Source organism: Nocardiopsis halotolerans DSM 44410 (genome assembly GCF_000341065.1).
Classification (GTDB): domain Bacteria; phylum Actinomycetota; class Actinomycetes; order Streptosporangiales; family Streptosporangiaceae; genus Nocardiopsis; species Nocardiopsis halotolerans.
The window spans coordinates 17,991-63,377 of record NZ_ANAX01000176.1 but is presented as its reverse complement, the minus strand read 5'-3'; the positions used below and the strand labels follow the sequence as shown (position 1 = coordinate 63,377).

The 45,387-nt window shown below is 72.0% G+C and carries 37 protein-coding genes and 2 pseudogenes; 18 read left to right on the top strand and 21 right to left on the bottom strand.

Going from position 1 to position 45,387, the window contains the following annotated elements; genetic code table 11:
- Both D455_RS35370 and D455_RS35365 read right to left on the bottom strand, forming a co-directional pair.
- A partial coding sequence (locus tag D455_RS35370; protein WP_017571297.1) for a substrate-binding domain-containing protein occupies window positions 1-530 on the bottom strand: 530 nt, incomplete at its 3' end.
- Between the two features lie 274 nt (window positions 531-804).
- A pseudogene (locus tag D455_RS35365) lies at window positions 805-903 on the bottom strand (LacI family DNA-binding transcriptional regulator); the annotation flags it as partial.
- A gap of 163 nt (window positions 904-1,066) precedes the next feature.
- Between D455_RS35365 and D455_RS0113755 the strand changes: the two are divergent.
- Window positions 1,067-2,230, top strand: coding sequence for an endo-1,4-beta-xylanase (locus D455_RS0113755; RefSeq protein WP_017571296.1), 1,164 nt, complete (start codon window positions 1,067-1,069; stop codon window positions 2,228-2,230).
- 326 nt (window positions 2,231-2,556) lie between these two features.
- On the opposite strand, the gene pth is transcribed toward D455_RS0113755, so the two are convergent.
- The 4 genes from pth to glmU all read right to left on the bottom strand — a co-directional run bounded on the left by pth (window position 2,557) and on the right by glmU (window position 6,699).
- Window positions 2,557-3,201 (bottom strand): aminoacyl-tRNA hydrolase, encoded by a 645-nt coding sequence (pth, locus tag D455_RS0113750; protein ID WP_017571295.1) that lies wholly within the window; start codon window positions 3,199-3,201, stop codon window positions 2,557-2,559.
- Window positions 3,202-3,294: 93 nt separating this feature from the next.
- Window positions 3,295-3,912 (bottom strand): 50S ribosomal protein L25/general stress protein Ctc, encoded by a 618-nt coding sequence (locus D455_RS0113745; RefSeq protein ID WP_017571294.1) that lies wholly within the window; start codon window positions 3,910-3,912, stop codon window positions 3,295-3,297.
- A 340-nt stretch (window positions 3,913-4,252) separates the two neighbouring features.
- Window positions 4,253-5,221, bottom strand: a complete 969-nt coding sequence (locus D455_RS0113740) for a ribose-phosphate diphosphokinase (protein WP_017571293.1) — start codon at window positions 5,219-5,221, stop codon at window positions 4,253-4,255.
- Window positions 5,222-5,238: 17 nt separating this feature from the next.
- A complete protein-coding gene (gene glmU / locus D455_RS0113735; protein ID WP_026122610.1) occupies window positions 5,239-6,699 on the bottom strand; it encodes a bifunctional UDP-N-acetylglucosamine diphosphorylase/glucosamine-1-phosphate N-acetyltransferase GlmU in 1,461 nt (486 codons plus the stop codon).
- A gap of 642 nt (window positions 6,700-7,341) precedes the next feature.
- Here glmU and D455_RS0113730 point away from each other — a divergent pair.
- The 4 genes from D455_RS0113730 (at window position 7,342) to D455_RS0113715 (ending at window position 10,635) form a co-directional block, all read left to right on the top strand.
- The gene (locus D455_RS0113730) at window positions 7,342-8,304 is read left to right on the top strand and encodes an acyl-CoA desaturase (protein WP_017571291.1); all 963 of its coding nucleotides are present in this window, start codon (window positions 7,342-7,344) and stop codon (window positions 8,302-8,304) included.
- Window positions 8,305-8,316: 12 nt separating this feature from the next.
- A complete protein-coding gene (locus D455_RS0113725) occupies window positions 8,317-8,973 on the top strand; it encodes a TetR/AcrR family transcriptional regulator (RefSeq protein WP_193789433.1) in 657 nt (218 codons plus the stop codon).
- A gap of 82 nt (window positions 8,974-9,055) precedes the next feature.
- Window positions 9,056-9,565: a MarR family winged helix-turn-helix transcriptional regulator gene (locus D455_RS0113720; RefSeq protein WP_017571289.1), complete on the top strand. Its 510-nt coding sequence runs from the start codon at window positions 9,056-9,058 to the stop codon at window positions 9,563-9,565.
- A gap of 89 nt (window positions 9,566-9,654) precedes the next feature.
- Window positions 9,655-10,635: an SGNH/GDSL hydrolase family protein gene (locus D455_RS0113715; RefSeq protein ID WP_017571288.1), complete on the top strand. Its 981-nt coding sequence runs from the start codon at window positions 9,655-9,657 to the stop codon at window positions 10,633-10,635.
- A 42-nt stretch (window positions 10,636-10,677) separates the two neighbouring features.
- On the opposite strand, the gene D455_RS0113710 is transcribed toward D455_RS0113715, so the two are convergent.
- Window positions 10,678-11,172 (bottom strand): glutathione peroxidase, encoded by a 495-nt coding sequence (locus D455_RS0113710; protein WP_040684845.1) that lies wholly within the window; start codon window positions 11,170-11,172, stop codon window positions 10,678-10,680.
- Window positions 11,173-11,351: 179 nt separating this feature from the next.
- Between D455_RS0113710 and D455_RS34175 the strand changes: the two genes are divergently transcribed.
- Window positions 11,352-11,657 carry a hypothetical protein gene (locus D455_RS34175; protein ID WP_017571286.1) on the top strand — a complete coding sequence of 102 codons (306 nt, stop codon included), beginning with the start codon at window positions 11,352-11,354 and terminating at the stop codon, window positions 11,655-11,657.
- Between the two features lie 34 nt (window positions 11,658-11,691).
- Here the strand turns inward: D455_RS34175 and D455_RS0113700 are convergent, their stop codons facing one another.
- Together D455_RS0113700 and D455_RS0113695 are read right to left on the bottom strand one after the other, a co-directional pair.
- Window positions 11,692-13,470, bottom strand: coding sequence for an ABC-F family ATP-binding cassette domain-containing protein (locus D455_RS0113700; RefSeq protein ID WP_017571285.1), 1,779 nt, complete (start codon window positions 13,468-13,470; stop codon window positions 11,692-11,694).
- Window positions 13,471-13,573: 103 nt separating this feature from the next.
- Window positions 13,574-14,512: a sugar-binding transcriptional regulator gene (locus D455_RS0113695; RefSeq protein ID WP_017571284.1), complete on the bottom strand. Its 939-nt coding sequence runs from the start codon at window positions 14,510-14,512 to the stop codon at window positions 13,574-13,576.
- Between the two features lie 184 nt (window positions 14,513-14,696).
- Between D455_RS0113695 and D455_RS0113690 the strand changes: the two genes are divergently transcribed.
- From D455_RS0113690 to D455_RS32900, 4 genes and pseudogenes are all read left to right on the top strand, one after another.
- On the top strand, window positions 14,697-15,698 hold the full coding sequence (locus D455_RS0113690; protein WP_017571283.1) for a zinc-dependent alcohol dehydrogenase family protein: 1,002 nt from the start codon (window positions 14,697-14,699) through the stop codon (window positions 15,696-15,698).
- 17 nt (window positions 15,699-15,715) lie between these two features.
- Window positions 15,716-17,074: an ABC transporter substrate-binding protein gene (locus D455_RS0113685; protein ID WP_017571282.1), complete on the top strand. Its 1,359-nt coding sequence runs from the start codon at window positions 15,716-15,718 to the stop codon at window positions 17,072-17,074.
- Complete coding sequence (locus tag D455_RS0113680; RefSeq protein ID WP_026122609.1) at window positions 17,071-18,027, top strand: carbohydrate ABC transporter permease; 957 nt, start codon at window positions 17,071-17,073, stop codon at window positions 18,025-18,027. The genes D455_RS0113685 and D455_RS0113680 overlap by 4 nt, the downstream gene beginning before the upstream one ends.
- Window positions 18,024-18,839 (top strand): annotated as a pseudogene (locus D455_RS32900) (carbohydrate ABC transporter permease); the annotation flags it as partial. The gene D455_RS0113680 and the pseudogene D455_RS32900, both read left to right, overlap by 4 nt.
- A gap of 306 nt (window positions 18,840-19,145) precedes the next feature.
- Here D455_RS32900 and D455_RS0113665 read toward each other — a convergent pair.
- The 3 genes from D455_RS0113665 to D455_RS0113655 all read right to left on the bottom strand — a co-directional run bounded on the left by D455_RS0113665 (window position 19,146) and on the right by D455_RS0113655 (window position 21,827).
- A complete protein-coding gene (locus D455_RS0113665) occupies window positions 19,146-20,045 on the bottom strand; it encodes a transketolase family protein (protein WP_017571278.1) in 900 nt (299 codons plus the stop codon).
- Window positions 20,046-20,055: 10 nt separating this feature from the next.
- Window positions 20,056-20,760, bottom strand: a complete 705-nt coding sequence (locus D455_RS0113660; RefSeq protein ID WP_026122607.1) for a thiamine pyrophosphate-dependent enzyme — start codon at window positions 20,758-20,760, stop codon at window positions 20,056-20,058.
- 83 nt (window positions 20,761-20,843) lie between these two features.
- On the bottom strand, window positions 20,844-21,827 hold the full coding sequence (locus tag D455_RS0113655) for a 4-(cytidine 5'-diphospho)-2-C-methyl-D-erythritol kinase (RefSeq protein ID WP_083922223.1): 984 nt from the start codon (window positions 21,825-21,827) through the stop codon (window positions 20,844-20,846).
- A gap of 265 nt (window positions 21,828-22,092) precedes the next feature.
- Here D455_RS0113655 and D455_RS0113650 point away from each other — a divergent pair, with 265 nt between their 5' ends.
- Window positions 22,093-24,072 carry a serine/threonine-protein kinase gene (locus D455_RS0113650; protein ID WP_026122605.1) on the top strand — a complete coding sequence of 660 codons (1,980 nt, stop codon included), beginning with the start codon at window positions 22,093-22,095 and terminating at the stop codon, window positions 24,070-24,072.
- A gap of 348 nt (window positions 24,073-24,420) precedes the next feature.
- Entirely contained in the window at window positions 24,421-25,521 is a 1,101-nt protein-coding gene (locus D455_RS0113645) for a winged helix DNA-binding domain-containing protein (RefSeq protein ID WP_017571275.1), read from the top strand.
- A gap of 114 nt (window positions 25,522-25,635) precedes the next feature.
- On the opposite strand, the gene guaA is transcribed toward D455_RS0113645, so the two are convergent.
- Entirely contained in the window at window positions 25,636-27,216 is a 1,581-nt protein-coding gene (gene guaA / locus D455_RS0113640; RefSeq protein WP_017571274.1) for a glutamine-hydrolyzing GMP synthase, read from the bottom strand.
- A gap of 92 nt (window positions 27,217-27,308) precedes the next feature.
- Complete coding sequence (gene galE, locus D455_RS0113635) at window positions 27,309-28,322, bottom strand: UDP-glucose 4-epimerase GalE (protein ID WP_017571273.1); 1,014 nt, start codon at window positions 28,320-28,322, stop codon at window positions 27,309-27,311.
- 462 nt (window positions 28,323-28,784) lie between these two features.
- On the opposite strand from galE, the gene D455_RS0113630 reads away from it, so the two are divergent.
- From D455_RS0113630 to D455_RS0113610, 5 genes are all read left to right on the top strand, one after another.
- A complete protein-coding gene (locus D455_RS0113630) occupies window positions 28,785-30,104 on the top strand; it encodes a sensor histidine kinase (RefSeq protein WP_017571272.1) in 1,320 nt (439 codons plus the stop codon).
- A complete protein-coding gene (locus tag D455_RS0113625) occupies window positions 30,101-30,796 on the top strand; it encodes a response regulator (RefSeq protein ID WP_017571271.1) in 696 nt (231 codons plus the stop codon). The genes D455_RS0113630 and D455_RS0113625 overlap by 4 nt, the downstream gene beginning before the upstream one ends.
- 130 nt (window positions 30,797-30,926) lie before the next feature.
- Window positions 30,927-31,826, top strand: a complete 900-nt coding sequence (locus tag D455_RS0113620) for an ABC transporter ATP-binding protein (RefSeq protein ID WP_017571270.1) — start codon at window positions 30,927-30,929, stop codon at window positions 31,824-31,826.
- A gap of 11 nt (window positions 31,827-31,837) precedes the next feature.
- Window positions 31,838-32,578 carry an ABC transporter permease gene (locus tag D455_RS0113615; RefSeq protein WP_241480247.1) on the top strand — a complete coding sequence of 247 codons (741 nt, stop codon included), beginning with the start codon at window positions 31,838-31,840 and terminating at the stop codon, window positions 32,576-32,578.
- Window positions 32,578-33,330 (top strand): ABC transporter permease, encoded by a 753-nt coding sequence (locus tag D455_RS0113610; protein WP_017571268.1) that lies wholly within the window; start codon window positions 32,578-32,580, stop codon window positions 33,328-33,330. Before D455_RS0113615 ends, D455_RS0113610 begins: the two co-directional genes overlap by 1 nt.
- A 101-nt stretch (window positions 33,331-33,431) precedes the next feature.
- On the opposite strand, the gene D455_RS0113605 is transcribed toward D455_RS0113610, so the two are convergent.
- The 5 genes from D455_RS0113605 to D455_RS0113585 all read right to left on the bottom strand — a co-directional run bounded on the left by D455_RS0113605 (window position 33,432) and on the right by D455_RS0113585 (window position 41,947).
- Complete coding sequence (locus D455_RS0113605; protein WP_017571267.1) at window positions 33,432-35,864, bottom strand: endonuclease/exonuclease/phosphatase family protein; 2,433 nt, start codon at window positions 35,862-35,864, stop codon at window positions 33,432-33,434.
- A gap of 311 nt (window positions 35,865-36,175) precedes the next feature.
- Window positions 36,176-38,779 (bottom strand): polynucleotide kinase-phosphatase, encoded by a 2,604-nt coding sequence (locus D455_RS0113600; RefSeq protein ID WP_026122604.1) that lies wholly within the window; start codon window positions 38,777-38,779, stop codon window positions 36,176-36,178.
- Complete coding sequence (locus tag D455_RS0113595; RefSeq protein WP_017571265.1) at window positions 38,776-40,335, bottom strand: 3' terminal RNA ribose 2'-O-methyltransferase Hen1; 1,560 nt, start codon at window positions 40,333-40,335, stop codon at window positions 38,776-38,778. Before D455_RS0113595 ends, D455_RS0113600 begins: the two co-directional genes overlap by 4 nt.
- A gap of 56 nt (window positions 40,336-40,391) precedes the next feature.
- Window positions 40,392-40,862 carry a hypothetical protein gene (locus D455_RS0113590; protein ID WP_017571264.1) on the bottom strand — a complete coding sequence of 157 codons (471 nt, stop codon included), beginning with the start codon at window positions 40,860-40,862 and terminating at the stop codon, window positions 40,392-40,394.
- A 56-nt stretch (window positions 40,863-40,918) separates the two neighbouring features.
- Window positions 40,919-41,947 (bottom strand): hypothetical protein, encoded by a 1,029-nt coding sequence (locus D455_RS0113585; protein ID WP_026122603.1) that lies wholly within the window; start codon window positions 41,945-41,947, stop codon window positions 40,919-40,921.
- A gap of 185 nt (window positions 41,948-42,132) precedes the next feature.
- Here D455_RS0113585 and D455_RS0113580 point away from each other — a divergent pair, with 185 nt between their 5' ends.
- Entirely contained in the window at window positions 42,133-43,119 is a 987-nt protein-coding gene (locus D455_RS0113580) for an ABC transporter substrate-binding protein (RefSeq protein WP_026122602.1), read from the top strand.
- Window positions 43,120-43,152: 33 nt separating this feature from the next.
- On the opposite strand, the gene D455_RS0113575 is transcribed toward D455_RS0113580, so the two are convergent.
- Both D455_RS0113575 and D455_RS34540 read right to left on the bottom strand, forming a co-directional pair.
- A complete protein-coding gene (locus D455_RS0113575) occupies window positions 43,153-44,874 on the bottom strand; it encodes a glycerol-3-phosphate dehydrogenase/oxidase (RefSeq protein ID WP_017571261.1) in 1,722 nt (573 codons plus the stop codon).
- A gap of 156 nt (window positions 44,875-45,030) precedes the next feature.
- Window positions 45,031-45,354, bottom strand: a complete 324-nt coding sequence (locus tag D455_RS34540) for an MFS transporter (RefSeq protein WP_017571260.1) — start codon at window positions 45,352-45,354, stop codon at window positions 45,031-45,033.
- Between the last annotated feature and the right edge of the window lie 33 nt (window positions 45,355-45,387).

Sequence of the window (45,387 nt, the reverse complement as noted above, 5' to 3'; positions counted from 1 at the left end):
CTGCCCATGTCGGCCAGCGGCTGGCGCACCGTGGTCAGGGGCGGCGACGACCAGCGCGCCTCGGGCAGGTCGTCGAAACCCACCACGCTGACGTCGGCGGGCACCCTCAGGCCCCGCTGCCGCAGCGCCTCGTAGACGCCCAGGGCCATCTGGTCGCTGGCCGCGAACACGGCCGTGGGCGGGTCGGCGAGGTCGAACAGCCTCTCTCCCGCGCGGAAGCCGGACTCGTAGGCGAACTCGCCCGGCACGACCAGTTCGTCCTCGACCGCCAGGCCCGCGGTCTCCAGCCCCGCCCGGTACCCGTCGAGCCGGGCGCGGCTGCACCACAGCTCGGGGCGCCCGGCGACGAAGGCGATGCGCCGGTGCCCGAGGTGGATCAGGTGCTCGGTCGCGCTGAGGCCCCCGGCCCAGTTGGTGGCGCCGATCGTGGGCGTGTCCAGGTCCGGGACCCCGACCGGGTCGACGACGACGGCGGGCACGTGCAGTTCCCTCAGCTCCGCCTGGAGCGCCGGGTCCAGGTCCGTGGTCACGAGGATGGCGCCGTCGCTGGTGCGCGCACGNTTCCCCCAGCCACTGGCGGGTCGAACTGGCCCTGCGGTGGATCGCCGACACCACGATCCCGGTTCCCGCCTCGTGCGCGGCGGTCTCCACGCCCCGGATGATCTCGACCGCCCACGGGCTGTCGAGGTCGTTGAAGACGAGGTCGAGCAGGCCGGCCCGCTCCTGGGTGCGACTGCCCCGGCGCCGGTAGCCGTGGGCGCGGATCAGGGTCTCGATGCGTTCACGCGTGGCCGGGGCGACGTCGCCCCGGCCGTTGAGGACGCGCGAGACCGTCGGCGCGGACACGCCCGCCTCCGCGGCGATGGCGGAGATGGTGACGTCTCGTGGCGGGGTGTCGGACATGCTCCTCCTTCGTACTCACCCAGAGTACGAGCACGGCTGGTCGGGATGGCACTGCGATGCGGCGGGATCTTGACGCTCCGCACGCCATCAGCTTAGTGTCCATTTCCACATGTTACGGAAGTTTCCGGAACTTCCGTCGGCCGTCAGAACTGGAGATCCCCCCATGAAGCCGGTCCGCCTCATCACCGCCGCCCTCACCGCGGCGGCGCTGTCGGTCCCCCTGGCCGCTCCGGCCTCCGCCGCACCGGACCACGACCACGACCACCCGAGGTACGCCAAGCCGGGCACACTGCGCTGGGCCGCGCCCGAGGGCCTCGTCATCGGCACCGCCGTCGCCGGCGGCGGGCACCACCTGGAGCAGGACTACCCCGATCCCTTCACCTCGGACGGGAGGTACCGGAGGATCCTGGCCCGCGAGTTCAGCTCGGTCTCCCCCGAGAACCAGATGAAGTGGGAGTACCTCCGGCCCACGCGGGACGAGTACGACTTCGGGATGGCCGACGCCATCGTGGACTTCGCCGAGCGCCACGGCCAGGACGTGCGCGGACACACGCTGCTCTGGCACAGCCAGAACCCCGAGTGGCTGGAGGAGGGCGACTTCACCGCCGAGGAGCTGCGCGAGATCCTGCACGACCACATCACGACCGTCGTCGGCCGTTACGAGGGCCGGATCGACCAGTGGGACGTGGCCAACGAGATCTTCACCTCCTCGGGCGAGCTGCGCACCGAGGACAACATCTGGATCCGCGAACTCGGACCGGGGATCATCGCGGACGCCTTCCGCTGGGCGCACGAGGCCGACCCCTCGGCCGAGCTGTACTTCAACGACTACGGCGTGGAGGACGTCAACGCCAAGAGCGACGCCTACCACGAGCTCGTGCAGGAGCTGCTCGCGGACGGCGTGCCGGTGCACGGGTTCTCCGCCCAGGTCCACCTGAGCATGCAGTACCCCTTCCCGAGCAGCCTGGAGGAGAACCTCCAGCGCTTCGACGACCTCGGCCTGGGTACGGCCCTGACCGAGGTGGACGTGCGCATGCGGTTGCCGGAGGGCGGCGAGCCGACCGGGGAGCAGCTCCGGACGCAGGCCGACTACTACGAACGGGCGCTCAACGCGTGCGTGAACGTGGAGGGCTGCGACTCCTTCACCATCTGGGGCTTCACCGACAGGTACTCGTGGGTCCCCGTGTTCTTCGAGGGTGAGGGCGAGGCCACCGTCATGGACGAGGACTTCCACCGCAAGCCCGCCTACTTCGCCCTGCGGTCCTCCCTGCTGGAGGAGAAGTCCGACGGGCACGGCCGCCCGCCGTGGGCCGGTCACGGCCGTTAACGGATTGACCGGAAACGTCACCGGTGTGACGTGAGGGGGTTGAGCAACGAACGGGGCTGGCCCGTACCCCTTCCCGGTCACCCGGGTCCGCGCGTTCCGGTCCGCACGTCCGCCGGCGGTCCTCCGTCGGCGGACGCGGCACGGCACTCCTGGCGCCCTCCCGCCCGGGCGTCAGGCGGCGTCCCCGGGTGCCGCCGTCAGGGGCCTCCCCGGAACCGGTGCGGACGCCCGGCCCGCGCCGGAGCCGGAGGCCCTTCCGGGGCCGGACCGCCGGCCCCGGGTGTCGCCGAGGTGGTCGGCGCACCCGACACCCGGGAGCCCCCGGCTCAGGCGGCGGTGTGGTAGATGTTCTGCGCCCGGCCCAGACCGTCGGTGAGGACGGTGCGGACCGCGTCGGCGGCGCGCTCGACGTTGAGGTCCAGCTCGGCGCGCTCGGTGGAGGAGAAGTCCCTGAGCACGTACGCGGCCGGGTCCATCCGGCCGGGAGGCCGGCCCACCCCGAAGCGCACCCGGATGTAGTCCGGGCTGGACAGGGACGAGGTCATCGACTTCAGACCGTTGTGCCCGCCCGGGCCTCCGCCCTTCTTGAGCTTGAGCGCGCCGAAGTCGATGTCCAGCTCGTCGTGCACCACGACGATCCGTTCGACCGGCACCTTGTAGAAACGGGCCAGCCCGGACACCGGGCCGCCCGACAGGTTCATGAAGCTCCGCGGCTTGGCCAGCACCGCGGGCACACCGTCCAGGCGGGTCTCCACCACCTCGGCGTGCGTCTTGTGCGCCTTCCAGCGCTCGCTCCCGGCGAGCGCCTCCACCACCATGAAACCGGCGTTGTGCCTGTTCCCGGCGTACTTGGGCCCGGGGTTGCCCAGCCCCACGACGAGCCAGCGCTCGGTCTCGGTCATGTCCTCGTTCTCTCCGCCGACGTTCCTGCCGCTGCCGCCGCCGAACAGCCTGCCCCACCAGTTCCCCATGGGGCACGACCCTACCGGGGCGGCGCCCGACACGACGGACGCGCGGCCCCTGTGACGGGAACCGCGCGTCGTCGTGTGTGGTTTCGGACGGGCCTACTTGGAGGCCTCGTCAGCGGCGGCCTCGGCCTCGTCAGCGGCCTCGGCGGCCTCCTCGCCGGTCTCCGGCTCCTCCTCCACGCGGGGGGCGGAGACGGTCAGCAGGATGGTCTCGGGGTCGGTGGTCAGGGTGACGCCCGACGGCAGCTTGACGTCGGCGGCGGTCGGGCTGGCGCCGACCTCCAGGCCGTCGACGACGAACTCGACGCCCTCGGGGATGTGGGTGGCCTCGGCCTCGACGGCCACGGTGACGAGCTCCTGGGTGAGCACACCCGGGGCCTTGACCTCACCGATCAGGTGGACCGGGATCTCGACCTCGACCTTCTCGCCCTTGGAGACGACCAGCAGGTCGACGTGCTCCAGGAAGCCCTTGATGGCGTCACGCTGCACGCTCTTGGGCAGGGCGAGGTTGTCCTTGTCCACACCGTCGAGACGGATGAGGACGTTCGGGGTCTTCAGGGCGAGCATGAGCTCGTGGCCCGGCAGGTTCAGGTGGCGGGGCTCGGTGCCGTGGCCGTAGAGGACGGCCGGCACCTTACCCGCGCGGCGGGCGCGACGAGAGGCGCCCTTGCCGAATTCCGTGCGGGGCTCGGCAGCGATACGTACCTCGGACACGACAAAACTCCTCGGGTTCAACCCCGCAGCACGGGGAACACGACTCCAGTAGTACGAACGATTCCCGCACTCGGCGGGGAACGCGGCGGGGAATGCCCGCAGGCAGGGAGGCGACCGCCCTGGTTCCAGGCGTACCCGGCGAGCCGCCACCGGACCCGTCCGGCCCGGGAGCGCTCGTCGCGCACCCCTGCCCGCGCTTCCACGCGCAGCCTTCATGAGGCTCCGCCTGGGCACGGGGACACTCGGTCAAGTCTAATGGCTCCGCCGACGACTCCGAACATGTCCCACCGGGCGGCGGAGGTGGGGGGACCCGCCCGACCGGCGGACGGGCCCCGGGGTCCTACTCGAACAGGCTCGTGACCGAGCCGTCGGTGAAGACCTCGCTGATGGCACGGGCCACCAGCGGGGCGATCGAGAGCTGGGTCAGCTTCTCGAAGGAGCGCTCCTCGGGGACGGGCAGCGAGTTGGTGATGACCACCTCGGAGATCCGCGAGTTCTGGAGGCGCTCGGCCGCCGGACCGGACAGCACGCCGTGCGTGGCGGCCACCAGGACCTTGGCCGCGCCCTGCTCGAACAGGGCCTCGGAGGCCTTCACGATGGTGCCGCCGGTGTCGATCATGTCGTCCACCAGCACACAGGTGCGCCCCTTGACCTGACCGACGACCTCGTGGACCCGGACCTGGTTGGCCACGTCCGGGTCGCGGCGCTTGTGGATGATGGCCAGCGGGGCTCCGAGGCGGTCCGCCCACTTGTCGGCGGTGCGCACGCGGCCCGCGTCCGGGGAGACCACCGTGATCTCGGAGTGGTCGACCCTGCTGCCGACGTGGTCGGCCAGGATCGGCAGCGCGAACAGGTGGTCCACCGGGCCGTCGAAGAAGCCCTGGATCTGGTCCGTGTGCAGGTCGACGGCCATCATCCGGTCGGCGCCCGCGGTGCGGAACAGGTCGGTCATCAGGCGGGCGGAGATGGGCTCGCGACCACGGTGCTTCTTGTCCTGCCGGGCGTAGCCGAAGAACGGCGCCACCACGGTGATCCGTTTGGCGGACGCGCGCTTGAGCGCGTCCACCATGATCAGCTGTTCCATGATGGACTCGTTGATCGGATCGGAGTGGCACTGGATGACGAACGCGTCCGAGCCGCGCACCGACTCCAGGTAGCGGACGAAGATCTCACCGTTGGCGAAGGTGTCGAACCGGGTGGGGACCACGTCGATCCCCAGTTCCTTCGCGACCTCCTCGGCCAGGCTCGGGTGTGTGCGCCCCGAGAAGAGCATCAGGTTCTTCTGGCCGGTGGCCTTCATCCCGGTCACGTGTTTCTCCCCCACAGTCACTGCTTGTCGTCGGCTCTGTGCCGATCGGCCTGCTCCGCCGCCTCGGCGGAGGGCGTACCCGGCCGCTTGCGGCGGGTCCAACCCTCGACGTTGCGCTGGCGGTGCCCCTCGGAGACCGCCAGGGCACCGGGCGGCACGTCGTCGCGGACCACGGTCCCCGCCCCGGAGTAGGCGCCGTCGCCCACGTGGACCGGCGCGACGATGGTGTTGTCGCTGCCGATCCTCACGTGGTCGCCGATGACGCTCCGGGACTTGTTGACCCCGTCGTAGTTGACGAACACCGAGGAGCAGCCGATGTTGCTGCCCACTCCGATGTCCGCGTCCCCGACGTAGGTCAGGTGCGGGATCTTGGACCCGGTGCCGACGTTCGAGTTCTTGACCTCGACGAAGGCACCGGCCTTGGCCCGCTCGGCCAGGCGGGTGCCCGGCCGCAGGTAGGTGTAGGGGCCGACCGTGGCCCCGGGGCCGATCTCGGCGCCGTCGGCCGTGGTCTCGCGCACCTCGGCGCCGGCGCCCACGACCGTGTCCTTCAGGTCCGCGCGGGGGCCGACCACGGCGTCCTCGCCGACGGTGGTGGCGCCCCGCAGCCGGGTACCCGGTTCGAGCAGGACGTCGCGGCCGATGGTGGTCTGGACGTCCACCCAGGTGGTGGCGGGGTCGACGACGGTGACCCCGGCGAGCATGTGCTCGGCGAGCAGTCGGTCGTTGAGGACGCGGCGGGCCTCGGAGAGCTGGACGCGGTTGTTGACGCCCTGGACCTCGTGCCAGTCGTCGGCGGCCCAGGCTCCGACCCGGTGGCCGTCGGCGCGCAGCAGGGCGACGGCGTCGGTGACGTACTCCTCGCCCTTGGCGTTGTCCGTGGACAGGCGCTGGACGACCTCGGCGAGCAGGGCGCCGTCGAAGGCGTACATGCCCGAGTTGATCTCGTCGATCGCGTGCTGCTCGGGGGTGGCGTCGGCGTGCTCGACGATCCCGGTGAACTCGCCGTCGGCGTCGCGGACGATGCGTCCGTAGCCGTGGGGGTCGGGGACGCGCGCGGAGAGCGCGGTGAGGGCGTTGCCCTCCTTCTCGTGGGCGGCCACGAGCTCGACAAGGGTGGAGCCACGCAGGAGCGGGGTGTCGCCGCAGGTCAGGACCACGGTGCCGCTGAGCTCGATGCCTCTGGCGGCCAGATCCTCGACGGCCATGCGCACGGCGTGTCCGGTGCCGTTCTGCTCCTCCTGGACCGCGGTGGTCACCTCGGGAGCGACCTCCTCCAGGTGGGATCTGATCTGGTCGCGGCCATGGCCGACGACCACGACCAGGTGCTGGGGGTCGAGCTCCCGGGCTCCCGTGAGCACGTGGCCGAGCATGCTGCGGCCACCGATCTCATGGAGCATCTTGGGAAGCTTCGACTTCATTCGGGTGCCCTCGCCCGCCGCGAGGACGATGACGGCAGCCGGACGGTTCACGCTCACTGAAGGAGCCCCTCGTGGATAGCTGGTGACTGATCTGTCGGCTCACCCTTCGGCGGCGCGACCCGCATGCCGCACGGGCGGCCGTCGGATGACCAGCGGCCGACATGGGAAGGATACATGCGCGTCACAGGCGCCCCACGGGCGCGTGACACCGAGGTGAGCGGCCGTCGTCCGGTCGCGCCTGTGACGCCGGTTTCCGGGTCCGGTGTGAGATACACCGCGCCGTCCGGTCCGGCGGGCGTGGACGTCCGCGACCGGTCCGCGACCGGGGCGGTCGTCCACGGCGTGTGGGACCGGACCACGCGGGTAGGGGAAGGCCTCCTACGGGTCCGCCGCGCGCGGGCGGAGCGCGGACACGCTCGGGAAGGGCTCCCGGACCAGGGCTCGAACCTGGACGATGGGGACCAAAACCCCACATGCTGCCGATTACATCATCCGGGAACGCGTCGGGGTGGAACACGTCGCACCCGTACGCCAGGGACCAAGATAGCGCCTTTCATGGAGGGCTTGCCAAACCTACGGCATCGTAGGTTACGGTTACGTAGGAATAGGTTGGGTCGTCCCGACGGGCACACCACGCCCCTCGGACGCCGTCCTGACCGCGACGAACGTTGCCTGACGGCCTGACAGCGAGGACGAACCATGACCGCTGCTCCCGAGTTGCCGAGCGAGAAAACCGAGCGCAAACGCGAGCCGATTCCCGAGTACGAGCCCGAACTCCGCGGGAAGGCCGAGCGGTACACGGTCTTCGCGTTCGTGTTCGTGCCGCTGATCGCACTGGCCGCCTCCGTGCCCTTCTTCTGGGGCTGGGGCCTGACCATGACCGACGTCGTCATCGGCGCGGTCTTCTACCTGATCGGCGGGCTGGGCATCACGGTCGGCTTCCACCGCCACTTCACGCACGGCTCCTTCAAGGCGAAGCGTCCACTGCGTGTCGCGCTCGCGATCGCGGGTTCGATGGCCATCGAGGGCAGCGTCATCAAGTGGGTGGCCGACCACCGCCGCCACCACAAGTACGCCGACGCCGAGGGCGACCCGCACTCGCCGTGGCGCTTCGGCGACGACTGGAAGTCGGTCGCCAAGGGCATGTTCTACGCGCACATGGCGTGGATGTACCTGGACGAGAAGAAGACCTCGCCGCGCCGCTTCGCGCCCGACCTGCTCAAGGACAAGGACATCGTCCTGGTCGACAAGCTGTTCGTGCCGATCATGCTGTTCTCCCTGGGCGGTCCGGCCCTCATCGGCGGACTGGTCACCATGTCCTGGTGGGGCGCGTTCACCGCCTTCTTCTGGGCGAGCCTGGTGCGCATGGCCCTGCTCCAGCACGTGACCTGGTCGATCAACTCCATCTGCCACACCATCGGCGAGGAGAACTTCGAGGTGCGCGACCGCTCCCGCAACGTGTGGTGGCTGGCCATCCCGTCCTTCGGCGAGTCCTGGCACAACCTGCACCACGCCGACCCCACCTGCGCGCGCCACGGTGTGCTCAAGGGCCAGATCGACATCTCCGCCCGGGTCATCTGGATCTTCGAGAAGCTCGGCTGGGCCAGCAAGGTCCGCTGGCCCAACAACGAGCGACTCGCCGCCAAACGGGTCAGCGTCTAGGATCGAGCCATCATGGGAGCAGCCGACAGCGATTCGAGGGTCCGCGTGCGCCGCAAGCGCATGACGGGCAAGGAGCGTCGGCAACAGCTTGTGGAGATCGGCCGGGAGCTGTTCGCCGAACGCGGGTTCGACGCGACCTCCGTCGAGGAGATCGCCGCGCGGGCCGGTGTGTCCAAGCCCGTGGTGTACGAGCACTTCGGCGGCAAGGAGGGCATCTACGCGGTCGTGGTCGACCGGGAGATGCGCACCCTCCTCGGGATGATGGGCGAGGCCCTCACCGCCGACAGCGCGCGGAGCAAGATCGAGAACGCGGCCATGGCCCTGCTGCGCTACGTGGAGGAGAACACGGTGGGGTTCCGGGTGCTGACCCGTGACTCGCACGTGGCCTCCGGCACGGGAAGTTTCGCCAGTCTGATCAACGACATCGCCAGCCAGGTCGAGCACATCATGGTCGACGAGTTCGCCGAGCGCGGCTACGACCCCGGACTCGCGCCCATGTACTCCCAGGCCCTGGTGGGCATGTGGGCGCTGACCGGCCAGTGGTGGCTGGAGGTGCGCAGACCCCGGCGCGAGGTGGTCGCCGCGCACCTGGTCAACCTGGCGTGGAACGGCCTGTCGAGCCTGGAGCCGAAGCCGAGACTGAATCCCGGACGGCGCGGGACGGGCTGACCCCCGTGAACACGGGTGTACGGGGCGGGTGTGCGCGGCATACCCGCCCCACTATCTTGATGTCAAGAGATAAGCTGTCCCCATGCGCGATGAGGTGGATGGGCTGATCGAGGCGTGGCGCTCCGAACGCCCGGATGTGGACGTGACTCCGCTGGAGGTGTTCAGCCGGGTGTCGCGGCTCGCGCGTCACCTGGACCGTGCCCGGCGCACCGTCTTCACCGAGCACGCCCTGGAGCCCTGGGAGTTCGACGTGCTCTCCGAACTGCGCCGCTCCGGTCCCCCGTACGAACTGAGCCCGGGGCGGCTGCTGCGCGCCACCCTGGTGACCTCGGGGACCATGACCAACCGGGTGGACCGTCTGGCCGCGGCCGGGCTGGTGCGGCGGCGCCCCGACCCCGCCGACAAGCGAGGGGTCCTGGTCCGGCTGACCGAGCAGGGCGCCGAGCGCATCGACGCGGCCATGGTGTCGCTCCTGAGCTACGAGGAGACCCTGTTGGCCCCCATGGCCGACGGAGACCGCAAGCAGCTGGCATCGTTACTGAGAAGCCTCCTGAGCCCCCTCGACAAGGGGCCGGAGACTTCGCAAAGCTAGTTACCGAGCGGTACCCGTCCCTCGCCGGGCCCGCGTCCGGGCGCGAACCACATTCCGGGCTTTGGAGATCACAGTTGAGAAACCGGTGGATGGCAGCGGTGGGCGTGGCCGTACTGGTCGCTGGATGCGGCGGTGCCGACGAGGAGTCGGCGGCGGCCCCGAGCTACTACCTGTCCCTGGGGGACTCGCTGACCGTGGGCGTGCAGCCCGACGAGAGCGGCGACCCCGAGGAGACCGCGAACGGGTACACGGACGTGCTCTACCGCACCCTGTACGACTCCGACTCCACGCTCCGCCACGAGCGGATGGGGTGCGGGGGCGAGGACACCACCACCTTCGTCGAGGGCGGGCTGCCCCACTGCGACGAGCGCTACGAGCAGGGTTCGCAGTTGGAGGAGGCCGAGGCGTTCCTGGCCGAGCACGGGGGTCAGGTCGACCTGGTGACGCTGACCATCGGCGGGAACAACTTCACCCGCTGTGTGGAGGGCGTGCGGGACCCCGACGGCGAGCCGGACGGCCCGGAGGACATCGGTATCGACGAGGAGTGCGTGGCCGACGGGCTGGAGCGCGTGGAGACCGAGGTCCCCGTGATCGCCGAGCGTCTGCGAGCGGCGGCCGGGCCCGACACGCAGATCATCGGGATGACCTACTACAACCCGTTCCTGGCGCTCCTGCTGTTGGACGACGAGCCCGCGGAGGAGGCGGCCGAGGCCGCCGAGGAGGCCGCCGGTGAGGCGGCGGAGGAGAGCGCCGCGCCCGGGGACGGGGCGGAGACCGAGACGACCGGAGGCGACGAGCTCGCGGAGCGGTCGGTGGACATCCTCACCGAGCTGAACGAGTCGCTCACCGCGACCTACCAGGCGGCGGGGGTCGAGGTGGCGGACGTGGGAGCGGCCTTCGAGTCCACGAACGGGGAGGTGCCCGCGGACAGCGACACCGGGATGCCGACGAACCTCCAGAACGTCTGCGACTACACGTGGATGTGCAACCTCGACCGGGGGCCGGACATCCACACCAACGAGGCGGGGGCGAAGAGGATCGCCGCCGTCTTCGCCGAACAGGTCGACTGAGCGTCTCCCGGTGGCCCCGGGCGGGGCCACCGGGACGCCGGGTCAGCCGCCGGGGAGCGCCTTCTCGATGAGCGCGGTGATCTCGGGAGCGTCCGGCGGGGTCGCGGGGCGGAAGCGGTGGACGGCGCCGTCGGGGAGGACGAGGAACTTCTCGAAGTTCCACCTCACCCGCCCGGCCCTGCCGTCGGCGTCGGGGACCGAGGTGAGCTGGGCGTAGAGCGGGTGGCGGCTTCCGCCGTTGACCTTCACCTTGCTCATCATGGGGAAGGTGACGCCCCAGGTCGTGGAGCAGTACTCGGCGATCCTGTCCTCACCGCCGAACTCCTGGAAGAACTGGTTGCTGGGGAAGCCGAGGACGGTGAACCCCCGGTCGCCGTACTCGTGCTGCAACTTCTCCAGCTGGGCGTACTGCGGGGTGAGGCCGCAGCGCGAGGCGACGTTGACCACGAGCCTCACCTTGCCGGACCACTCGCCGAACGTCGTCTGACGCCCGTCGATCAGTGTCACGGGGATGTCGTCCAGGTCCAGGACGGCCATGGTGTCCACTTCCTGCCTTCTCGGATGCCGGTACTCGACGCGTGCCGCGTCCACGGGTGTGTTCGGAACCACGCACCGCCGTGGGTGGGATTCTCCCCCGGGAAACGCGCACGGTACAGCCGTCAGGCACGCGACAGGCCCCGGAGGACATGCTCCGGGGCCTGTCGCGGGGTCGGTGGATGTCAGTCGAGGAGGTCCTCGGGGCGCTCCACCCTGGCGGAGCGCCGCATCCACCCCTCCGGGGTCTCCAGGTCGGTACAGGCCTCGACGCGCTGACGGACCTCGTCGGAAACGGTGAATCCGCGTGCGTCGAGGAACAGCAGAACGCCGCGGGCGGCCTCCACACCGGATCGGTCTCCGTCGCGTGGCTCGCCGACGCCCTCTACCTCGCGCTCGTGGCCGCCTGGGTGGTCGTCGCCGTGCGCACCTTCCACGGCAGCGTCATCACGGGTCGGCTCCTGGCTCTGCCACGCGGCGCGCGGTGAACCCCGGTCGTGCCGCGCGCCGCCCGCCGCGGACTCAGTCCCCGGCGATCTCGGCCTGCTCCAGCCAGACCTCCTCCAGCTCCCCGCGCTCGGCGGCGAGGGTCTTGGCCTCGGCGTCCAGCTCGGAGAGCCTGGCGTAGTCGTCGGCCGCGGCGGCCATCAGCTCGTGCAGTTCCGTCTCACGCCTGGTGATCCGGTCCATGCGCCGCTCGACGCGCTGCATCTCCTTCTGCGCGGTACGCCGCTCGGCGGCCGACACGGCGGGGCGCTCCGACCGGGTCCCGGCCGTGGCGGTCTCGGAGGCGCCCATCGGCACGGTGGCCTCCCCCGTGCTCTCCGCTCGGCGCCGGAGGTACTCGTCCACGCCGCCGGGCAGGAACGCCAGGCCGCCGTCACCCATCAGAGCCAGCACGCGGTCGGTGATGCGCTCCAGGAAGTAGCGGTCGTGGCTGACCAGGACGAGGGACCCGGGCCAGCCGTCGAGGAGGTCCTCCAGCTCGGTGAGGGTCTCGATGTCCAGGTCGTTGGTGGGCTCGTCCAGCAGCAGCACGTTGGGCTCGTCCATGAGCAGGCGCAGCAGCTGGAGGCGGCGCCGCTCACCGCCGGACAGGTCGCCGATCGGGGTCCACTGGCGCTCTCCCCGGAACCCGAACCGCTCCAGCATCTGGCTGGCGGTGTAGTCGCGCTTGCCGATGGTGACGTGCTCGCGCACGTCCATGACCGCCTGGAGGGGGCGCGCCCTGGGATCGAGTTCGGCGACGTTCTGGGACAGGTGGGCGAGCCGGACCGTCCGGCCGGTGCGCACGCTTCCGGAGTCGGGCTCGCGCTCCCCCGCGAGGATCCTGAGCAGGGTGGACTTGCCCGCGCCGTTCACCCCGACCAGGCCGACCCGGTCGCCGGGGCCCAGCTGCCAGGTGAGGTGGTCGAGCAGGACCCGGTCGGGGACGGTCGCCGTCACGTTCCTGAGGTCGATGACGGTCTTGCCGAGCCGTGAGCTGGCGAATTTGACCAGTTCGACGGTGTCGCGGGGCGGCGGCTCGTTGGCGATGAGCTGGTTGGCCGCCTCGACGCGGAACTTGGGCTTGGAGGTGCGGGCCGGGGCGCCGCGGCGCAGCCAGGCCAGCTCCTTGCGCATGAGGTTCTGGCGGCGTTCCTCGGCCGCGGCGGCCTGGCGCTCGCGCTCGGCCTTGGCCAGGACGTAGGCGGCGTAACCGCCCTCGTAGCGTTCGACCGTGCCGCGCCCGACCTCCCAGGTGCGGGTGGTGACGGCGTCCAGGAACCAGCGGTCGTGGGTGACGACCACGAGGGACTCCGACCGGGCGCGCAGGTGCTCGGCGAGCCAGGCGATGCCCTCGATGTCGAGGTGGTTGGTGGGCTCGTCCAGGACGATGAGGTCGTGGTCGTCGACCAGGAGCCGGGCCAGGCCGGAGCGGCGGCGCTCACCGCCGGAGAGGCCGCTCATGGGGATGTCCAGGTCCCAGCCGCCGAGGAGACCGCGCAGGATGTCGCGGATGCGGGCGTCGCCCGCCCACTCGTGCTCGGCGCGGTCGCCCAGGACGAACTCCCCGACCGTGGAGTCGGGGAAGGTGTCGCGCTGGTGCAGGAAGCCGATGCGCAGCCCGCGGTTGTGCACGACCCGCCCGGAGTCGGGTTCGGTGATGCCGGAGAGCACGGAGATGAGCGTGGACTTGCCGCCGCCGTTACGGCCGACGACGCCGATGCGTTCGTTCTCCTCGACTCCGAGCGACACCTTGTCGAGGAGCACGAGCGGCCCGTAGGCCAGGGACACGTCCTGAAGATTGACCAGATTCATCGCTCTCCATTGTGGCGGCACCGGCACGGTGCCCGCGCCCCACCCGGCGCCTCCGTCGGACGGAACCGCCCCACGGGCACGTCCGTCGGGCGGGATCCGCGCCTCACTCCCCCGGCGACGGCGCCTCGTCGAGCAGGGTCCGCGCCACCGCGCTGTCCGTCACCAGCGTCGACACCAGGCCGCTCCGGAGCGCCGCGCCGACCGCCCTGGCCTTCGCCTCGTCCCCGGCACCGGCGACCGCCACCACCTCCGGCACCTCGCGCAGCTGGTCGGCACGGACGCTGATGACGCGCTCGTCCAGATCGCTGTGCACCTGGTTGCCCTCGGCGTCGAACAGTTGGGCGGACATCTCCGCGCACACGCCCAGTGCCGTGTACCGGGCCCGGGACCCCGGGTCCAGCGCCTGGAACACGGTCGAGTTCCGCTCGTCCCAGCCGCCGATCGCCACCACGGCCGTCGTCAACCGGTCGTAGTGCGCGAACGCGGAGGCGATGCCCGGGTCGGCCCTCAGGGTCGCCGCCGTCGCCGCGTCCGGCAGGATGAGCGGCGCGTAGATCGGGTACGCCGGTCCGCCCGACAGCGCCGCCGCGTGGCGCACCGTCTCGACCGACCCTCCGTCCTCCGCGTGCTCGGAGAGCACCCCGTTCAGCTGCACCACCGTGCACCTCGGCAGCTCGACCATGTCGGCGCCCATCACCTGGAGCGCCCTGCTCCAGGCCAGGCCCAGCACCTCGCCGGGCCGCACGATCTCCGCCAGCAGCCGCGCCGCCACCGACCCCAGCGCCCGGCGCGTCTCCAGGGGGTCCTCCGAGGCGTCCACGACGATCGTCCGGCGCAGGCCGAAGGCCGCGCTCACCCGCTCGGACAGGTCCACGTCCAGCCGCGCGGGCAGCCGGATGTCGATGCGGACGATCCCGCTGGCCCTCGCGGTCTCCAGGTCCCGGGCGATCTTGAACCTGCTCAGCCCGAACTCCTCGGCGATCTCCACCTTCGACCGCCCCTCCAGGTAGAACCTGCGGGCGATCGAGGCGAGCCGCACCATCTCCGCCGGGCCGCTCGGGGCCGCTTCCTGAAGGTCACCACGCCGATCGCTCATATGTGCAGGAGTGTACTCGATTGTGTCCTTCCCATTGACACCGCGTTTCCCGGGGGCGTTCAATGAGCGAAACATCTGTGATCCTTATCGCTCACATGAGCACAACGAGCATTCAGGGAGAGGCCCACACGTGCGTGCCGCCATCATCACCGAACCGGGTTCCCTCGCCGTGGGCGACCGACCCGACCCCGAGCCCGCCCCCGACGGCGTGGTGGTCCGGGTCGGCGCCTGCGGGATCTGCGGAACCGACCTGCACATCGCCGACGGGGAGTTCCCGCCCAGCCCCTACCCGCTGGTGCCGGGACACGAGTTCGCCGGGACGGTCACCGCCGTCGGCGACCGCGCCCCGGGGGGCCTGCGACCGGGCGACCGCGTGGCCGTGGACCCCTCCCTGTTCTGCGGGCACTGCGGGTACTGCCGCGCCGGACGCGGCAACCTGTGCGCCAACTGGGGCGCGATCGGCGACACCGTCGACGGCGCGTTCGCCGAGTACGTGGCCGTTCCCGCCGCCAACTGCTACCGCATCCCCGACTCGATGAGCATGCGCGAGGGCGCCCTCGTCGAGCCCCTGTCCTGCGCGGTCCACGGCGTGCGGCGCATCGGGGTGGAGGCCGGCGAACGCTTCCTGGTGGTGGGCGCCGGGACCATGGGCCTCCTCCTCCAGCAGCTGCTCCAGCGCTCGGGCGCGCACGTCACGGTGGTCGACCGCAACACCCGCCGCCTGGCCATCGCGGCCGACCTGGGCGCCGGTGCCACCGCGTCCGACACGTCCGACCTGGGCGACGAGCGCTTCGACGCCGCGGTGGACGTCACGGGTGCTCCCCAGGCCATCGAGGCGGCCTTCGACTCCCTCAGGAGGGGAGGGCGCCTGCTGGTCTTCGGCGTCGCCGAGGACACGGCCCGGGTGTCCCTGTCGCCGTTCCGCGTCTACAACGACGAGATCACCGTCGTGGGCTCCATGGCCGTGCTGCACAGTTTCGGCGCGGCCGTGGACCTCATCGGCTCCGGGGCGGTGGAGACGGCTCCGCTGCTCACGGACGCCCTGCCGCTGGAGAAGTTCCCCGAGGCGCTGTCCATGATGCGTTCGGGCGCCGGGGTGAAGATCCAGGTCGTCCCCGACGAGAACGCCTGACCCCGGGAGACAGCATCGTGCACATCACCCCCGTCACCCGCGCGACCGCCCTGGGCACCGTTGGGCTGCTGCTCACAGGGTGTGCCGGAGCGGGCGCCACCGCCTCCGACGACGGCACCGCGCACCTGACCGTCGCGATCGTGTCCAATCCCCAGATGCAGGACGCGATCTCCCTCCAGGAGCAGTTCCTGGCGGAACACCCCGGCGTCGAGGTCGACTTCGTGTCGCTGCCGGAGAACGAGGCCCGCGCCAAGATCACCATCTCCGTGTCGACCGGCGCGGACGCGTTCGACGTCGTCATGATCAGCAACTACGAGACCCGTCAGTGGGCCGAGTACGGCTGGATCGAGAACCTGCAACCCTTCATGGACGAGTCCGAGGGCTACGACCAGGAGGACTTCATCCCCTCCCTCCGGGAGAGCCTGTCCCACGAGGGCGACATGTACTCGGTGCCCTTCTACGGCGAGTCCTCCTTCGTCGCCTACCGGGAGGACCTGTTCGAGAAGGCCGGCGTGGAGATGCCCGAGAACCCCACCTGGGAGGAGGTGGCCGACCTGGCCGCCGAACTCGACGGTGTGGAGCCCGGAGTCTCCGGAATCTGCATGCGCGGCCTCGCGGGCTGGGGCGAGATCCTCAGCCCCTTCAACAGCCTCCTGAACACCTTCGGCGGTCGCTGGTACGACGAGGACTGGAACGCCGAACTCGACTCCCCCGAGTTCCGCCGCGCGGCCGAGTTCTACGTGGACCTGGTGCGTGAACACGGCCAGCCGGGCGCCGCCAACAGCGGGTTCGGTGACTGCCTGAACCACTACGCCCAGGGCCGGGCCGCCATGTTCTACGACGCCACCGCCATGGTCAGCACGCTGGAGGACGCCGACGCAAGCGTCGTGGCGGGGCTCAACGGCTACGCCCCGGCGCCGGTGGCCGAGACCGACTACGGCGGCTGGCTCTACACCTGGTCCCTGGCGATCCCCTCCACCTCCGACAACAAGGAGGAGGCCTGGGAGTTCCTGGAGTGGATGACCAACAAGGAGTACGTCCGCACCGTCGCCGAGGAGTACGGCTGGGAGCGGGTGCCGCCCGGCAACCGGCTCTCCACGTTCGAGGTCCCCGAGTACCAGGAGGTCTCGGAGGCCTACGCCGAGCCCATGCTCGAAGGCATCCGGCGGGCCGATCCCGAGGACCCGGGTACGCGCCCGGTCCCCTACGAGGGCATCGGCTTCCTCGCCATCCCCGAGTTCCAGGACCTGGGCACCCGGGTCAGTCAGCAGCTCAGCGCGGCGGTGGCCGGACAGATCACCGTCGAAGAGGCGCTCGAACAGAGCCAGGAGTACGCCGAGACCGTCGGTGAGGCCTACAAGGAGGATGACCGATGAGCGCTGCGACCGCGCCCGCGCGTGAGGCGCCCGCGGCGCCGTCCCCGCGTGTCCGACCGAGACGGGAGGCACGCTCGTCCGGGTGGGTGCGCCGGGCACCGCTCCTGCCCGCGCTGGTGTTCATGCTGATCGTCACCCAGCTGCCGTTCCTGGCGACGATCGTCTACTCGCTCCGGTCGTGGAACCTGCTGCGCCCGGACTCCCAGGCGTGGATCGGCCTGGCCAACTACGTGTCGGTGTTCACCGACCGGCAGTTCCTCGGGGCCGCGGGGAACACGGTGCTGATCACCGCCTCCTGCGTCATCGTGGCGATGCTGCTGGGCATCGGGCTCGCGCTGCTGCTGGACCGCAGGTTCTGGGGGCGCGGCGTGGTGCGCACGCTCGTCATCACCCCGTTCCTGGTGCTGCCCGTGGCCACGGCGCTGCTGTGGAAGCACATCATGCTGGACCCGGTGTTCGGCCTGGTGAACTTCCTGCTGTCGCCGTTCGGGGTCGACACGCTCGACTGGATCTCCCAGGCGCCGGTGCTGTCGGTGGTGGTCGCGCTGGTCTGGCAGTGGACGCCGTTCATGATGCTGCTGGTGCTGGCGGGCCTGCAGAGCCAGAACGACGACGTGCTGGAGGCGGGACAGGTCGACGGCGCGACCCGGTGGCAGATGTTCGTCTGGATCACCCTGCCGCACCTGCGCCGCTACATCGAGCTGGGCGTGCTGCTGGGGTCGATCTACGTGGTGAACACCTTCGACACGATCTACATGATGACCCAGGGCGGTCCCGGCACCGCCAGCTCCAACCTGCCCTTCTACATCTACCAGCGGACCTTCCTCGGGTTCGACATCGGCCAGTCCGCGGCCATGGGCGTCGTCGTGGTGGTCGGCACCATCATCGTGGCGATGCTGGCCCTGCGGCTGATCTTCCGCTCGTTCATGAACGCACAGGAGGCGAGCTCGTGACCGCCCAAGCCCCCGAACGCCCCGCGGAGGCGGCAGCCGCCTCCAGCGGGCGCGCGTCCCGTCAGAGGCGCCGTTTCCCGGGCGGCGCGGGAGGCACCGCCCTCACCGTGTTCACCTGGTTCGTCGGCCTGGTGTTCGTCTCACCGGTGCTGTGGATGGTGCTGACCGCGTTCAAGGAGGAGAACCAGGCGGCGACCGACCCTCCGACGCTCTTCTTCCAGCCGACGCTCGACCGGTTCTCCACCGTGCTGGGCGCCGACTTCCTCCCGTTCCTGAGCAACTCGCTGATCGCCACCCTGGCGTCCACGGTGCTGGTGCTGGTGCTCGGCCTGCCCGCCGCCTACGCGCTGTCGGTCGCTCCGGTCAAGCGCACCCAGGACGTGTTGTTCTTCTTCATCTCGACGAAGATGCTGCCGGTGGTGGCGGTCGTGCTGCCGATCTACGTCGCCGCCGCGGAACTGTCGATGCTGGACAACGTGTGGACCCTGGTCGTCCTGTACACGGCGATGAACCTGCCCATCGCCGTGTGGATGCTGCGCTCGTTCTTCCTGGAGGTGCCCAAGGCGATCGTGGAGGCCGCCAGGGTGGAGGGCGCGGGCCTGCCGCGCGTCCTGTGGTCGGTGATGATGCCGATCATGGCCCCGGGCATCGCGGCGACCGCCCTGATCTGCATGATCTTCGCGTGGAACGAGTTCTTCTTCGCGGTGAACCTCACCGCGGCCCAGGCCTCCACCGTGCCGGTGTTCCTCACCGGGTTCATCACGAGTGAGGGCCTGTTCGTGGCGCAGCTGTCGGCGGCCGCCGTCATGGCGNCGGCGGGGGGGGGGCCTGTCGATGGGCGCCGTGAAGTAGACGGACGGGGCCGGACACGAGAACGCCCGGGGCCTCACCACGCGGGGCCCCGGGCGGGTCCGGAGGAGTGTGTGGCCCGGCGTCCACGGGGCTCGGGAACCGCACGGAACGTCCGGGGGCCGCCCCGGCGCGGAGCGCCTGAGGGTGGCGGCCCGCCCGGCGCGGAGCGCTCCCGGCGGGCGGGACCGGGGCCACGGGTACGCGGCCTCCCCCAAGGCATCGCCCAGCACCCACGGCGGGCGGGCCGGAGGCCCCGAGAACACCCCTCACACCAGGAAGAAGTCCCTGGCGGCCTTGGCGATTCCCTCGGTGTCCAGCCCGTGGGCCCGCGCGTGCTGCGCGGGGGTCCCGTAGGCGCGCACCTCGCGGTCCCGGGCCACTCCCAGGTTCGACTGCCGGTGGCGGCGGTCTCCCAGGGCCTCGGCGACCTCGTGCGCGGAGGTCCCCCGCAGGTACGGCTCCACCACCAGCACGTCGGCGTTGCCCGCCGCGCCGACCAGCTCGCTCAGCCCGTCGCGGTCGAACGGCCGCACGGTGGACGTGTAGGCGACCGTCACGTCCAGGTCGGCGGTGGCCTCCAGCACCCGGTCCAGCATCGGCCCGACGGCCACCACCACCCCGGCCGAGCGGGGCGAGCCCGTCCGCAGCACGCTGAGGCGCCCGTTGACGGGCAGCGCCGTCCGGTTCGCGGTGCCCGACAGCCGTACGTACACCGGGTGGTCCCCCGGAACCGCCGCCTCCAGGGCGCCGCGTACCTCGTCGGGGTGCCCCGGCGCGTACACGGTCCATCCCGGCAGGGTGTCCAGCAGCGCCACGTCGCCGGGCGCCTGGTGGGTGCGTCCCTCCTCGGCGGCGTCGTAGGAACCCCCGATGCTCACCAGGACGGCGCCGACGCCCTGGTGGCCGAGGTCGAGCTTGATCTGCTCGAAGGGCCGCTCCACCAGGAACGGCGCGTAGCTGTGCACGACCGGGCGCATCCCGGCCAGGGCCAGTCCTCCGGCCACGCCGATCATGGCCTGCTCGCGGATGCCCACGTCGATCACCCGCCCGGGGTGACGGGCGGCGGAGGCGCGGAACATGTTCGCGGAGATGGCGGCCAGGACGACGGCCACACGGGGGTCCTCGTCCATGGCCTGGTTGACGGTGGCGGCGAAGGTGTCACGCATGGCGGGTCTCCTAGGAGCGGACGCGGGCGACGACGGCCAGCGGCCGTCCGGGGTGGGGCCGGGTGAGTGCCTCGTACAGGGCGTCGTGGTCGCGTCCGTGGACGTCGCGGGCGGTCCAGCCCTCGACCTCGAAGCGCGCGCCGATCCCACCGGGCCACCCGTGGGAGGAGGAGGCGTTGTCCACGGCGACGACGGTGAGGTTGTCCGCGCCGAGGCGGCCGGCGACCGCGATGGCCTCGTGGTTGCTGCCCTCGTCGAGTTCACCGTCACCGACGAGCACCACGACGCGGGGTTCGGCGCCGTCGGCGCGGTGGACTCCCCGGGCGCGCAGGCCCAGCGCGGTGCCCAGGCCCAGGGGCAGTCCGTGGCCGAGTGAACCGCTGCCGATCTCCGCACCGGGCACGAGCACCCGGTCCGGATGGTGGCCGAGCGGCGAGTCGAAGGCCGTCCAGCTCCGCAGTGTGGGCACGTCCAGGAAGCCCTTGGCGGCGAGCACGGCGTAGAAGGCGGCGGGCCCGTGTCCCTTGGAGAGCAGGAACCGGTCCCGGGCCGGGTCGTCGGCGGTCCCGGGGGTGACGGCCAGCACACGGTCGTAGAGCACCCACACCACGTCGAGCGTCGAGTGGGCGGCTCCCTTGTGCTTCTCGTCACCCTCCATGAGCCCGATGAGGGCGGGGAGGTCGGCGTAGCGCGTGAGGGCGGCTGCGGTCGTCATGGCCACCAGTGTTCGGCCTCAACCTAAGTTGAGGTCAACTCGCACCCGACCCCGCCCATCAGGAAAGACTGAGGTGATTTACCTCACACGATCATGGCCCCGGGGACGTCCCCGTCCGCGACCACGACCTGTTCGCACAGCCCGCTGCCCTCCAGCGCCTCCACGACGGCGGCCTCGCGCTCCGCCACGACCGACTCCGCCTCGCCTCCCCCGCCGACCAGGAACGCACAGGTCGGACCGGAGCCCGACACCAGGGAGCCCAGGGCCCCCGCGCCGCCGCCGGTCTTCAGGGTCCGCTCCAGCTCCGGCAGCAGGGAGAGCGCCGCCTCCTGAAGGTCGTTGGTCAGAGCGGCCCCCAGAGCCACGGGATCGCCGCTGGCGAGCGCGTCCGCCAGCGCCCGGTCCAGTCTCGGCTCGGGGGCGTCCGGGCGGATACGGTCGTACTCACCGAACACGCTGGCCGTGGACAGCCCCTGCGCCGACAGCGCGAAGACCCAGCGGAACCGGCCGGGGCTGGGCATCGGCCGCAGGATCTCCCCGCGCCCCAGGCCCACCGCCGTGTCCCCCAGCAGCGCGAAGGGCACGTCGCTGCCCAGATCGGCCGCGTACCCGACCAGTTCCTCCTCGGACAGGCCGCAGCCCCACAGGCGGTCGCAGGCCAGCAGGGTGGCCGCGGCGTCCGCGCTCCCCCCGGCCATACCGCCCGCCACGGGGATGTGCTTGTCCAGGTGGACCGCGACCGGGGTTCCCCGACCGGTCCCCTCCGCCAGGAGGGTGACGGCGCGCGCGGCGAGGTTGGACGCGTCCAGGGGCACACGGGACAGGTGGGATCCCAGCGAGCCGCCCGCGGTCAGCTCCGCCAGGACCGGCCCCGCCGCGGACCCGGTGCCCTCGGAGGGGCTCGGTCGACGCGAGAGGGCCTCCCGGACGGTAACCTCATCGAACAGCGAGACGGCGTGGAACACGTTGACGAGGTCGTGGAACCCGTCCTCACGTCTGGGCCCCACCGCCAACTGGAGGTTCACCTTCGCGGGGACCCGCACGGTTACGGTGGTATTAACGGTCACGAGTCCCCAATCGTAAAGGAACCCCCACCTTGCGTGAACACGTAGCCCTCCAGGGGCGCCGGTGTGTTCACCCCTTCCCACCGGCGCGAACGCCGTTACCGAAGGAAATCGGGAACTCCGGCCGCGTTCCGGGGATCGTCACCACTGTCATGTCAGTCACCGCCCGCCCCCAGAACGGCCCCGCCAGGCACGTGAGTGGGAATCCGGGCACAAACACCGCTACCTTGGGGCGAGGCGGAGTTTGGACACCGTCGGGGAGGGTCGCTTGCCGTCGGATGGGCTCCCGAAGAACCTGGAACCGCTGGCAGCCGGAGATCCGGCCACCATCGGTCCCTACGTGCTGTCCGGGAAGCTGGGTAGCGGCGGCATGGGGACCGTCTACCTGGGCAGCGCGCCCGAACGGAACAACCAGGTAGCCATCAAGGTCATCCGCCCGGAGCTCGCCTTCGACGAGGCGACGCGGGCGCGGTTCCGCGACGAGATGGAGAACGCCCGCAAGGTCGCCTCCTTCTGCACCGCCAAGGTGCTCGACCACGGGACGTTCGAGAACCGTCCCTACATGGTGACCGAGTACATCGCGGGCACCGCCCTGGCCGAACACATCGCCGAGAACGGTCCCCTGGACTCCTCGACGCTGCACGGCTTCGCGCTGGGCGTGGCCGCCGCCCTGGCCGCCATCCACCGCACCGGGCTGGTCCACCGCGACCTCAAGCCCGCCAACGTGCTGCTGTCGCTCTCCGGACCCCGGGTGATCGACTTCGGCATCGCGCGCGCGATGAACACCCTCACGAACCACACCCAGACCGGCATCGTCATGGGCAGCCCGGGATGGATGGCGCCCGAACAGCTGCTGGAGGAGAAGGTCACCACCTCGGCGGACATCTTCGCCTGGGGGTGCCTGGTGGCCTTCGCCGGGAACGGCACCCACCCCTTCGGCAACGGCGACGCCATGACGCTGGGCAAGCGGGTGCTGTTCGCCGAACCCCAGATCGGCAACCTGGTCAGTCCCCTGGACCGCCTGGTCACGCGCGCGCTGGCCAAGGAGCCGGGCCGCCGCCCCACCGCGCAGGACCTGCTGCTGGAACTGGCGGGCGGCGAGGACAACACCAACCCCAACGACATGGTGTCCAACGCGCTGCACCAGTCGTGGCGGCCGAACCTGCCCCCGGTGCCCCCGCACGGGATGCCGCACCCGCAGCAGGGCCCCGGCCCCCAGAACATGGCGGGCATGCGGCCTCCGGCTCCCGGCCAGTACCAGGCCGCGCCGCCCGCGCCCATGCCCCCGCCCGCCCACCAGACGGGCAACTTCCCGCGCCCCCAGGGGCCTCCGCAGGGCCACCCGGCCACCGTCCACCCCTCCGCCCCGCACCCGGGCGGCCAGGCACCGGGTCAGGCGCCGGGCGGGCAGGCGCCGGGTCAGGCGCCGGGCGGGCAGGCGCCAGGAGGCCAGGCCCCGGGTGGACAGGCGCAACCGCCCAGGCCCGCCACCGGGCCGCCCCCGGCACCGCACCCGGCGTCGACGGGACCGATCCCGATGGTTCCGGACCGCCAGCAGGCGAACCGCCGGGGGCCGCAGCCGTACGTGCCGCCGGTGCCGCCGCCCCCGCACCAGCCCGTCGCGCCCAACCGGCGCAAGGGCCTCATCATGGCTCTGGTGGTGGCCGCCGTGGCGCTGCTGGTGGTACTGGCCATCCTCGTGGCCGTGCTGGTGAACATGGACGACTCGTCGGCTCCGGGAAACGGCGGAGGCGCCCAGCAGAACACCTCCGAGCAGACGGACGCCGCTCCGGACGCGGAGGACCCCCCGGTCGACGACGACGCGCCCCCGGCCTCCGCTCCCGGCGAGGTGTCGGCCGCCTCGCCCGACCGTGCGGTCGAGTACGAGATCAACCAGGTCACCTGCGGCCTGACCGAGTACAACATCCGCTCGACCCCGATCAACGACAGCGGGCACTACTGCGTGGTGCGGCTGGAGTTGTCGAACGTCGGCGACGACGTGGTGAGGTTCGACTTCGAGGGGCAGGCCATGCGGACCAGCGAGAGCGGCGTCGTCGAGGCCGAGGCGCCGACCACGCGCGAGTCCGGCGCCTCGCTCTGGGATCCGTCGGGGATATCGCCCGGCGAGACCGCGAAGGGCGAGATCGTGTTCATGCTCCTCGAGGGTGAGGAGGCGCGCACGGTGATCCTGAGCCACAGGCCCGGCGCGGAGCCCACGGAGATCAGCATCGGGGACCTGGCGAACTGAACGCGGACCGCCCTCGGGCGGGCGCCGCCCGAGGGCGGCACCATGCCGCCCGGACGGGTGGGCCCCGTACATCCGGAGGACCGCGTCGGGCGCCCACCTGTGGACGACCCGGCCGAGGCCCGCCGCACGATTCCCGCGTGATCCCGGAGAAGCGGTCACTCCCCGTCCGCCTCTCCTGAGACCGTGGGCACCGCCCGCCGACGGTCGGCGGTGATCCGAATGCGAGGACGTGACAGTGGCGATGGGCCTGCTCACCAGCGGCTACCGCGATCAGCACGGGACGCGCGGCGCGCGGACGGACGGGGCGCCCCGGCGACCGACCGGCGAGCACACCGGGGCGGGGCCCCGATGACCGTTCTCGACGCCCGGGCGCTCAACCGCGCGACGCTCGCCCGGCAGCTGCTGCTCGACCGCGCCGACCTACCGGTCCCCAGCGCCGTCGCGCACCTGGGCGGTCTCCAGGCGCAGGAACCGCAGGAGCCGTTCGTCGGGCTCTGGTCGCGGCTGCGCGCGTTCGATCCGGTGGTGCTCTCCGACCTGCTCGTCCGGCGGAACGTGGTGCGGACGCACCTCATGCGCCGCACCGTCCACCTCGTCACCGCCGACGACGCCCTGGCCTGGCGGTCCCGCCACGACGCCATGCTGCGCCAACGAACCTTCGGAACCTACCGCCGCGAACTCGACGGGGTGGACCTCGACGAGCTCGCCGCGGCGGGCCGGGCGGTGATGGCCGACGGGGAACCGCACACGATGGCCGAGATCGGGCGGGCACTCGCCGAGCGCTGGCCGACGGCGGGACGGCGGGCTCTGGGGGAGCTGGTGGTCGCCGCCCTCGTTCCGATGGCCCAACTGCCGCCGCGAGGACTCTGGCGGGCGAAGGCGGGGGTGCGCAACCTTCCGCTGTCCTCCTGGCTGGGGCGCGAGGTCGCTCCCCCGTCCCCCGACGCCTCCGACCCCGTGGGCCAGGCGCTGGTACGGCGCTACCTGGCCGCGTTCGGCCCCGCCGCCTCGGCCGACCTGCGCGCCTGGTGCGGCCTCGCCGGGCTTCCGGCCGCGGTCTCCGCGCTGCGCGGGGAGCTGGTCGCCTTCCGTGACGAGCGGGGCCGGGAACTGCTGGACCTTCCCGACGCGCCGCGCCCCGACCCGGACACCCCCGCTCCGGTGCGGTTCCTGCCCGCGTTCGACAACGCGGTCCTCGGCTACCACGACCGCGGCCGGATCATCGACGACGCCCACCGCGGCCTGTCGGTCGCCGGTGCCCGCGTCGCCCTGGTCGACGGCCGGGTCGCCGCCACCTGGGACGCCGAGGACGGCACCGTGACCGTCACCCCGCTGCGCCGCCTCTCCCGGGCCGAACGGACCGCCGTCGACGAGGAGGGCCGGGCCCTGGCCTCGTTCCTCTCCGACGGCGACGGCGAGCGCGTACGGATCGCCGCGTCCCCCGGCTGAGCGGCACCCGGTCGCCGCGTTCGGCGCACCGCTCTCCGGGCGCGTCCCCGGACAGGGCAACGGGCCCGGTGGACGACGTGTCGTCCACCGGGCCCGCCGGGGTTCGGGGAGCGGTCACTCCCACTCGATGGTGCCCGGGGGCTTGCTGGTCACGTCCAGCGTCACCCGGTTGATCTCGCGCACCTCGTTGGTGATCCGGTTGGAGATCCGGGCCAGCACGTCGTAGGGCACGCGCGACCAGTCGGCGGTCATCGCGTCCTCGCTGCTGACCGGGCGCAGCACGACCGGGTGGCCGTAGGTGCGGCCGTCGCCCTGGACGCCCACCGAGCGCACGTCGGCGAGCAGCACCACCGGGCACTGCCAGATGTCACGGTCCAGCCCGGCGCGGGTCAGCTCCTCGCGGGCGATCGCGTCGGCCTCGCGCAGGATCTCCAGGCGCTCGTGGTCGACCGCGCCGATGACGCGGATGGCCAGGCCCGGGCCGGGGAACGGCTGGCGCCACACCATCTCGGCGGGCAGGCCCAGTTCCTCGCCGACCTTGCGCACCTCGTCCTTGAACAGCTCGCGCAGCGGCTCCACCAGGGTGAACTGGAGGTCGTCGGGCAGACCGCCCACGTTGTGGTGCGACTTGATGTTCGCGGTGCCGGTGCCGCCGCCGGACTCCACCACGTCCGGGTAGAGGGTGCCCTGGACCAGGAACTCGACCTCGGCGCCGGTCCCACCGCTCTCGGCCACGACCTCGCGGGCCGCCTGCTCGAACACGCGGATGAACTCGCGGCCGATGATCTTGCGCTTCTCCTCGGGGTCGGCCACCCCCGCCAGCGCGGACAGGAACCGCTCCTCGGCGTCCACGACCTTGAGCTTGGCCCCGGTGACCGCGACGAAGTCCTTCTCCACCTGATCGGCCTCACCCTTGCGCAGCAGGCCGTGGTCCACGAACACGCAGGTCAGCTGGTCGCCGACGGCGCGCTGCACCAGGGCGCCGGCCACGGCGGAGTCCACGCCGCCGCTGAGTGCGCAGATGACGCGCTTGTCGCCGATCTGCTCGCGGATGCGCTCCAGCTGCTCCTCGACGATGTTCACCATCGTCCAGGTCGGGCGGCACCCGGCGCCCTCGTACAGGAAGCGGCGCAGCACCTCCTGGCCGTGCTCGGTGTGCAGGACCTCGGGGTGGAACTGGACGCCGAAGAGGCCGCGACCGGTGTCCTCGAACGCGGCGACCGGGGCGCCCGCGGTGCTGGCGGTCGTGGCGAAGCCCTCGGGAGCCCTCACCACCGAGTCGCCGTGCGACATCCAGACCAGCTGCTCGGCGGGCATCCCGGCGAACAGCAGGGAGTCGGTGACCGCCGACAGCTCGGTGCGGCCGAACTCGCTGAGGTCGGTGCGGTCGACGGTGCCGCCCAGGGCCCGGGTCATCGCCTGGAAGCCGTAGCAGATACCGAAGGTGGGCACCCCGGTCTCGAACAGCTCGGGGCCCAGGTTCGGGGCGCCCTCCGCGTAGACCGACGACGGCCCGCCGGAGAGGATGATGGCCTTGGGTTTCTTGGCGAGCATCTCCTCGACGGGCATGGTCGAGGGCACGATCTCACTGTGCACGTGGCATTCGCGGACCCGGCGCGCGATCAGCTGCGCGTACTGCGCACCGAAGTCGACGACGAGAACGGTGTCGAACGTGCTCTCAGCACCAACGGACACGACGGAGGACCTTCCGCAGGAGTACAGGGATGTCCGTCCAGTCTAGGACGTCGCGCGTGCTCGGAGAGCCCTGTCCACATGTGCGTTCCGGCTCAGCCCGTGAAACCCCCCGGGTTGGACGACTGCCAGCGCCACGCGTCGGCGCAGGCGTCGTCGACGGTCCGCACGGCCTTCCACCCCAGGTCGCGGGCGGCGGCGGACGGGTCGGCGAAGCACACGGCGATGTCGCCCGGGCGGCGGTCGACCACGGTGTACGGGACGGGCACGCCGGTGGCGCGCTCGAAGGCGCGCAGGCCCTCCAGGACGGAGACGCCCTCCCCGGTGCCCAGGTTGTACACGCGGAACCCGGCGGTGTCGCCGATGTGGTCCACGGCGGCCAGGTGCCCCTGGGCCAGGTCCACCACGTGCAGGTAGTCGCGCACGCCGGTGCCGTCCGGGGTGTCGTAGTCGTCGCCGAACACGTTCAGCCGCTCGCGGCGGCCCGCGGCGACCTGCGCGACGTAGGGGAACAGGTTGTTGGGCACGCCCTGGGGGTCCTCCCCGATCAGGCCGCTGGGGTGGGCCCCGATGGGGTTGAAGTAGCGCAGGGCGACGACGTGCCAGCGCGGGTCGGCGGCGGCCACGTCCCGGAGGACGCGCTCGGCGAACAGCTTGGTGGCGCCGTACGGGTTGGTGGCGGACAGGGCGTCGTCCTCGGTGATCGGTACCCGTTCGGGGTCGCCGTAGACCGTGGCCGAGGAGCTGAACACCAGGTCGCGCACGCCGCTCTCGTCCATCACCTCGACGAGCGCGAACAGGGCGTCGAGGTTGTTGCGGTAGTAGCCCAGCGGCCGCTCCACCGACTCGCCCACGGCCTTGAGCCCGGCCATGTGGATGACGGAGTCGATCCGGTGGGCGGCGAACACCCGGCGCAGCGCGGCGGGGTCGGTGCAGTCCGCCTGATGGAGGGCGACGGTGCGTCCGGTGATGCGCTCGACCCGGCGCAGGGCCTCCGCGTGGCTGTTGGAGAGGGAGTCCACGACCACGACCTCGTGCCCGGCTTCGAGCAGTTCGACCGCGGTGTGGGAGCCGATGTACCCGGCCCCACCGGTGAGCAGTACGTTCATGTCCCAACCTTCCTGGTGGACTGGCCGGAACGGTCGCCGACGTGGCCGGGGGTTCGACCTCGGACGGCTCCGTCCCGGTGGTGAGGTCGGACCGCCGGGCCCCGCCACGAGCACGGGACCGCGACGAACGAGGCGGAGCGGCCCCGGCACCTCGCGGACGCTCCCCAGGATAGGCGTCCGGCGGCTCCGGGCCGGTGACGGACGCCACCGTGTCCCGCTCGGACGGGTGCGGCGTCGCCGCATCCGTCCGAGCGGTGTCCGTTCTCACAGTCGCCTCCGCCTCGGGGCACAGCGACCCGCTACCGATCCCCACCGCAGGGTGCCGGACCTACCGGGCTGCCTTCCCGTGCGGCTCACCGCCCCGCGTCCGGTCCGCGGCCCGGTACGCCTCCTCCCTTCGTCCGGCCCGATCTCATGCCGGGGTACGAGGTCACGCGGTCCGCGCGCTCCTATCGTGGAGGAATGCCCGTCCCGTTCCCGCGCACCCTGCTGGACCGCGCCACGCTCTGGGCCCGAGGCCACGTGCTCGCCGTGGACGCGTGCTGGGCCGCCGTCTGGTTCGGCATGTCGATGCTGACCTGGCCGAGGGCCAGCTTCGACGCCACAGAGTCGTGGGTCTACCTCGCCGTGTCCGCCGCGTGCTGCGCCGCCCTGGTCACGCGCCGCACCCGTCCGCTTCCGTGCCTGGCGGCGCTGGGGATCCTGCTGGCGTTCCACATCCTCTGGTTCGACCAGCCCACGACACCGGTGGGCGTCTGCGCCCTGGTCGCCTCCTACACGGCGCAGGCCGAACTCCCCCGCCCGTGGCGCGCCATCGGTTTCGTCCTGCTCCTGACCGGAGCGGCCTGGGCCGTCCTCTCCATCCCGCCCGACCACCTCTCCGCCGACCTGGAACTGCGCCTCAACAGCGTCCTCTCGGCGTGGACGGCCGTCGCGCTGTTCTCCCTGCTGGGAACGTTCCGCCGGCGCAACCGTGAGGAGTTCGCCCGCGTCGTGGAGCACGCCCAGCTGCTGGAGACCCAGCGGGAGCAGGAGGTGCGACTGGCCACGCTCGACGAGCGCACCCGCATCGCCCGGGAGATGCACGACATCCTCGCGCACTCGCTCAACGTCATCGTCGCCCAGGCCGACGGGGGCCGTTACGCCGCGAGCGCCGCACCGGAGCGCGCGGTGGCCGCCCTGTCCACCATCTCCCAGGTGGGACGCGAGTCCGCGGCGGAACTGCACCAGCTCCTGGGCGTCCTGCGCGACGGAGAGGGCCGCGGGGCCGCTCCGGCGCCCGGGGTCGGCGACCTGCCCGGTCTCGTCGACGAGTACCATCGCGCCGGTCTGCGGATCCGCCTGGTCCAGCACGGCCGCCCGCCCGCACCGCGCGACGGCCGTACCGGTCCGACCGCCCCGTCGACCCTGCCGACGACCGCGTCCCTGACGGTCTACCGCGTCGTGCAGGAGTCCCTCGCCAACGCGCTGAAGCACGCGGGAACCGCCGCCGTGCGGGTCGAACTCACGTGGTCGCCCGGGCGGGTGGAGGTCGTCGTGGCCAACGCCGTCCGCGAGGCCGTACCCGCGGCCTCCGGGGCGTCCACGTCCCCGTACGCGCCTCCGTCCGTGCCCCCCTCCACCGTCGGGGCGCACCCGGGCGGCGGTCGTCGGGGACCCGGTCACGGTCTGGTCGGCATGCGCGAGCGCGTGGGCCTGCACGGCGGCACCCTGGAGGTCGGCGCCGACGACGCGACCGGCACCTGGCGGGTGCGCGCGGTGGTCCCCTGGGAGGACGCGTGATCCGCGTGGGGCTGGCCGACGACCAGGTGCTGTTCACGGCGGGCATGGCGATGGTCATCGACTCCCAGCCGGACCTGGCCGTCGCCTGGGAGGCGGGCGACGGGGCGGAGGCCGTCACCCGTCAGCGCGCCGACCCCGTCGACGTCCTGCTCATGGACGTCCAGATGCCCGGCACGGACGGGTTGGGCGCCACGCGCGCCCTCGTCTCCTCGGGAGCGGACTGCCGCATCGTCATCCTCACCACCTTCGACACCGACGAGTACGTGGTCGAGGGCGTCGAGGCCGGGGCCGCGGGCTTCCTGCTCAAGAACACGCCGCCCGAGGAACTGCTGGAGGCCGTGCGCACCGTGCACCGCGGCGACTCGGTCGTCTCCGCCAGTTCCACGCGGAGGCTGCTCCAGCACGTGCGTCCGCTGCTCGGCGGCCCGTCCGCCCCGTCGGCCCCGCTGGACAGGGGCACCCGCCGCGCCGTCGAGTCCCTGACCCCGCGCGAGCAGGAGGTCCTCGTCGCCGTGGCGCTCGGGTACACGAACACGGAGATCTGCGAGCGCCTCGTGCTGTCCATGCCCACGGTGAAGACCCACGTGGGCCACGTCCTGGCCAAGACCGGCTCCCGTGACCGGGTCCAGGCGGTGCTGTTCGCGTTCCGCGCCGGGCTGGTCGACCGCGAGGACCTGCTCCGGGAGGCCTGAGCGGCCCGGACGGCCGGACGGACGTGCCCCGGGCACCGCCCTCCTACCGCGGCACGAGAGCGTTTCCCCTCCCCCGGCACGATGCCCTCCCCGGGTGCGGTCCCGGAGGCTCCTCGGTGGAAGGAGTTCCATGGACGACATCATCACCACGCACCACCTGACGAAGACCTACGGTTCGCGCACGGTCGTCGACGACCTCGACCTGCGGGTGCCGCGGGGCTGCGTGTACGGCTTCCTGGGCCCCAACGGTTCGGGCAAGTCCACCACCATGAAGATGCTGCTGTCGCTGGCCCGGCCCAGCCGGGGCGAGATCACCGTCTTCGGGCAGCCCATGAACCGGGACACGCGCCCCCGCCTCCTGCGGGAGATCGGCTCCCTCATCGAGGCCCCTCCCGGGTACGCCCACCTGACCGGGCGGGAGAACATGGCGATCGTCCAGCGGATGCTCGGGCTCAGCGACCAGCAGGTCTCCCGGGCGGTCGCCACCGTGCGGCTCCAGGAGCACATGGGCAAGCTCGTCCGCGCCTACTCGCTGGGGATGAAGCAGCGCCTGGGCATCGCGATGGCCCTGGCCCGGGATCCGCGCCTGCTCATCCTCGACGAGCCCACCAACGGCCTGGACCCCGCGGGCATCGAGGAGATCCGTGAACTGCTGGTGTCGCTGGCGGAGAACGGCATCACGGTCATGGTCTCCAGCCACCTGCTCGACGAGATCGACCGGATGGCGTCGGTACTGGGCATCCTCGGCCAGGGGAGGCTGATCTTCCAGGGCACGCGGTCCGAGCTGTTCGCCCGCAGCACCCCGGACCTGATCGTGGACACCCCCGAACCCGAGCGGGCCCTGGCCCTGGGCATCCCCGCCGTGCGTGAGGGAGGGGGCGTACGCCTGTCCGGGCTCGACGACGAGGACACGGCCGCGCTCGTGCGGCGGCTCGTCGGGGGCGACGTGCCGGTCCACGGTGTGCGGCGTGTCCAGCAGTCCCTGGAGGAGGTCTTCATGGACCTCACCGGCCGTGAGGGGCTGCTGTGATGCTGACCGCGATGAGTCTTGAGGTCCGCAAGGCGCGCAGGCTCAGGGTCGTGCTGGTCTGCGCTGTCATGGTGGCCGCCGTCGTCGCCCTGAGCTGTATGACACTGATGTCGGACTCCGCCCGGGAGGGCTTCGGCGACCCGGCGGCCCAGCCGTGGGAGAGCCTGTTCATGAGCCACGTCATGATCGCGGCCATGACCTCCCCCCTCCTGGTCGCGGTACTGGCCAGCAGGCAGGTCGACATCGAACACCAGGGCCAGGGCTGGATGCTGTCGCAGGTGGCCGGGTTCCCTCCGGGGCTGCTGTGCCGCGCCAAGGTCGCGGTGCTGGGACCGCTGCTGGCGGTCGCGGTGGCCGTACAGACCACCCTGATCGTCACCGCGGGCCTGGTCGCCGGGATCACCGTGCCGCTGCCCCTCGGAACGTGGATCCTGTACGCGGTCGGCCTGCTCCTCGTGGACCTGGCGCTTCTGTGCCTGCACGTGTTGCTGGCCGCCCGTGTGGAGAACCAGCTCGTCGGGATGGGCGTCGGGCTGCTCGGCGCGTTCTGCGGGGTGTTCTCCCTGCTGATGCCACCGGCCCTGGCACGGGTGCTGCCCTGGGGCTACTACGCGATCGTCTCCCCCATGGGGATGAGCGACGGCGGCTTCGTCCCGATCACTCCCGGGTACGGCTGGCTGGCCGCGTTCCTGGTACTCGTGGCGGTCCTGTTCGGCACGGTCAGCCACCGCTTCGACCGGACGGAGGCGTGATGGGGATGATCCTCGCCGAACTCACCAAACTGCGCCGCTCGGCCCTGTGGATCATGGCCGTGGTGCTGCCGCTGCTCGCGGTCATCACGGGAACCGTGAACTACGGCGCCAACGAGGAGGCGCTCTCCTCCGGCTGGGCGTCCTACTGGTCGCAGGTCGTGATCTTCTACGGGATGCTGTTCATGTCGATGGGGATCGCGGTGATGGCGTCGGCCGCGTGGCGCATGGAGCACCGCGGACACAACTGGAACCTGTTGATGGCCACGCCCGCGCGGGCCTTCGCGATCCTCGGCGCCAAGCTCGTCTCGCTCGCCCTGATGGTCGTGGTCATGCAGCTCGTCCTGCTCCTGATGGTGGTCCTGAGCGGGAAACTCGTCCTGGGCCTGGACGGCTGGCTGCCCTGGCACAGCACCGCCGCGGCGCTGCTGGGCGTCGTCGCCGCACTGCCGGTCGTCGCGTTGCAGTCCCTGCTGTCGATGCTGGTCCGCTCCTTCGCCGCGCCCGTCGCCCTCGGCCTCCTGGGCTGCGTGGCCGGGGCCGGCGTCCTCTACTCCGGGGTCGGCGGGGTGATCGCCCACGTGGTTCCCCAGGCCCTGGTCAGCAGGTCGCTCAGCCTCGGCAGCACGGCCGTCTCCGACGCCGGGGCCATCGACCCGTCGACGACGTCCGCCGTCGTGTTCGCGGCGGTGTCGGTCACCCTCGTCCTGTGGACGCTCGCCGCGACGGTGCTGAGCCGCGGGGACGTGCGCTGAGGACCTCCCCGGGAGCCACGGAGGCGGCCGGTCCTCCGGCCGCCTCCGTGGGACGGGGCCCGGCTCCCGGCGCGGGGGTCCCGCCGGGAGCCGGGTGTCGGTCAGGGCCGCCCCGGCGGGGTGCTGCGGCGGGTGTCCAGCCACAGCACCTGCGGGTCGTGGTCACTGACCTGGTCGTGGAACTCGGAGTTGATCCGCGCGACGTCGTACTCGATCCGGCCCGCGAGCGCCCGGCTGACCAGGATGTGGTCCAGGGCCTGGGAGTTGCCGTCGTAGACGTAGTTGTAGCGCTCCTCCTCGGGCAGGTCCGTCATCGGGTTGTACAGCGGACCGTCGACGGTGAGGGTCTCCAGGGTCCGGGAGAACTGGAAGTCGTTCAGGTCGCCCATGACCACGAGGTTGGCCTCGGGGTCCACGGACAGCAGTTCCTCGGCGAAGTCGCGCACGAGCGCGGCCTGGGCGTGGCGCTGGGTCTCGCTGGAGCGCTCCGGGGGCTGGTTGACGCCGTGCAGCGACTCGTCCCCGCCCTTGGAGTTGAAGTGGTTGGTGACCACGTAGATGTCCCGGTTCAGGGCGCGGAAGTGGCCGACCAGCGGCTTGCGGCTGGACTCCCATGCCTCGGCCTGAGGGCTGATACGGCCCGGGGACACCGACAGCTCGGCGCCACGCTCGCCCTCCACGGCCTCCACGGCGGTGGTCGCGTCGCCGCCCTCGCGGTCAACGAACCGCACCCGCTCGGGGTTGAAGAGGAAGGCGTTGCGGATGTTACCGCCGGGCTGCCCACCGTCCTGCTTGTCCAGCGGATTGATCTGGCGCCACTCGTAGGCGGGGCCGCCCCGCGCCTCGACCGCCGCGACCAGCCGGTCCAGCGTGACGTCGGCCGCCACGACCCCGTCGTCGGCCGGCCCGGTGTTGTCCTGGATCTCCTCCAGGCCGATGATGTCGGGCGAGTTCAGGTACTCGACGATCCCGGTGGCCAGCTCGTCGTACTTGGCCTGGTCGTCCTGCCCGTCGAGGTTCTCGACGTTGTAGGTGGCGATGCTGACCTCGTGGCGCGCGGTGTCGCGGACACCGGTGCGCTCCAGGCCGCCGGGAACGTGTTCTCCCAGGGTGGTGGCCCGGATGAGGTAACCGCCGTACTGGCTGTAGTAGAGGGGGCCCTCGGTGACCCCCGCGAGGGTGTCGCCCACGTTGGCGTCGGGGAACGGGTGCTGGGCGCGGTCCAGCAGCGACTCGACCTTGACCCGGCCCGCGTTGGGGTCGTCGTAGGACCCGTAGCGGGTGCCGCCGTTGACGGTGGGGTTGTGCTCGGGCCGGGTCGTCACCCAGAGCGCGTGGTAGTCGTCGGTGGCGCCGACCACGGGGGCGTCCTCCACGCGGACGAGCATGTGTTCGTGCGCGGCCCAGAAGTCCAGGGCGTGGACGTCGGGCTCCAGGGTGAGGTCGGAGACGTCCCCGCCCGGCTGGGGCGCGTACTCCTCGGGGATGGCGTCCTCGTCCAGCAGGACGGCCCCGGGCGTCTCCTGACCGGAGGACAGGACCGACCAGCGGGCCTGGCTCAGCTGGGTGATGGTCTGCGCCCCGGAGGAGGGCCGGTACTCGCTGACCCGCCCGGCGACCAGGACCTCGTCGCCCACGGCCACGTCGGGGGTGGTGGAACCGGTGAAGACGAACATCCCCTCGCTGGTGCGCGGGTCGCCGTCGCCCTCGGTGTCCTGGAACCAGAAGCCCCGGGCGCCGCCGAAGGAGTTGACCGCCGTGACCACGCCGGGCAGGCCGGTGACCTGCTCTCCCTCGTAGGGGGAGGTGCGGGTGGTGCCCTGGACGTCGTGGACGCGCAGGTCACCGGGTTCGACGGGCTCCTCGGGGTCGTCTCCGCCCCCGTCCGGGGTCCGCCCCGCGGTGTTGACGGGGGACGGCTCCCCGGCCGTGAGGTCAGCCGCGTTGTTCCCGGTGTCGGAGAGGTCGGCGTCGCGCGAGGCGGAGGTGGTGTTGTCCAGTCCGGGGGCGGGCGCGCCCTCGTGGACGACGGCGTCACCGTAGCCGACGACGTCGACGACGGACGCGTCCCCGGCGCACTCCGCGGCGGTCCGGCAGGTGACGGGGGCGGTGCCCCGCACGAGCAGGACGGAGCCGGAGGACGCGGACATGTTGGCGCCGCCGGTGGCGTCGGGGGTCGGGAGCTCGACGCCGCCCCCGGCGCCCGCCGCCTGGCGTACGAGGTAGTACTCGTCCGCGCCGATCCGGCCGTCCAGTTCGGTGACCTGGACGCGGGTGGTCGGTTTGGGGCTGGCGGGCAGGTACTGCACGCTCCAGCCGTCGAGGGAGACCGGTTCGCCGGTGGGGTTGCCCAGCTCGACGAAGTCGTTGCGCAAGGCGGCGCCGCTGTTGCCGCCTCCGCCGTACACCTCGCTGATCACCGGGGTGGTGGTGTCGGCGAGGGCGGTCGGCGCCGCCGCGAGGCCGATGCCCAGGAGCACCGCCGCCGCGGCGGACGTGGACGCGGTCAGGCGTCCGGGTCTGTTGGGGGACACATCTTCTCCCGGGGGAACGGGGGTCGGGCGTGCACATCATGGCCCCCGGTGGTGTCCGACCGAAAGAGACGACGTGAAAAGGAGGCGAAGCAGGGCGTAGTTAGTGCGATCGGACGATTCGACCAGCCCCCCGCACTCGTGCAATCCTCCAACACCCACCCCGGCCGGGAACGGCCGCCGGGAAGCGCGCCCACCCGCCCCGGTCCTCCGCGTGGAGGCCCACGACACCGGGCTGGCGCACCCCGCACCCGGTGTCCGGTACGGGGGCGGCGGCCGTCACACGTCCGTGCACGACCGCCGTCCTCCTCCCGCTACAGGCGCGGGTCGACCGGTTCCGACTCCAGGGCCAGCACCGCGAACACCGCCTCGTGCACGCGCCACAGCGGTTCGCTCCGGGCGTGCCGGGCCAGGGCCTCCAGGCCCAGCTTGTGCTCGCGCATGGCCAGACCGCTCTTGCGGCCCAGGTTGCGTTCCCTCAGGACCGCCAGCCGCTCCGGGTCGGTGTAGTCGGGGCCGTAGATGATCCGCAGGTACTCGGGGCCACGCACCTTCAGCCCCGGCTGGGCCAGACCCTTGCGTCCCCTGGCGCGTGCGCCCAGGACCGGCTTCACCACCATGCCCTCGCCCCCGGTGGCGACCATGTCGGCCCACCAGTCCGCGGCCGACGCGCACGCGTCCGGGTCGGTGGTGTCCACGACCCGGTAACGGGTGGAGCGGACCAGGCCGCTCACCTCGGCGAGCCGCTCGGCCACCGCCATGTGCCACAGGTGGTCGGCGTCCCCGTACTCCCGGCCCTCGGAGGCCAGCACCATGAACGGCGCGTACCGGAGCCCGGCGACGCCGTCGGTGTCCCAGGAGTAACGCCGGTAGACCCGGCTGAACTCCTCCATCTGTTCCGTACGGCGCGCCACACCGTCCACCAGGTCGTCCACCGGCACGCCGCGCCCGGCCGCCGCGGCGAGCGCGGCTCCGGCGGCGGGCAGGGCCGCACGTGCGGCGGCGCCCACCGACGCGTACTGTTCGCGGATCAGCGACCGGGCCTTGGCCGACCACGGCAGCATCTCCCCGTCCAGGGCGACCCAGTCGGTGCCCAGCCGGTCCCACAGCCCGGCCTCGGTGACCGCATCGCGCAGCCGGTCCACCACCTCGGCCTGGAGGACCGGGTCGTTGAAGAACGGGCGCCCGGTACGGGTGTGGACGGTGCCCAGCTCTCCGGGTACGAACCGGCGCTCGGCCGCGGCGGCGTCACGGCACAGCACGGCGACGGCCCGCGACCCCATGTGCTTCTCCTCGCACACGACCTCCCCGATCCCCGACCCCCGGAAGGAGGCGAAGGCCTCGTTCGGGTGTTCCAGCAGACCGGGCTCGGTCGAGGTCGGGGCCGGGGCCATGGTCGGCGGCAGGTACAGCAGCCAGCGCGGGTCCACCGAGAACCGGCTCATCACCTCCAGCGCGGCCAGGGTGTGGTCACCGCTCGCCTTCACGCGGCCGTGGGCGGTGTCCACGGCCACGCCCGGCTGGAAGTCGCCGACACCGACGTCGGTGATGTCCACGGTGGTGTCCGGACGGGTGTCCGTCACCTTCCCGGAGTCGCCGCCCAGCGGGCGCGCGGGCTCGTACCAGGTGCGGTGGGCGGCCACGTCGACCAGTTCGCGCTCCGGATAGCGCAGCGCGGTGAGCCTGCCGCCGAACACGCAGCCGGTGTCCAGGCACAGGGTGTTGTTGAACCACTCGGCCTTGACCATCGGCGTGTGCCCGTGGACCACGGCGGCCCCACCCCGGTACTCGCGCGCCCACGGCAGCCGCACCGGGAGCCCGTACTCGTCGGTCTCGCCGGTGGTCTCGCCGTACAGGGCGAAGGAGCGCACGCGGCCGGAGGCCCGCCCGTGGTACTCCTCCTTGAGTCCGGCGTGCGCGACGACCAGCCTGCCCCCGTCGAGGACGAGGTGGCTGACCAGGCCGTCGCAGAAGTCCAGTACGCGCCTGCGGAACTCCTCGCTCTCCCCGGCCAGCTGCTCCATGGTCTCGGCGAGGCCGTGCGTGAGCCGGGCCGTGGCTCCCCTGAGCACCCGGATGAGCTTGTTCTCGTGGTTGCCGGGCACACAGAGGGCGTCGCCGTCGGCGACCATGCCCATGACCAGGCGGAGCACGCCGGGGCTGTCGGGTCCCCGGTCCACGAGGTCGCCGACGAACACCGCCGTGCGGCCCTCGGGGTGGCGGGCGCCGACCGGGCGCCCCTGGTCGTCGCGGGAGAACTCGTAGCCCAGCTCCCCGAGCAGTTCCTCCAGTTCCGCACGGCAGCCGTGCACGTCGCCGACGATGTCGAACGGGCCGGTGAGCTCCGTCCGGTCCGGCCAGGCGCGTTCCAGGTCGATGGTCGCGGCGTCGATCTCCTCCGGCCCCCGGAGCACGTGCACCTTGCGGAAACCCTCGCGCCGGAGCCGCCTGACGCTCTGTTTGAGGTCGCGCCGCTGCCTGCGGATGACGTGGTCGCCGAAGTCGCGGTCGGGCCGGTCCCGGTTGCGTTCCCTGGCCAGCGCCTCGGGAACGTCGAGCACGATGGCCGTGGACAGCACGTCGTTGGCCTTGGCGATGCGCACCAGTTCCTGTCGCGCCCTGGCCTGCACGTTGGTGGCGTCGACCACCGCGAGCAGGCCCCGCCGCAGCCGGATGTCCACGACGGTGTGCAGCAGCGAGAACGCGTCGGCGCTGGCGGACTGGTCGTTCTCGTCGTCGCTGACCACGCCCCGGCAGTGGTCGGAGCTGATCACCTGTGTGGGCGCGAAGTGCCTGGCGGCGAAGGTGGACTTGCCGGAGCCGGACACCCCGACCAGCACGACGAGCCCCATCTCGGGCACGCCGAGCACGCGTGGCTCGGCGGTCTCGGGCCTCTCGGGCCTCTCTGTCCCACTCATCGGGTGAAGACTCCCATCTGGGTCGGGGCGCCGGTCGCGGGGTGTTCGGGTCCGACCGGCAGGTAGCGGACGCGGTAGCCGTGCTCGCCGGCGACCCGGTCCGCCCACAGGGTGAACTCGGCGCGCGTCCACTCGAAACGGTGGTCGCTGTGCCGGAAGGAGCCGTCCTCCAGCCCCTCGTAGTGGGTGTTGTACTCGGCGTTGGGCGTGGTGACCACGACGACGCGGGGCCGGGCGGAGCCGAACACGCTCTCCTCCATCGCGGGCAGCCTCGACGGGTCGAGGTGCTCGACCACCTCCATCAGGACGGCGGCGTCGTGGCCCCCGAACCGGCCGTCACGGTAGACGACGGAGCCGACGAACAGCTCCGGCCGCCGTGTCCGCGCCTCCTGTCGGGCGCGGGCTCCTCCGGCCCCGTCCCCGAACAGGGGCCGGTGGCGCTTCCGCCCGTCCCCGCACCCCCCGCACACCCTGCGGTGGGCGCGTTCGAGGTTGACGACGCTGACGTCCACACCGGTGATCCGTTCCAGGGAGTGGTCGTCGACCAGCCGCTCCAGCAGCTGGCCCGAACCGCAGCCCAGGTCGATGACGCTGGTGGCGTTCTCGGCGCGCAGCACCGCCATGACCGCTCCGGCCCGCTGTTCGGCCAGGCTGGGACCGCGTTCCTCGTGCGACGGCTCCGTGGCGGCCTCCTCGTTCCCCGGGTCGTCCCCCTCCTCCTCGGCCGTGTCGTCGGCCTCGGCCAGGCGGGCCAGTGCCGTCCGCACGTAGCCGTCGCGGCGGTTGAGGTAGCGGCGGGCGATCCAGGCGCGTTCGGGGTGTCCGGCGAGCCATCCTGTGTCGGCGGAGGTCTCCCCGCCGTCCCCGGTGGCCTCCCCGGACGCGGGGGACCCGGGGGTTTCCTCCCCCGCCTCCACGGCCAGCCCACCGGCGCGCAGGAGCTTGTCCACCTCGCTCCGGTCCACCCAGTAGTGCTTGTTGCCGTCCATGGCGGGCAGCAGCACGTACAGGTGGCTGAGCGCCTCGGACAGGCGCAGGGTGCCGGTGAGGGTGAGCGACAGGTAGTGGGAGTCGCCCCACCCGGGCAGCCCGGGGTCGAGCGGCACCGGTTCGGCCTCCACCGTCCAGCCCAGGGGCTCGAACAGGGAGCGGACGCGGTCGGCCCCGCCCCGGCAGGGCACCGCGGGCATGCGCAGTTCCAGCGGGAGCGGCGTGCGCGCCAGTTCGGGGCGCTGCTTGCAGTCGCCCCTGAGCGCGGACCGCAGCACCCTGCCCAGCGCCACCGTGAACAGCGAGGAGGTCGCGTAGGGGCGGTCGTTGACGTACTGGGCCAGCGCGAAGTCGGGGGTGCTCACCGACGTGCGCGTACGCAGCAGCGCCTGCGCGTCGACGTCCAGCAACAGCGCCGCCGTGCAGCGCTCGTCCGTGGCCTCGGGGTAGAAGACGTGGGCCGTCCCGAAGGACTGCTCGAAACTCTGCGCCCTGTCAGGATGCTTGTGCAGCAGGAAACCGAGGTCCGTCGCGGGGGTCGCCGTGGTCGTGATCGTCAGTAGCACACGTGCATTGTGACCGAGTGTCCGTTGCCCTGGCGAAGGTTTTTCGGACCTTCGGATCAGCGGCGCCGGAACGCGCGGGCGTGGTGGCGGGTGGTGAACACGGCGACGGTGGCCAGCACGGCCGTGAGGGCCACCGCGTTGGCGAGGGCCAGGGTCGCCACGGACACCGGAAGGGTGGACAGGGGCGAGTCGACCGGGACACGGTCCAGGATCGGTGTCCACAGCCGCCACACCCCCACGGACAGAAGCAGGTACGGGGGCGTGCTGGTCAGGGCGGTGATCGCGGGATAGGGCAACCGGACGGTCCGGACCAGGGGCCAGACCAGGACCGCGGCGAGGGGGACGGGCAGGAGGAGGAGCGCCAGGGCGGCACCGATGTTGGCGTCGGGGGCGGTGTGCGCGGCCTCCATGAGCTGGCTGACCGCCCAGCCGAGGAGGTGGGCCAGGAGCACCGAGGCGAAGGCCGCGATCGCGGCGAGCAGGATCGCGCGCGGCACGGCGACGGGGGCGTGGGGGCGGTGGGTCATACCCACAGGGTGCCCGAGATCCTCCTCCCCGCGCCTGAGTAGCGGTACTCAGGCGCTCAGGTCCGGCCTCCGGGGTCCTGCTGTCCCGGGTCCACCCCCAGATCGACCATGGCACGGAGCAGTTCGGTGTGGGAGGGGCCGAAGAACGACCACGGCGTGTCGCAGCGCGTCGTTCCCGCGGCGGTCAGGTGCCAGCGCGCGGCCTCGGTCATCCCGGTCCGGTGGAAGGCCCAGCCGAACAGGTGGTGCGCCTGCGCGTCCCGGATGTGGGGCTCCGCCTCGGCGACCCACGCCCGGGCGAGGGCGAACAGTTCCTGGAGCGACTCCCCGTGCAGGCGGCCCAGGGCCATGTCGACGATGTAGGCGCTGCTGCCCTCGGCGCGCAGGCGCTTCTGCTCGACGCGCACGTGTTCGGCGTGGGCGAGGGCGAGCACGGAAGGCAGAGGGCTGCCGGTGGGCGCGGTGTCCGCCGTGGCGCCCGCGAAGGCGAGCATCTCCTCGGCGCTGCCGCCCCGGCTGGGCGACAGGGTGCGCGTGCGGACCATGTGGGCGGGGAACAGGTGGGGGGCCCGGGCGGTGATCTCGCGCCAGATCCGGTCCTTCTCCTCCCGGCCCGCGCCCAGCCCCATGACGATGGTCTGGAGCCCGGCCCAGGGCGCCGCGTCGTCGGTGCGCAGTCGCGCGGCGGTCCTCAGGGCCTCCGCCGCCTCGTGCAGGGCGGCGGAGAAGCCCTTCTCGTCGGCTTTGGTGTCCCCCGCGGGCCGGGCGAGGGCGCGGGCCAGCAGCGCGTGCCCCAGCCAGAGCACGGTGTCGGCCTGGTCCGCTCCGGTCTTCAGGAGCGCGGCGACCTCCCCGGGCGTGTCCGCCATGGCCCTGGCCAGCGCCTCGACCCGCAGCACGCGGGTCTCGGCGTCGTCACGGCTCTCCACCAGCAGGGTCAGACCGGCTTCGAGGTCACCCTCGCGTGCCGCGTCGCACGCGGACCGCAGCACCGGGTCGGCCCCGAAGGCCTCCGGCACCAGGTGTGCCCCGATCTCGGCGCCCCGCCGTGGCACCCTGCCTGGTTTGCGCACGAATCGCCACATGCGACCGAGCGTAGCCGTCCCGGATGGCCCGTGGAACCGCGTACGCCGGGTGGAGGAACCCGGAAGCCAAGCAGTAAGGTAAGGCTTACCTTCATCAAACGAGCGGCGTGAGAGCCCCCATCCGGCGCTCCGGGGCCGCTGGCAGCGCGGAGCCGTACTCCGTGTCGAGCGAAAGGTGCCCTACGTTGAGAATTCGAGGAGCTCGTGCGGCGGTCGGCCGCACCGGTCGGCGCGCGGCCGTGGTGGTCGCGGCGGTCGTCGCCGTGACCGGGTGCGGCGGCGCGGCCCGGGAGGGCGAACCGGGGCCCTCCGCCGGAGGCGGCGGGGACTATCCCGTGACCGTCCGGACCCACCACGGCGAGGTCACGGTCGAGGAGAGCCCGACCCGGGTCCTGGCCCTGGGCTTCGCCACCGCCGACGAGGCCATCTCCCTGGGGGTGACGCCGGTCAGCGTCGCCGCCGATCCGGCGAGCCTGGAGACCGCCACCCCCTGGATGGCCGACGAGCTGGCCGGGATCGCCGACCCCGGTCTGCTCACGTCCGACGGCCAACCCGACCTCGAGGCCATCGCCTCGGTCCAGCCCGACCTGATCCTCGCGCAGACCTTCCAGGTTCCGGACGCGACCACGTTCGAGCGGCTCAACGCGATCGCGCCGACGGTCGCCCCGGACTCCGAGGCCCTCAACGTCGACTGGGACACGCGCCTGCGCACCACCGCCCGGGCATTGGGCGGGGAGGAGGAGGCCGAGAAACTGATCGCCTCCGTCAGCGACGAGTTCGCCGAGGTCGGCTCCTCCGTGCCCGACATCGGGTCCAGGACCTACCAGTGGGTGCGCGCCGACCCGACCGGGTACTCCTTCGGCAACGGTTCGGTGCTCGAACTGTTCGGGCTCACCCCGGCGGACAACCAGGACAACACCCAGTTGGGCGATCCGCTGCCCCTGGAGCGCACCGGTGAACTCGACGCCGACGTCCTCATGGTGTGGGCCCCGACCGAGGAGGACCGCGCCCGACTCGACGAGGACCCCCTGTTCCAGACGCTGCCCGCGGTCGGGGCCTCGACGGTGTACTACGCCGACCTGGCCTTCGCCAACGCCCTGAACTCCCCGGCGCCCATCGGGCTGGGCTGGCTCAGGGGCGAACTGGAACCGGTCATCGGACAGCTCGCCTGAGGACGGCGTGCCCGGGTACGGGTCCGGGACGGTTCAGGGTCGGTTGATGCTCGCCTCCGGAACGATCTCCGGAGCACCGTGCTGGACGGCGTCCGCCTCCTGGTCGGTGTCCTGCTCCTGCGCCGCGCGTTCGGCCTCGATCCCCTTGCGGTAGTACTCGACCTCGCGCCTGACCTGGTCCTCGCTCCACTCCAGGGGGCCGGCGAGCAGTTCGGCGGCCTCCTCGGCGGCGGCGATACCGCGGTCCCAGGTCTCGAAGGAGATCCGGGTGCGCCGGGACAGGACGTCCTCCAGGTGGCGGGCGCCCTCGGCCTCCACCGCGTAGACGACCTCGGCGCGCAGGTAGTCGTCGGCGTTCGCGAGCGGACGTCCGAGGTCGGGGCGCTCCCGGATCAGGTCCAGCAGGTCGTGGACCGAGGAGCCGTAGCGGCGCAGCAGGTGGGTGACGCGGGAGACGTGCAGGCCCGCGTTGCGGGCCAGCCGGTACCGCTGGTTGTACAGCGCCCAGTACCCGTCGGCGCCCACCAGGGGCAGCCGGTCGGTGACCGAGGCCGGGAGCCCGTCGCCCAGGCCGTGCGCGACCGCGTCCACCGCGTCCTTGGCCATCACGCGGTAGGTGGTGTACTTGCCCCCTGCGATGAGGACCAGCCCGGGCACGGGGTGGGCGACCGTGTGCTCGCGGGAGAGCTTGGAGGTCTCCTCCGACTCCCCCGACAGCAGCGGGCGCAGGCCCGCGTAGACGCCCTCCACGTCGTCCCGCCCCAGGGGCGTACGCAGCACCTGGTTGACGTGGTCGAGGACGTAGTCGATGTCGGCACGGCTGGCCGCGGGGTTCTCCTTGTCCAGGTCCCAGGCGGTGTCGGTGGTGCCGATGATCCAGTGTCGGCCCCAGGGGATGACGAACAGGACGCTCTTCTCGGTGCGCAGGATCATCCCCGAGGAGGCCTGGATGCGGTCGCGCGGCACCACGAGGTGGACGCCCTTGGACGCGCTGACGTGGATCTGGCCCCGGCCGCCGACCATCTCCTGGATGTCGTCGGTCCACACGCCGGCCGCGTTGACCACCTGGCGGGCGCGGACACGGATTTCACCGCCGCCCTCCAGGTCGGCGACGGTGGCGCCGACGACGTGTTCACCCTCGCGCAGGAACCCGACCGCCTGGGCGCGGGAGGCGATCCTGGCCCCCAGCCCGGCGGCGGTGCGCAGCACGGTGGTGACGAAGCGGGCGTCGTCCACCTGGCAGTCCCAGTACTGGATGGCCCCGGCGAGGGCGCCGCGCTTGAGCGCGGGGAAGACCCGCAGCGCGCCGGACCTGCTCAGATGGCGGTGCGCGGGCAGCCCCCGGTTGTTGCGCGAGGTCAGGGCGAGGGCGTCGTAGAGGGTGACGCCCGCACCGATGTAGGCGCGCTCCCAGTGGTGGGAGAAGGGGAACAGGAAGGGCACCGGGCGGACCAGGTGCGGGGCGATGGTGGTGAGCAGCAGGCCGCGCTCCTGGAGCGCCTCCCGGACCAGTTCGAAGTCGAACTGTTCCAGGTAGCGCAGCCCGCCGTGGATGAGTTTGCTGGATCGGCTGGAGGTGCCCGACGCGAAGTCGCGCGCCTCGACCAGCCCCGTGGACAGTCCGCGCGAGACCGCGTCCAGGGCGATACCCGCCCCGACGATGCCTCCCCCGACCACGAGGACGTCGAGTTCCTCGTCGGCCATCGACGCGAGCGCCTCGGAGCGCCCCTTCGGTCCCAGCCAGGTGGTAGCCATCCGTCTCCTCCGTCTCGATGGTGTCCCTCCCAGGCGCATACCCGCCGGGGCCCGTGTCCATCGGAGAGGGNNNCCCGCCGCACCGGCGTGTCCCGGGGAGGTGGATCGGAGGAGACCGAGGGAGGGGACGAGGCGGGCGGGACCGTCGGACGGAGGTCAGTTCCCGCGCAGACCCAGCGCCAGGAAAGCGGCGGCCATGGTGGCCAGTCCTCCGACGAGGGAGGCGGCCCCGAGACCGGCTCCGCCCGCACCGGCCGCCGCGTCGGCGACCGCGACCAGCGCGGCCAGTCCGACCGCACCGCCGATCTGCTGGGAGGTGGACACCATGGCCGACCCCACACCCCGTTCGGCCTCGTCGACGGCGTTTCCGGCGGCGGTGAACACGATCGGGTAGGTGGTCCCGGCGGTGACGCCGAGCAGGACGACCACGGGGAGCATGGCCCAGTAGGAGTCGGCCGCGACGGCGACGGCGAAGAGCACCGCGGTGAGGCCCGCTCCGGCCGTGCCCGCGAG

What these genes read in the sequence shown, in the direction of transcription:
- D455_RS0113755 (WP_017571296.1), top strand. Translation starts at nt 1,067, where the DNA reads ATGAAGCCGGTCCGCCTCATCACCGCCGCCCTCACCGCGGCGGCGCTG.
- pth (WP_017571295.1), bottom strand. Translation starts at nt 3,201, where the DNA reads ATGGGGAACTGGTGGGGCAGGCTGTTCGGCGGCGGCAGCGGCAGGAAC.
- D455_RS0113730 (WP_017571291.1), top strand. Translation starts at nt 7,342, where the DNA reads ATGACCGCTGCTCCCGAGTTGCCGAGCGAGAAAACCGAGCGCAAACGC.
- D455_RS0113725 (WP_193789433.1), top strand. Translation starts at nt 8,317, where the DNA reads ATGGGAGCAGCCGACAGCGATTCGAGGGTCCGCGTGCGCCGCAAGCGC.
- D455_RS0113720 (WP_017571289.1), top strand. Translation starts at nt 9,056, where the DNA reads ATGCGCGATGAGGTGGATGGGCTGATCGAGGCGTGGCGCTCCGAACGC.
- D455_RS0113715 (WP_017571288.1), top strand. Translation starts at nt 9,655, where the DNA reads ATGGCAGCGGTGGGCGTGGCCGTACTGGTCGCTGGATGCGGCGGTGCC.
- D455_RS0113710 (WP_040684845.1), bottom strand. Translation starts at nt 11,172, where the DNA reads ATGGCCGTCCTGGACCTGGACGACATCCCCGTGACACTGATCGACGGG.
- D455_RS34175 (WP_017571286.1), top strand. Translation starts at nt 11,352, where the DNA reads ATGTCAGTCGAGGAGGTCCTCGGGGCGCTCCACCCTGGCGGAGCGCCG.
- D455_RS0113700 (WP_017571285.1), bottom strand. Translation starts at nt 13,470, where the DNA reads ATGAATCTGGTCAATCTTCAGGACGTGTCCCTGGCCTACGGGCCGCTC.
- D455_RS0113695 (WP_017571284.1), bottom strand. Translation starts at nt 14,512, where the DNA reads ATGGTGCGGCTCGCCTCGATCGCCCGCAGGTTCTACCTGGAGGGGCGG.
- D455_RS0113680 (WP_026122609.1), top strand. Translation starts at nt 17,071, where the DNA reads ATGAGCGCTGCGACCGCGCCCGCGCGTGAGGCGCCCGCGGCGCCGTCC.
- D455_RS0113665 (WP_017571278.1), bottom strand. Translation starts at nt 20,045, where the DNA reads ATGCGTGACACCTTCGCCGCCACCGTCAACCAGGCCATGGACGAGGAC.
- D455_RS0113660 (WP_026122607.1), bottom strand. Translation starts at nt 20,760, where the DNA reads ATGACGACCGCAGCCGCCCTCACGCGCTACGCCGACCTCCCCGCCCTC.
- D455_RS0113645 (WP_017571275.1), top strand. Translation starts at nt 24,421, where the DNA reads ATGACCGTTCTCGACGCCCGGGCGCTCAACCGCGCGACGCTCGCCCGG.
- galE (WP_017571273.1), bottom strand. Translation starts at nt 28,322, where the DNA reads ATGAACGTACTGCTCACCGGTGGGGCCGGGTACATCGGCTCCCACACC.
- D455_RS0113630 (WP_017571272.1), top strand. Translation starts at nt 28,785, where the DNA reads ATGCCCGTCCCGTTCCCGCGCACCCTGCTGGACCGCGCCACGCTCTGG.
- D455_RS0113620 (WP_017571270.1), top strand. Translation starts at nt 30,927, where the DNA reads ATGGACGACATCATCACCACGCACCACCTGACGAAGACCTACGGTTCG.
- D455_RS0113615 (WP_241480247.1), top strand. Translation starts at nt 31,838, where the DNA reads ATGAGTCTTGAGGTCCGCAAGGCGCGCAGGCTCAGGGTCGTGCTGGTC.
- D455_RS0113610 (WP_017571268.1), top strand. Translation starts at nt 32,578, where the DNA reads ATGGGGATGATCCTCGCCGAACTCACCAAACTGCGCCGCTCGGCCCTG.
- D455_RS0113600 (WP_026122604.1), bottom strand. Translation starts at nt 38,779, where the DNA reads ATGAGTGGGACAGAGAGGCCCGAGAGGCCCGAGACCGCCGAGCCACGC.
- D455_RS0113590 (WP_017571264.1), bottom strand. Translation starts at nt 40,862, where the DNA reads ATGACCCACCGCCCCCACGCCCCCGTCGCCGTGCCGCGCGCGATCCTG.
- D455_RS0113585 (WP_026122603.1), bottom strand. Translation starts at nt 41,947, where the DNA reads ATGTGGCGATTCGTGCGCAAACCAGGCAGGGTGCCACGGCGGGGCGCC.
- D455_RS0113575 (WP_017571261.1), bottom strand. Translation starts at nt 44,874, where the DNA reads ATGGCTACCACCTGGCTGGGACCGAAGGGGCGCTCCGAGGCGCTCGCG.